The organism is Microbacterium salitolerans (assembly GCF_019720895.1).
Classification (GTDB): Bacteria; Actinomycetota; Actinomycetes; order Actinomycetales; family Microbacteriaceae; genus Microbacterium.
Genome location: NZ_JAHKSH010000003.1, coordinates 1 through 55383, shown reverse-complemented (window position 1 = coordinate 55383; position 55383 = coordinate 1). Strand labels below are relative to the sequence as shown.

54 protein-coding genes, 2 tRNA genes and 3 pseudogenes (1 of these 59 only partly in view) are annotated in these 55383 nt (G+C 66.1%); 30 read left to right on the top strand and 29 right to left on the bottom strand.

Annotated elements, in window-relative coordinates:
• Positions 1 to 306, bottom strand: partial view of a fumarylacetoacetate hydrolase family protein gene (locus KOL93_RS06820; RefSeq protein ID WP_221584600.1) — the beginning only. 531 nt of this gene lie to the left of the window's left edge; the window shows 306 of its 837 coding nt (coding positions 1-306); it begins with the start codon at positions 304 to 306; the stop codon falls past the left edge of the window.
• A gap of 111 nt (positions 307 to 417) precedes the next feature.
• On the opposite strand from KOL93_RS06820, the gene KOL93_RS06815 reads away from it, so the two are divergent.
• Positions 418 to 1713 (top strand): enolase C-terminal domain-like protein, encoded by a 1296-nt coding sequence (locus KOL93_RS06815; RefSeq protein ID WP_221584599.1) that lies wholly within the window; start codon positions 418 to 420, stop codon positions 1711 to 1713.
• Positions 1710 to 2648, top strand: coding sequence for an aldo/keto reductase (locus KOL93_RS06810; protein WP_308291568.1), 939 nt, complete (start codon positions 1710 to 1712; stop codon positions 2646 to 2648). Before KOL93_RS06815 ends, KOL93_RS06810 begins: the two co-directional genes overlap by 4 nt.
• Before the next feature lie 4 nt (positions 2649 to 2652).
• On the opposite strand, the gene KOL93_RS06805 is transcribed toward KOL93_RS06810, so the two are convergent.
• From KOL93_RS06805 to KOL93_RS06795, 3 genes are read right to left on the bottom strand one after another with little or no spacing between them, the layout of a single operon-like run.
• Positions 2653 to 3471 carry an amidohydrolase family protein gene (locus KOL93_RS06805; protein ID WP_221584598.1) on the bottom strand — a complete coding sequence of 273 codons (819 nt, stop codon included), beginning with the start codon at positions 3469 to 3471 and terminating at the stop codon, positions 2653 to 2655.
• The gene (locus tag KOL93_RS06800) at positions 3468 to 3806 is read right to left on the bottom strand and encodes an L-rhamnose mutarotase (protein ID WP_221584597.1); all 339 of its coding nucleotides are present in this window, start codon (positions 3804 to 3806) and stop codon (positions 3468 to 3470) included. Before KOL93_RS06800 ends, KOL93_RS06805 begins: the two co-directional genes overlap by 4 nt.
• A 1-nt stretch (position 3807) precedes the next feature.
• Positions 3808 to 4479: a FadR/GntR family transcriptional regulator gene (locus KOL93_RS06795; RefSeq protein WP_221584596.1), complete on the bottom strand. Its 672-nt coding sequence runs from the start codon at positions 4477 to 4479 to the stop codon at positions 3808 to 3810.
• 112 nt (positions 4480 to 4591) lie between these two features.
• Between KOL93_RS06795 and KOL93_RS06790 the strand changes: the two genes are divergently transcribed.
• Entirely contained in the window at positions 4592 to 5452 is an 861-nt protein-coding gene (locus KOL93_RS06790; protein ID WP_221584595.1) for a serine hydrolase domain-containing protein, read from the top strand.
• A gap of 426 nt (positions 5453 to 5878) precedes the next feature.
• Here KOL93_RS06790 and KOL93_RS16435 read toward each other — a convergent pair whose 3' ends face one another.
• Positions 5879 to 6331, bottom strand: coding sequence for an Rrf2 family transcriptional regulator (locus tag KOL93_RS16435; RefSeq protein ID WP_221584594.1), 453 nt, complete (start codon positions 6329 to 6331; stop codon positions 5879 to 5881).
• A gap of 270 nt (positions 6332 to 6601) precedes the next feature.
• A complete protein-coding gene (locus tag KOL93_RS06780; protein ID WP_221584593.1) occupies positions 6602 to 7291 on the bottom strand; it encodes a hypothetical protein in 690 nt (229 codons plus the stop codon).
• 30 nt (positions 7292 to 7321) lie between these two features.
• Between KOL93_RS06780 and KOL93_RS06775 the strand changes: the two genes are divergently transcribed.
• A complete protein-coding gene (locus KOL93_RS06775) occupies positions 7322 to 8662 on the top strand; it encodes an MFS transporter (protein WP_308291567.1) in 1341 nt (446 codons plus the stop codon).
• A gap of 229 nt (positions 8663 to 8891) precedes the next feature.
• Here the strand turns inward: KOL93_RS06775 and KOL93_RS06770 are convergent, their stop codons facing one another.
• From KOL93_RS06770 to KOL93_RS06760, 3 genes are read right to left on the bottom strand one after another with little or no spacing between them, the layout of a single operon-like run.
• Positions 8892 to 9686, bottom strand: coding sequence for an ABC transporter permease (locus tag KOL93_RS06770; RefSeq protein WP_221584591.1), 795 nt, complete (start codon positions 9684 to 9686; stop codon positions 8892 to 8894).
• Positions 9683 to 10399 carry an ABC transporter ATP-binding protein gene (locus KOL93_RS06765; RefSeq protein WP_221584590.1) on the bottom strand — a complete coding sequence of 239 codons (717 nt, stop codon included), beginning with the start codon at positions 10397 to 10399 and terminating at the stop codon, positions 9683 to 9685. The genes KOL93_RS06770 and KOL93_RS06765 overlap by 4 nt, the downstream gene beginning before the upstream one ends.
• Positions 10396 to 10755, bottom strand: a complete 360-nt coding sequence (locus KOL93_RS06760; protein WP_221584589.1) for a hypothetical protein — start codon at positions 10753 to 10755, stop codon at positions 10396 to 10398. The genes KOL93_RS06765 and KOL93_RS06760 overlap by 4 nt, the downstream gene beginning before the upstream one ends.
• 72 nt (positions 10756 to 10827) lie before the next feature.
• Here KOL93_RS06760 and KOL93_RS06755 point away from each other — a divergent pair, with 72 nt between their 5' ends.
• Both KOL93_RS06755 and KOL93_RS06750 read left to right on the top strand, forming a co-directional pair.
• Complete coding sequence (locus KOL93_RS06755) at positions 10828 to 11355, top strand: helix-turn-helix domain-containing protein (RefSeq protein ID WP_221584588.1); 528 nt, start codon at positions 10828 to 10830, stop codon at positions 11353 to 11355.
• 126 nt (positions 11356 to 11481) lie between these two features.
• Complete coding sequence (locus KOL93_RS06750; protein WP_221584587.1) at positions 11482 to 12144, top strand: SGNH/GDSL hydrolase family protein; 663 nt, start codon at positions 11482 to 11484, stop codon at positions 12142 to 12144.
• Positions 12145 to 12423: 279 nt separating this feature from the next.
• Here KOL93_RS06750 and KOL93_RS06745 read toward each other — a convergent pair whose 3' ends face one another.
• Positions 12424 to 12777, bottom strand: coding sequence for a nuclear transport factor 2 family protein (locus KOL93_RS06745; RefSeq protein WP_221584586.1), 354 nt, complete (start codon positions 12775 to 12777; stop codon positions 12424 to 12426).
• A 130-nt stretch (positions 12778 to 12907) separates the two neighbouring features.
• On the opposite strand from KOL93_RS06745, the gene KOL93_RS06740 reads away from it, so the two are divergent.
• Complete coding sequence (locus KOL93_RS06740; protein ID WP_221584585.1) at positions 12908 to 13681, top strand: helix-turn-helix domain-containing protein; 774 nt, start codon at positions 12908 to 12910, stop codon at positions 13679 to 13681.
• 81 nt (positions 13682 to 13762) lie between these two features.
• Here KOL93_RS06740 and KOL93_RS06735 read toward each other — a convergent pair whose 3' ends face one another.
• The gene (locus tag KOL93_RS06735) at positions 13763 to 14590 is read right to left on the bottom strand and encodes a DUF3626 domain-containing protein (RefSeq protein WP_221584584.1); all 828 of its coding nucleotides are present in this window, start codon (positions 14588 to 14590) and stop codon (positions 13763 to 13765) included.
• Positions 14591 to 14980: 390 nt separating this feature from the next.
• Between KOL93_RS06735 and KOL93_RS16165 the strand changes: the two are divergent.
• Positions 14981 to 15471 (top strand): annotated as a pseudogene (locus tag KOL93_RS16165) (recombinase family protein); the annotation flags it as partial.
• Here KOL93_RS16165 and KOL93_RS06725 read toward each other — a convergent pair.
• A complete protein-coding gene (locus KOL93_RS06725; protein WP_221584583.1) occupies positions 15378 to 16292 on the bottom strand; it encodes an AEC family transporter in 915 nt (304 codons plus the stop codon). The pseudogene KOL93_RS16165 and the gene KOL93_RS06725 overlap by 94 nt on opposite strands.
• 901 nt (positions 16293 to 17193) lie before the next feature.
• On the opposite strand from KOL93_RS06725, the gene KOL93_RS06720 reads away from it, so the two are divergent.
• Positions 17194 to 18636, top strand: coding sequence for a type I restriction enzyme subunit R domain-containing protein (locus KOL93_RS06720; protein WP_221584582.1), 1443 nt, complete (start codon positions 17194 to 17196; stop codon positions 18634 to 18636).
• A 203-nt stretch (positions 18637 to 18839) separates the two neighbouring features.
• Here the strand turns inward: KOL93_RS06720 and KOL93_RS06715 are convergent, their stop codons facing one another.
• The 3 genes from KOL93_RS06715 to KOL93_RS06710 form a co-directional block, all read right to left on the bottom strand.
• Positions 18840 to 21167, bottom strand: a complete 2328-nt coding sequence (locus KOL93_RS06715) for an ATP-dependent DNA helicase (protein ID WP_260406238.1) — start codon at positions 21165 to 21167, stop codon at positions 18840 to 18842.
• Positions 21168 to 21250: 83 nt separating this feature from the next.
• Positions 21251 to 22399 carry a MobF family relaxase gene (mobF, locus tag KOL93_RS16160; protein WP_260406236.1) on the bottom strand — a complete coding sequence of 383 codons (1149 nt, stop codon included), beginning with the start codon at positions 22397 to 22399 and terminating at the stop codon, positions 21251 to 21253.
• A gap of 217 nt (positions 22400 to 22616) precedes the next feature.
• Positions 22617 to 23177: a TetR/AcrR family transcriptional regulator gene (locus KOL93_RS06710; RefSeq protein WP_221584581.1), complete on the bottom strand. Its 561-nt coding sequence runs from the start codon at positions 23175 to 23177 to the stop codon at positions 22617 to 22619.
• 69 nt (positions 23178 to 23246) lie between these two features.
• On the opposite strand from KOL93_RS06710, the gene KOL93_RS06705 reads away from it, so the two are divergent.
• Positions 23247 to 24599 carry an MFS transporter gene (locus tag KOL93_RS06705; protein ID WP_221584580.1) on the top strand — a complete coding sequence of 451 codons (1353 nt, stop codon included), beginning with the start codon at positions 23247 to 23249 and terminating at the stop codon, positions 24597 to 24599.
• A 190-nt stretch (positions 24600 to 24789) separates the two neighbouring features.
• Here KOL93_RS06705 and KOL93_RS06700 read toward each other — a convergent pair.
• Positions 24790 to 25970, bottom strand: a protein-coding gene (locus KOL93_RS06700; RefSeq protein ID WP_221584579.1) for an IS3 family transposase whose coding sequence is annotated in 2 segments (ribosomal slippage) — positions 24790 to 25671 and positions 25674 to 25970 — 1179 coding nt in all. Because the reading frame shifts where the segments join, the coding sequence is not laid out codon by codon here.
• Positions 25971 to 26056: 86 nt separating this feature from the next.
• On the opposite strand from KOL93_RS06700, the pseudogene KOL93_RS16430 reads away from it, so the two are divergent.
• A pseudogene (locus KOL93_RS16430) lies at positions 26057 to 26131 on the top strand (hypothetical protein); the annotation flags it as partial.
• 559 nt (positions 26132 to 26690) lie between these two features.
• Here KOL93_RS16430 and KOL93_RS06690 read toward each other — a convergent pair.
• Together KOL93_RS06690 and KOL93_RS06685 are read right to left on the bottom strand one after the other, a co-directional pair.
• A tRNA-Ala gene (locus tag KOL93_RS06690) sits at positions 26691 to 26763 on the bottom strand.
• Positions 26764 to 26776: 13 nt separating this feature from the next.
• Positions 26777 to 26850 (bottom strand) — tRNA-Ile (locus KOL93_RS06685).
• Positions 26851 to 27142: 292 nt separating this feature from the next.
• Between KOL93_RS06685 and KOL93_RS06680 the strand changes: the two genes are divergently transcribed.
• Complete coding sequence (locus KOL93_RS06680; protein ID WP_221584577.1) at positions 27143 to 27967, top strand: endonuclease domain-containing protein; 825 nt, start codon at positions 27143 to 27145, stop codon at positions 27965 to 27967.
• A gap of 130 nt (positions 27968 to 28097) precedes the next feature.
• On the opposite strand, the gene KOL93_RS06675 is transcribed toward KOL93_RS06680, so the two are convergent.
• The 7 genes from KOL93_RS06675 to dnaA form a co-directional block, all read right to left on the bottom strand.
• Positions 28098 to 28502, bottom strand: a complete 405-nt coding sequence (locus KOL93_RS06675) for a DUF3566 domain-containing protein (protein WP_221584576.1) — start codon at positions 28500 to 28502, stop codon at positions 28098 to 28100.
• Positions 28499 to 31063, bottom strand: a complete 2565-nt coding sequence (gene gyrA, locus KOL93_RS06670; RefSeq protein ID WP_221584575.1) for a DNA gyrase subunit A — start codon at positions 31061 to 31063, stop codon at positions 28499 to 28501. Before gyrA ends, KOL93_RS06675 begins: the two co-directional genes overlap by 4 nt.
• Before the next feature lie 33 nt (positions 31064 to 31096).
• Positions 31097 to 33169, bottom strand: a complete 2073-nt coding sequence (gene gyrB, locus KOL93_RS06665) for a DNA topoisomerase (ATP-hydrolyzing) subunit B (RefSeq protein ID WP_221584574.1) — start codon at positions 33167 to 33169, stop codon at positions 31097 to 31099.
• Between the two features lie 119 nt (positions 33170 to 33288).
• Positions 33289 to 33786, bottom strand: a complete 498-nt coding sequence (locus tag KOL93_RS06660; protein WP_221584573.1) for a DciA family protein — start codon at positions 33784 to 33786, stop codon at positions 33289 to 33291.
• Positions 33783 to 34958, bottom strand: coding sequence for a DNA replication/repair protein RecF (recF, locus tag KOL93_RS06655; protein ID WP_221584572.1), 1176 nt, complete (start codon positions 34956 to 34958; stop codon positions 33783 to 33785). Before recF ends, KOL93_RS06660 begins: the two co-directional genes overlap by 4 nt.
• A 16-nt stretch (positions 34959 to 34974) precedes the next feature.
• The gene (gene dnaN, locus KOL93_RS06650; protein WP_221584571.1) at positions 34975 to 36120 is read right to left on the bottom strand and encodes a DNA polymerase III subunit beta; all 1146 of its coding nucleotides are present in this window, start codon (positions 36118 to 36120) and stop codon (positions 34975 to 34977) included.
• A gap of 592 nt (positions 36121 to 36712) precedes the next feature.
• Positions 36713 to 38122: a chromosomal replication initiator protein DnaA gene (gene dnaA / locus KOL93_RS06645; protein ID WP_221584570.1), complete on the bottom strand. Its 1410-nt coding sequence runs from the start codon at positions 38120 to 38122 to the stop codon at positions 36713 to 36715.
• A 276-nt stretch (positions 38123 to 38398) separates the two neighbouring features.
• Here dnaA and rpmH point away from each other — a divergent pair, with 276 nt between their 5' ends.
• Genes rpmH through rsmG form a run of 6 tightly spaced genes read left to right on the top strand, consistent with a single transcriptional unit; the run spans position 38399 to position 41467 of the window.
• Positions 38399 to 38536 (top strand): 50S ribosomal protein L34, encoded by a 138-nt coding sequence (gene rpmH, locus KOL93_RS06640; protein ID WP_221584569.1) that lies wholly within the window; start codon positions 38399 to 38401, stop codon positions 38534 to 38536.
• Between the two features lie 22 nt (positions 38537 to 38558).
• The gene (gene rnpA, locus KOL93_RS06635) at positions 38559 to 38897 is read left to right on the top strand and encodes a ribonuclease P protein component (protein ID WP_221584568.1); all 339 of its coding nucleotides are present in this window, start codon (positions 38559 to 38561) and stop codon (positions 38895 to 38897) included.
• On the top strand, positions 38894 to 39244 hold the full coding sequence (gene yidD / locus KOL93_RS06630; protein ID WP_221584567.1) for a membrane protein insertion efficiency factor YidD: 351 nt from the start codon (positions 38894 to 38896) through the stop codon (positions 39242 to 39244). The genes rnpA and yidD overlap by 4 nt, the downstream gene beginning before the upstream one ends.
• A gap of 5 nt (positions 39245 to 39249) precedes the next feature.
• Positions 39250 to 40347 carry a membrane protein insertase YidC gene (gene yidC, locus KOL93_RS06625; protein WP_221584566.1) on the top strand — a complete coding sequence of 366 codons (1098 nt, stop codon included), beginning with the start codon at positions 39250 to 39252 and terminating at the stop codon, positions 40345 to 40347.
• A complete protein-coding gene (locus KOL93_RS06620; protein WP_221584565.1) occupies positions 40344 to 40826 on the top strand; it encodes a Jag family protein in 483 nt (160 codons plus the stop codon). The genes yidC and KOL93_RS06620 overlap by 4 nt, the downstream gene beginning before the upstream one ends.
• A complete protein-coding gene (rsmG, locus tag KOL93_RS06615; RefSeq protein WP_221584564.1) occupies positions 40823 to 41467 on the top strand; it encodes a 16S rRNA (guanine(527)-N(7))-methyltransferase RsmG in 645 nt (214 codons plus the stop codon). Before KOL93_RS06620 ends, rsmG begins: the two co-directional genes overlap by 4 nt.
• 104 nt (positions 41468 to 41571) lie before the next feature.
• On the opposite strand, the gene KOL93_RS06610 is transcribed toward rsmG, so the two are convergent.
• Positions 41572 to 42150, bottom strand: coding sequence for a TetR/AcrR family transcriptional regulator (locus KOL93_RS06610; RefSeq protein WP_260406026.1), 579 nt, complete (start codon positions 42148 to 42150; stop codon positions 41572 to 41574).
• Between the two features lie 84 nt (positions 42151 to 42234).
• Between KOL93_RS06610 and KOL93_RS06605 the strand changes: the two genes are divergently transcribed.
• The 4 genes from KOL93_RS06605 (at position 42235) to KOL93_RS06590 (ending at position 45900) form a co-directional block, all read left to right on the top strand.
• The gene (locus KOL93_RS06605) at positions 42235 to 42906 is read left to right on the top strand and encodes a hypothetical protein (RefSeq protein WP_221584563.1); all 672 of its coding nucleotides are present in this window, start codon (positions 42235 to 42237) and stop codon (positions 42904 to 42906) included.
• A gap of 75 nt (positions 42907 to 42981) precedes the next feature.
• Positions 42982 to 43194, top strand: a complete 213-nt coding sequence (locus KOL93_RS06600) for a helix-hairpin-helix domain-containing protein (RefSeq protein ID WP_221584562.1) — start codon at positions 42982 to 42984, stop codon at positions 43192 to 43194.
• 20 nt (positions 43195 to 43214) lie between these two features.
• Positions 43215 to 43517 carry a putative quinol monooxygenase gene (locus KOL93_RS06595; protein WP_221584561.1) on the top strand — a complete coding sequence of 101 codons (303 nt, stop codon included), beginning with the start codon at positions 43215 to 43217 and terminating at the stop codon, positions 43515 to 43517.
• 238 nt (positions 43518 to 43755) lie between these two features.
• Positions 43756 to 45900 (top strand): beta-glucosidase, encoded by a 2145-nt coding sequence (locus KOL93_RS06590; protein WP_221584560.1) that lies wholly within the window; start codon positions 43756 to 43758, stop codon positions 45898 to 45900.
• Positions 45901 to 46071: 171 nt separating this feature from the next.
• Here the strand turns inward: KOL93_RS06590 and KOL93_RS06585 are convergent, their stop codons facing one another.
• Complete coding sequence (locus KOL93_RS06585; protein ID WP_308291566.1) at positions 46072 to 46692, bottom strand: GyrI-like domain-containing protein; 621 nt, start codon at positions 46690 to 46692, stop codon at positions 46072 to 46074.
• A gap of 400 nt (positions 46693 to 47092) precedes the next feature.
• Here KOL93_RS06585 and KOL93_RS16155 point away from each other — a divergent pair, with 400 nt between their 5' ends.
• From KOL93_RS16155 to KOL93_RS06575, 3 genes are all read left to right on the top strand, one after another.
• Complete coding sequence (locus KOL93_RS16155) at positions 47093 to 47224, top strand: hypothetical protein (RefSeq protein WP_260406025.1); 132 nt, start codon at positions 47093 to 47095, stop codon at positions 47222 to 47224.
• A 663-nt stretch (positions 47225 to 47887) separates the two neighbouring features.
• Complete coding sequence (locus KOL93_RS06580; RefSeq protein WP_221584558.1) at positions 47888 to 48502, top strand: M23 family metallopeptidase; 615 nt, start codon at positions 47888 to 47890, stop codon at positions 48500 to 48502.
• Between the two features lie 410 nt (positions 48503 to 48912).
• Positions 48913 to 49938 carry a squalene cyclase gene (locus KOL93_RS06575; RefSeq protein WP_260406024.1) on the top strand — a complete coding sequence of 342 codons (1026 nt, stop codon included), beginning with the start codon at positions 48913 to 48915 and terminating at the stop codon, positions 49936 to 49938.
• A 558-nt stretch (positions 49939 to 50496) separates the two neighbouring features.
• On the opposite strand, the gene KOL93_RS06570 is transcribed toward KOL93_RS06575, so the two are convergent.
• Positions 50497 to 51084, bottom strand: coding sequence for a GNAT family N-acetyltransferase (locus KOL93_RS06570; RefSeq protein ID WP_308291565.1), 588 nt, complete (start codon positions 51082 to 51084; stop codon positions 50497 to 50499).
• 253 nt (positions 51085 to 51337) lie between these two features.
• On the opposite strand from KOL93_RS06570, the gene KOL93_RS06565 reads away from it, so the two are divergent.
• The 5 genes from KOL93_RS06565 to KOL93_RS06545 all read left to right on the top strand — a co-directional run bounded on the left by KOL93_RS06565 (position 51338) and on the right by KOL93_RS06545 (position 55094).
• Complete coding sequence (locus KOL93_RS06565) at positions 51338 to 52207, top strand: ParA family protein (protein ID WP_260406223.1); 870 nt, start codon at positions 51338 to 51340, stop codon at positions 52205 to 52207.
• The gene (locus KOL93_RS06560) at positions 52207 to 53412 is read left to right on the top strand and encodes a ParB/RepB/Spo0J family partition protein (RefSeq protein WP_260406023.1); all 1206 of its coding nucleotides are present in this window, start codon (positions 52207 to 52209) and stop codon (positions 53410 to 53412) included. Before KOL93_RS06565 ends, KOL93_RS06560 begins: the two co-directional genes overlap by 1 nt.
• Positions 53413 to 53539: 127 nt before the next feature.
• The gene (locus KOL93_RS06555) at positions 53540 to 54427 is read left to right on the top strand and encodes an SDR family oxidoreductase (RefSeq protein WP_221584556.1); all 888 of its coding nucleotides are present in this window, start codon (positions 53540 to 53542) and stop codon (positions 54425 to 54427) included.
• Between the two features lie 14 nt (positions 54428 to 54441).
• On the top strand, positions 54442 to 54699 hold the full coding sequence (locus KOL93_RS06550) for a DUF7218 family protein (protein WP_221584555.1): 258 nt from the start codon (positions 54442 to 54444) through the stop codon (positions 54697 to 54699).
• A gap of 107 nt (positions 54700 to 54806) precedes the next feature.
• Complete coding sequence (locus KOL93_RS06545; protein WP_221585088.1) at positions 54807 to 55094, top strand: tryptophan synthase subunit alpha; 288 nt, start codon at positions 54807 to 54809, stop codon at positions 55092 to 55094.
• A gap of 157 nt (positions 55095 to 55251) precedes the next feature.
• Here KOL93_RS06545 and KOL93_RS06540 read toward each other — a convergent pair.
• Positions 55252 to 55383, bottom strand: a pseudogene (locus KOL93_RS06540) (IS481 family transposase); the annotation flags it as partial.

Here is a 55383-nt window from a genome sequence, read left to right as displayed (position 1 = left end):
CGCCGTCTTGAGGAACACGACGAGGTCGTCGGGCGGTGCGGATCCCGACTCCGCCGCGTGGGCGGCGTAGTTCATGCCGATGCAGATGATCGACGACGGGCGCGCGATCGGCGCCCCGATGCGCGCGTCGCCGCGCTCGAGGCGCGGAAGCTCGCCCGCCTCCGACGCCGCGCGCGCGGCCGCCAGTCCGTTCTCGAGGAAGGATCCGTCGATGTCGTCCGTGAGGCCCGAGAGGTCGAGATAGTGGTCGGATCCGACGACGACGGGGCGCTCCGCTCCCGGCTCGCCGATGCGTGCGAGGTGCATGATTCTCCTTTGAACATCCGAGCTCTGCGCACTCCTGCAGACGGAGCGCACGGGGAGCCTAGCAGTTGACGCCACAGAGATCGGATGTTTATGGTTCTCGGAGGAGGACCAATGACGATCATCAGTTCCGTGGAGACGGCGGACATCCGCTTCCCCACGTCCGCACAGCTCGACGGGTCGGACGCCATGAACCCCGACCCCGACTACTCCGCGGCATACGTGGTGATCCGCACCGACTCCGCCGACGGCCTCGAAGGCCACGCGTTCGCCTTCACGATCGGGCGCGGCAACGACGTCCAGGTGGCGGCGATCGACCTCCTGCGCGACCACCTCGTGGGGCGCGAGGTCGAGCCGCTGCTCGCGGACATGGGCTCCGCCTGGCGGCTCCTTGCACACGACTCGCAGCTGCGCTGGCTCGGCCCCGAGAAGGGCGTCATGCACATGGCGATCGGCGCCGCCCTGAACGCCCTGTGGGATCTCAAGGCGAAGCGCGCGGGCCTGCCCCTCTGGCGCCTGCTCGCGCGCATGTCGCCCGAGGAGATCGCGGACCTCGTCGACTATCGCTACCTGTCCGACGCGCTCACGCGGGACGAGGCCATCGCGATCCTGCGCGCCGCCGAGCCGGGGCGCAGAGACCGCGAGCGGGCTCTGATCGCCGACGGATATCCCGCCTACACGACGACGCCGGGGTGGCTCGGCTACTCCGACGACAAGCTCGCACGGCTGTGCCGCGAGGCCGTCGCCGACGGGTTCGGGCAGATCAAGCTCAAAGTGGGCGCCTCTCTCGCGGACGATGTCCGACGTCTCGGGATCGCGCGTCGCGCCGTCGGCGACGGCTTCCCCCTCGCCGTCGACGCCAACCAGCGCTGGGATGTCGGCGACGCGATCGACTGGATCCGGGAGCTCTCGCGCTTCGACCTCGCTTGGGTCGAGGAGCCGACCAGCCCCGACGACATCCTGGGGCACGCCGCGATCGCGCGGGGCATCGCGCCGGTGCCCGTCGCGACCGGCGAGCACGTCCACAACCGCGTCATGTTCAAGCAGCTGCTGCAGGCCGACGGGATGCAGATCATGCAGATCGACGCGGCGCGCGTCGGCGGCGTCAACGAGAACGTCGCACATCTCCTCCTGGCCGCGAAGTTCGGCGTGCGCGTCTGCCCGCACGCGGGCGGCGTCGGGCTGTGCGAAGCTGTGCAGCACCTGTCCATGTTCGACTTCGTCGCGGTGTCCGGATCGCTCGAGGGGCGCATGATCGAGTACGTCGACCACCTGCACGAGCACTTCGTCACCCCCACGCGCGTCGAGGGCGGCCGCTATCTCGCCCCCGAGGCGCCGGGCGCGGGCACCGAGATGCTCGCGGAATCCCGCACCGCCCACCTCTGGCACGCCGCGGAGACCGTCGCGTGATCGAGCGCCTCGGGTTCGGCGCGGCGTCGATCGGCAACCTCTATCGCGAGATCTCCGACGAAGCCGCCCGGGGCGCACTCGAGGCGGCGTGGGAGGGCGGGATCCGCACCTTCGACACGGCGCCCCACTACGGCCTGGGTCTCAGCGAACGACGCCTCGGAGAGTTCCTCCGCGATCAGCCGCGCGACGAGTTCCGCCTCTCGACGAAGGTCGGCCGCCTCCTCGAGCCGAACCCTCGCTTCGACGGCGGCACCGACGAGGCCGACGGGTTCGCCGTGCCGAACGATCACGTGCGGCGCTGGGATCCGAGCCTCGCCGGCGTCGAGCGCTCGCTCGCCGGCTCACTCGAGCGCTTGGGCCTCGACCGCGTCGACACGCTGTTCCTGCACGACCCCGACGCCTACGACCTCGACGACGGCCTGGCCCGGGGACTGCCCGCCCTCGCCGACCTGCGATCTCGCGGGCTCGTCGAGGAGATCGGCGTCGGCGTCAACAGCGTGGAAGCCGCGGCCCGCGCCGTGCGGGAGGGCGACCTCGACGTCGTGATGATCGCGGGTCGCTACACACTGCTCGAGCAGCCCGCGCTCGACGATCTCCTGCCTCTGTGCCTCGAGCGCGGGGTGCGCGTGCACGCCGTCGCGGTGTTCAACTCCGGGCTGCTGGCCGCGTCCGATCCGGCGCGATCGCACTACGACTACGGTGACGTCCCCGCGGAGCTCGTCGCGCGCACCGAGCGCCTGCGCGCCGTGTGCGATCGCCATGGCGTCCCGCTGCCTGCCGCGGCGATGCAGTACCCGCTGCGCCATCCGGCGGTCGAGCGGGTGATCGTCGGCACCTCACGCGCCGCCGCGGTGCGCGAGAACATCGCGCACATGACGATGCGGATCCCCGAGGAGCTCTGGACGGACCTGCGCGCCGAGGGCCTCGCGCCGTGAGGACTCAGCCGAGGGCGTAGATCTCCCGGGCGTTCGCTCTCGCGACCCGCGACCACGCGGATCCGCTCTGTGCGCGCACGATGTCGACCCACGCATGCGTCGTCAGGTCGATGTCCGCGCCCGTGCTCACGGGCCAATCGCTCGCGTAGAGGCACCGGTCGGGCCCGAAGACGGCCAGGGTCTCCGCGAGGAAGTCGGGCGCGTGGGCGTCGAACGCCGCGGCTGTCTCGGCCTCGGAGCGGAGGCCCGACAGCTTGACCGACACGTGCGGCAGCTCCGCGAGCCGCCGCAGCGCCTCCCGCCACGCACGACCGCCCCCGGAGACGATCCCCCGCTCGACGGGCGGCTTGCCGCAGTGGTCGAGGACGATCCGCGCGTCGGGAACGGCGCGCGCGAGCGCCGTCAGCGCGTCGAGCTGAGTCCACCGGACGCACGCGTCGAAGGCGAGGCCCGCGTCCGCGAGCTCGGCGAGACCGCGCCGCATCGCGCGGGTGTCGATCGCCTCGCCGGGCAGCCCCTGCAGCAGGTGCCGTGCGCCGCGGACGAGGGGCCTGCGGACGAGATCGACGATCGTGTCGCGGACGTCTTCGGCGTCGAGGGCGACGTCGGCGACGATGCCGACGAGCCCCGGCCAGTCGAGCTGCTCGACCCAGGCGACCTCCTCCTGCGGCGTCGCGCGCACGTCGGCCTCGACGAAGATCCACTCGTCGGCGCCGTCGAGCTGATCCGGCAGACGCGGCCCGTCGAGAGCGGTCCCCGCGATCCAGTCGACGGGGATCGCGCGCGGGTCCCACACGTGCGCGTGCGCGTCGAGGACGGTCATCGGGCGTCGTCCGCGCGCTGGGCGCGCAGATCCCAGACCTGTGCGAGCGGAGCGGTCCCCTCGTCCCCGTCCGCGTCGCGGAAGACCTCGACGAACCGCCCGATGTCGGCCTGCCACGCGCGGTCGGCGGGGTCGGCGACCAGGGCGTGCCGCGCGGCGTCCCAGTCGTCGCACTCGACGAGATGGAACAGGCGCGTGCCGGACCGCCAGATGGTCCAGTCGTGGATCCCGAGGCGCACGAACGTCGCGACGAGGTCGTCGGGGATGCGCGCATGCCGCTCGACGTACTCATCGACCGCACCGTCGCGGAGCTCGGAGTGCAGGGCGACCCTCATGTCAGCGCGCCTCGCGCAGCCAGTGCTCGACGCCCGAGACATGCGCGATCATGAGCGCCTCGGCGAGCTCGCCGTCGCCCATCTGCAGGGCCCGCAGGATCGCGCGATGCTCGTCGATCGTGCGCGCGACGGATCCGCCCTCGGTGATCCCGCGCCACACGCGAGCGCGGACCGTGTGGCTGGAGAGCGACTCGATGAGATGCGTGAGGTAGGAGTTCCCTGACGCGGCCGCGATGCGCGCATGGAAGTCGACGTCGTGCGCGACGAGATGCTCGATGTCGGTGTCGTTCGCGATGTCGTCCAGCAGGCCCGCGATCTCCGCGAGCTGCTCGCCGGTGATGCGCGCGCTCGCGAGGGCGACGGCCTTCGGCTCCAGGATCCGGCGGACGGCGAGGATCTCGAGGATCGAGTCGTCCTGGTGCAGATCGACGACGAAGCTCATCGCCTCGAGCAGGAGATCAGACTGCAGGCTCGTCACGTACGTGCCGTCCCCTCGGCGCACGTCGAGCACGCGGATCACCTCGAGCGCCTTGACGGCCTCCCGCAGCGAGCTGCGCGACAGCCCCAGTCGCTCGCTGAGCTCCTTCTCCGGGGGGAGGCGACTGCCGGGCGACAGGTCGCCCGACACGATCATGTCCTTGATCTTGAGAATCGCCTCGTCGGTGACGGCCATGCGTGTCAGTCTAGCGATTGGTCGGATGTCTCTCTGTCGAATCCGCGGCTGTCACCACACCTCGGGCCGGCCCACCTGGCCGGCGCACGGCTTCTTCCGGCAGATTGGTCCCATGACGCGCGCGCAGAGCATCCTCGACACGGTCACACGCGGGATCGATGAGGTCGGCTTCGTCGCCCACGGGGTGCACGTGCGCGCCGGCGACCAGACCGCGTCGCATCGCTGGACCCTCGAGACCCGCGAGGAGATCCACTCGCTCGCGAAGGGGATCGCGGTGCTCGCCGTCGGGATCGCGCGCGATGAGGGCGTGCTGGATCCGGACGAGCCGGTCGTGCGGATCCTCACGGATCTGCGAGCCGGAGACGGCGTGGAGTCGATCACGACGCGACATCTGCTCACGATGACGGGCGGAGTGGATTTCCCGTGGACGCCGACGATGTTCGAGGACCACCGGGACGTCGCGCACGCCTTCCTGGGCGGCACCAGCCGCGGCCGGGTGTTCCAGTATGCGAATGCGAGCACGTACGTGGCGATGCGCGCGCTGGCCGCCCGAGTGGGAGATGTCATGGATTGGCTGCACCCGCGACTGTTCGCACCGCTCGGGATCGAGGACGTCGTCTGGAAGCGCTGCCCACTCGGATATGTGCGCGGCGGGGACGGCATCTCCCTCACCACGTCGGAGCTCGCCCGGCTCGGGGTGCTCATCCGCGACCGCGGCACCTCTGACGGGGAGCGCCTCGTGGCCGCCGAGTGGATCGACAGGATGCACGCCGACTGGGTCGCGACGGGCGACGGCCCCGGATACGAGGGCTACTCGATGGGCGGCTGGCGCGGGCCAGGCGACGCCTGGCGCCTGCACGGCGCGCATGGACAGCTGCTCCTCTTCATCGACGACGCCGTGATCACGATCACGGGCGATGACCACTTCCGCGCGGATCAGGTCGCCACCCTGGCGGTCGACGCGGCGCGGTGAGCGGGCGGCGCCGTCGCAGAAGTTCACGGCAACCGCGAAACGGCCGGATCCACATGATGCGGATCCGGCCGTTCGAACGAGTGGACGCGGGTGGACTCAAACCGAACACCTGGCAGCGGTTCGAGCGGCTGAGTTCCGCGTGGAACCACGCGAAACTTCGTATCGTTCACGAGCCGCACGCTGCCACCGACGACCAGCAGGGAGTCGTCGCGAACCCTAGGAGACGAGCTAGAACACCCCTGACCGAGAGGCAAGTGGAAGCTATCCGAACTGTACGCGCGAACGGCGAGAGCGTGGTCTCGATCTGTCAGCGGTTCGACGTGCATCGGATGACCGTCTGGACGCACACGAGAAACGCGCTCTGACATTCACCGTGAAATGGAAGCGCCGTAGTCTCGAAGCTCTTCGGTGTTGAGATGACGGAGGTCACGTAGACTGTTCCGGCAACGGATGGGCGGCAAGGATCAACCCGAGAACGTCGCTCACTGTGCGTCGACTCAGCTCAAGGTCGACAACGGCTTCTACGTCCTTGTACACGGAAGCAAGCACTGGACGTATGCCGTAGCCCACTGGGCACGTCTGCTTCGGCTCGTGCGGATGCATGGCGAACAGCGGATCTGCCGCCAACGCTTGTCGCACATCTGAGAGTCGTATGTCGTCGGTCGGTCTCGTGATCGTCCAGCCCGAGCCAGGACCGCGTCCGCTTTCCACTATGCCAGCGCCCCTCAGAGGTGCGAGTAGCCGTCGAACCAGCACTGGGTTGCTCGCCAAGCTCTCGGCGATTCGTTCCGAAGTCAGAGGTCGCTCGCCCCGACGGGCAGCGAGTTCGATCCAACAGAGTGCGTGGACAGCGATTGAGAAGTGACTATTCGCGGCCATCACCGCGTCCTGCCGACAGTTGGCGGGCCTGCATCCACGTCATTGTCCAGTTCGTTCCCAGGTCGGCTCGTCGTTGACGGAGAGGGACTGCCCCGATGTGACTCTCCGGGCAAAAATCTAGTGCCACCGGTATCGCGCGACGATTCTTGTGTCTTCGAAGGCGTCTGAGCCTACCCTCCCGCCAAGAAACCGGAACCCGACCGTGCGCTTCGCGAGGCCTTCGATGAGTTGCGGCGAGAACATGCTGCTCCGTCACTAGTCGGCGGATCATTAATGGGAAATGGTTGCGAGGCGGAGAAGTTCGATGTCAGTCTCGACGTCACCGCATGCATCTGAGATCAGATCGATCCATTCGGCGTCGGCTGACAGCGCTGCTACTGCGTCGTCACGCTGGTGCGCGGTGGGGAAGGGCGCGTGCCAAACCAAAGTTGGCTCGGGTCGAACGGGAAGTCGCGGGAAGTCGTTGACACTGCATTCGGTCAAGAGGATGGACGCCCGGCTGCCCAGACGAGCTCTTAACGAGGTGGCGACTCGGGTCGCGATCTCTCCGCCGTCACGCTGGGGAAGGTGCCGGATAATCCCGGTTGCCGCTGCAGGGTATTCGTTGTCGCGCCCGCCAATTTCCACAGATGGAGATTGAGCGGCCCACCGCAGAAGCAGCACATCATCGCTATCTATCATGGTCTCGTTAGCGACGTCGCGATGCTCCTTCCAGACGGGCCCGTCGTAGAAATCCGCGAGTGCAGTTCGACGAGCAGGCATACCGACAAAACCGCGCCACCAGACGAACATCTCAGGAGCGTCAACGTCGCGATAGAGCCGACCAACTTGTATCCCCGCTGCCGACTGCCCAGCAATCAGGTGCCGCTCGAAGAGGTCATGCAACACATCGACGTGAGCCGGGGACCTGAGCTGGTATCTACGCAACTCCACCACCCGCGCATTCGACAGCGTCAGCATCAGACCTTCCTTCAGCGTGGGCTCGATTGAATGGAGAACTATCATAGTTACATATTCCGGACGTCATTTCCAGAAGTGCGGGCGAAGCCCGCATCAGCGTCGTCGCGCCTCGGAGTTAGCACTCGACCATGTAGAGTGCTAACTCCGAGAGCGGAGGCGGTGGGTGGAATGACCTTGGGGCGGCAATATTGGCGCTTTTGGATGGCGACCGTGGCAGTCAATCTCGGCGACGGGATCCGGGTGGCGGCGTTCCCGTTGGTGGCGGCATCGCTCACTGACGATGCCTTACTGGTCGCCGCAGTGGCGGCTGCGGCTGCACTTCCCTGGCTGGTCACAGGATTGGTCGCCGGAGCGTGGGCAGACCGCTACAACGCGCGCCGTCTTCTCGTGGGTGCCGATGCCCTCAGGGTCGCTGTTTTGAGCGCTTTGGTCATCACGTTCGCCTTCGACATGGCCAGTATCGGGGTACTCGCTGTCAGCGCCTTCCTTCTCGGAGTCGGGGAGACGGTGAGGGACACCACCGCGCAGAGCGTCGTCCCGCGACTGGTACCGACCCCTCTGCTGGAGCGCGCGAACGGTCGGTTGGTGGCGGGTGAGCTCGTCGCGAACGAGTTCGTCGGCCCTCTGGTCGGCGGTCTGCTGTTCGCCGCAGGTGCAGTGCTGCCTTTTCTCGCCAACAGTGCCGCGTCGGTGTTCGCGATCCTGCTCATCCTCGGTCTGCCGACGCTGAGCCTGCGGGCTACACCACAGCCTTCCCTAGAGAGCGCCAGCGCAGGAGTTGTGAAGGGTCTGCGATGGTTGTTCACACACCGCACCCTCCGCTCGCTCGTGATGGTCGGGGCAATGGTCGCGCTCGCAGACAGCGCCTGGTTCGCGATCTTCGTCATCTACGCCGAGAACCGTCTCGGGCTTGGCCCCACCGCCTTCGGTGCCTTGCTCGCGGTCGGCGCCGCAGGCGGACTGCTCGGCTCACTGCTTGCGGAACACCTCATCCGATGGCTCCGACACCGCACAGTGATCGTCGGCGCTATTGCTGCCGCCGCAGTCACTCCGGCTCTTCTTCTCATCGCATCGTCGATCTGGGTCGCCGTGGCCGTCGTGCTGGTCACCAGCGCGGGATTCGGAATCTTCAACGTTGCGAACGTCTCATTGCGCCATCGGTTGACGCCGGAGAATCTTCTCGGCCGTGTCATCGCTGCGTCACGGACGGTCGTCCTCGGCGCCGGTGCCATCGGCGCCCTGGCCGGCGGGGCTTCCGGTTCCATCTTCGGGCTGGAAGCACCATTTGCCCTGGCAACTGGGTTCGGACTCTTCGCCCTCATCATCTGGATCTGCGCTTCTCGCCGACCTCATCTTCCCGACTTCGCCTGAGCGGGCAAGCGCATGACCGCCACCCAAGGCGCTTTCGCGTTGCCCATTCCGACCCGGCCGTCCTCACATGTGTGATTCGCCGACGCGCAGAAGACGAGCCGGTCGCATAGCGGACTCTCGCGTCACGCGGGACGACGGGAAGCACGGGCTGATTCAACGCGAACCCGATCCTGACAGCTGAGCGATGTGCAGGTCTTAATACCCGCGGCCGACCGAGCCGCTGGTATGTTCACCTCAGGTCCCGCCGGAGAGGGACGAGGACAGCGAGAGTCACCGCCGCGGCTGCGTACGCCACGAGGATATAGGCGCCAAGCACGGGTGAGGCCATCGTCGCCGGTGTCAGCGCGGTTTGGCTCGCGATCGCGTCGGTGAGGAAATCGAAGCTCGTCAGTGACGCCGTTGCACCTCCGGGCAGGAGCGGGTAGACAGCATTGACGCCGGGAATCAGCATCAGGATGTACTCGACGAACATGAAGTAGCCGAGCACGATTCCGACCGCGACCAGCGGCGAACGTGCCAACGCGCCGATTCCTACGCCGAGCAACATGTAGACGGCAGCGGCGAGAGCGAGTTGGATGAGAGCTGGCGTCAGATCCACAGGGTCTATACCCAGCGGTAGACGGCGCATCCAGGCGGCGCTGATCAGGGCGAGCAGGGCCGCTAGCGAGACGATTATTCCGTAGACGATGCCCAGCACCGTGTAAACGGCGAGTTTGGCCGTGAGCACTCGTCCCCGCCGAGGTACGGCGAGGAACGTCGTCCCGATCGTGCGGTGCCGGAACTCGCTCGTGATCGCGATCGTCCCGATCAGCGCGGGAACGAAGAGGAGCACGGTGCCGATCCCGAGCACGAACCCCACACCCTCAGGCGTGTCGATATCGGGCATGGGAGGTTGGGCATTCTGCGGTCCGGTGAGCGCGAGGAGAAGGGTCATACCGCCTCCGCACGCGAGCGCGATGAGTGCCGACCACAGCGGCAGGCCGGTGGCGCGCAGGCGCGCGACTTCCCCGTGGATAGCATTCACGAGACGATTCCTTTCTGCGTGAGGCGCAGGAAAGCATCCTCGAGCGGCGTGTCTTGCGTCACGAGTTGCTCAAGGGCACCTACCCAAAGTGTGCGGCCGTGATCGATGAGGATGATGTCGTCGATCGTGTGCTCGATCTCATGGAGCACATGACTGGAGAGCAATACCGCCCCACCGGCATCTGCGAAACTGCGCAGGAACCTCCGGAGCCAGGCGATTCCGCTCGGGTCGAGGCCGTTCGATGGCTCATCCAGTACAAGGATGTCGGGGTCTCCGAGCATTGCAGTAGCCAGCGCGAGGCGCTGGCGCATACCGGTGGAGAATGTGCCGATCCGGCGATCGGCGTACGACTCTGCCTCCACGAGCGACAACACGGCGTCGACTCGAGACCGGTCGATCCCCCCGAGTGCGGCGTAGGTGCGAAGGTGAGCGCGCGCCGTCATCCGCGGATGCGCCGAGGCGATGTCCAGCACAGCGCCGACCGTTCTGGTAGGCGCGACCAGATTTGCGTAAGACACGCCGGCGATTTGCGCCTCGCCGGCGTCTGGGCGGATCAAGCCGAACAGTGCACGCATCAGCGTGGATTTGCCCGCCCCGTTGGGGCCGAGGAGGCCGACAACCCGACCGAAGTCGACGCGCAAAGAGACATCCTCCAACGCGACGACCTCCCCGAACCGCTTGGAGAGACCCTTGGCCTCGATCGCCGCACTCATGGACGCACGCCCGAGCGGAGTTCCGCCGCAATCGACTCTGCATCGTCGGTACTCAGAAGGACCTCGTCGAACCCCGTTGCGGCCCGGTCTACGGTGATCCGCAGCAGCGGGTGCCCACGCTTCATCGACACCAGGCGACGCACTCCTGAGGGGTGACGGAACGTCCCCAGCTTGCGGTAGCGGGAGACGACGAGACCGGATCTCACACCGAGCATCTCTGAGGTCCACCCCTGTTCGGTTGACACATCCCGGATCACCGACCGGGGAATCAGCAGTTGTGGGCGTCCCGTCATCGCCGCCTCCCAGCCAGGGAACTGCACGAGCACTCCCGTTCGGTCGCATGTGACGTTCGTCATCGTGCTCTCCTCGATCGTTAGAATGAAATCGAACTGATAACATTATCAGCATGAGAATGATGAGGAGTCAAGGTGACCGACAAACCGGCTCTGGCGGACGTCGTGTTGCACCCTGTCCGGCTGCGAATCATCCAGCAGCTCGGCGGGCGCAACCGAACGACCGCGCAGTTGCGCGAGGCTCTCCCCGATATCCCGCAGGCCACGCTCTATCGCCACGTCGGCGCGTTGCTCGACGCCGAAGTCATCGCGGTGGTCGATGAGCGCCGATCCCGAGGCGCCATCGAGCGAACCTTGGCACTGGGGGACCGAATGGCCGCCATCGACCATGCCGAGCTGTCCGCGATGAGCAGCGCTCAGCTCCGATCCGCGTTCCTCACCTTCCTCGGAGACGTCACAGGTGACTTCGACCGCTTCCTCGGTGCAGACTCGCCCCAAACTCGCGAACTCGTCGGATTCGCCCGAACGCTCCTCTACGTGAGCACGAAGGATCTCGCCACGATCCAGGCTGGCCTTGGCGAGTTACTCGCCCCCTATATGACGGAACGAGAGGACGGGCGACGACGAGTGAGCCTCGCCACGATCCTCCTTCCCGAGCCGTGAAGACATGAACCAGAAGTGGCAAGAAAATGACGGCGAGCGTTCGCCCGTTCCGCCTGCGTACCGCCGATCGAGCACCACAACGAGAACGACTGCAAGGCAACAGAAAAGTAAAGGATCCACATGCCAATGACAAAGCACATCCTTGTCTACTCAGACTCACTGACCTGGGGCATAGTCCCGACGACTCGGCAGCGACTCGCCTTCGAAGGGCGCTGGCCTGGAGTTCTGCACGCCGCACTCAACACCGCCGAGGACCACGGCCGTATTAGGCTGACGGAAGACTGTCTCAACGGGCGTCGTACAGCCTTCGACGACCCGTTCAAGCCTGGACGGAACGCGCTCAGCGGGATCCAGCAGGTCATCGAAGCACAATCGCCACTCGACCTCGTGATTCTCCTACTCGGCACCAACGACTTCCAGTCCATGCACCAGAACAAGCCCTGGCACTCCGCGACTGGCATTGCAGCACTCATCAACGCAATCCGAACAGCGCCAGTCGAGCCCGGAATACCGGTCCCGCCGATTCTCGTCATTGCGCCACCACAGCTGGATAACCCTCGAGGGCCGATCGGCCCAAAGTTCGAGGGCGGGGACGTGGCATCCCGAGGCCTCGCACAAGCGATTCGCCAGGTCAGCGAAGACGCCGGCTGCGCCTTCTTCGACTCGAATACTGTAACCACCAGCAGCACACAAGACGGTGTGCATCTCGATGCGGATCAGCATCACGCATTGGGGCTCGCACTCGCCCCCGTCGTCGCGAGACTACTGACAGACGAGATCGTTGACTGACTCTCCTCGCCCAGCGCTGGGGCGCCGGGCGTAATGACCTGGACCGTTGTTGAGCGATCGATGCGGACTTGCCGAGGTGGCACGGGTCCCGGTTGTAACGCTCGAGCCCATCCAGAAGTCGGCGGATCGGTCGTCGTGGGAGGTCCAAGCCATTACGGAGGGCCACTGATGCAGCGCCCCTGGAACGGCCTTGTGCGAGCTGGCGCAGAGTGGCTAGCACTTCCGAAGTCGGCCGCGCTCACGGAACCTGTCAGGGTTCCGTGAGCGCGGCCATGAGGGTTACGCCGGCACCTTGTCGAGGAATCCGATGACCTGTTGGATGCGGTCCTGCTCGTCGCTGACGACGATGTCGAAGCCGATCACGATCGGCTCGGCGCCAGTGGGGCCAAGCCCCCACTGAAAGCGGGTGAAGTTGTGATGTGCGTCGGGTTGGCCTATGAGCGTGAACTCGAACCCCGGGAACTGCTCTCGCACGGCACCAATCGTGGCCGAGATCTGGTCTCGTCCCGCGACATCGACCATAGGGTCCGTGTACGTGGCGGCTTCCGTCCAATGCTCGGAGAGGAGGCGATCACGTGCGTTCGTCTCCGAGGCGTTCCAAGTCTGCAAATAACGGTCGGCGATGGTGGTCATGTCGAGGCCTTTCGGTATCGGCCGCAGCGGAAGTGCCGCGGTGGAACCATGGTGGGCGCGGACAGATAGTCGTGTCGATTACCTCAGAGGTAATCGGGCCAGTCAGTGCCGCTAGCTAGGGTCGAGAGTCATGACCGTGATCCACGCCGGCGACTTCGGGGCCCTGTTGCGTGGCTGGCGTGAGCGGAGACGCCTCAGCCAGCTCGAGCTCTCCGCCCGCGCAGACGTCTCCACCCGGCACCTCAGCTTCGTCGAGACCGGCAGGTCGAAGCCCACCCGAGAGATGGTCGATCGGCTCTCGACGCACCTCGACATACCGCTCCGCGAGCGCAACCAGCTCCTTCTCACTGCAGGGTTTGCGCCGGCGCATCCAGAGCGAGCGATGAACGCGCCGGAACTTCGCTCGGTGAGCTCCGCGTTCCGGAGAATCCTCGACGCCCATGCGCCCTACCCCGCACTGGTGCTCGACCGCTGGTGGGACATCGTCGATCGCAATAGCGCGACCGATGTACTGCTCGAGGGATGCGCACCGCACCTGCTCGAGCCCCCGGTCAACGCCGTGCGCCTGTCGCTGCACCCGGAGGGGCTCGCGCCGCGGATCCGCAACCTTGACCAATGGCGAACCCATCTCATCGGTCAGGTGCGCGCTCGTGCCGATCGCACCGGCGACGACCGCCTTCTTCGCCTGGCCGAGGAGGCGGCAGCCTACCCTGGCGATGACGTGGGGCGACCGGCGGCCACGGATGTCGTCATTGCGCTCGAGCTTGAGATCGCGGGCCAGCCCTTGCGCTTCTTCAGCATGTCCGCAGCCGTCGAGTCCGCACTCGACATCACCGTCGACGAACTGCGTATCGAGTCCTTCTATCCCGCCGATGACACCACGGCACGTATCCTGCGCTTGTGAGCGCGAGCCATCATCTCGTTGGCCCACCGATTCGCGGTGAACTCGGGTCACTGACCCGGACCTCCTAGCCGATGACGATTTTTACGGCGTAGGGTCCTTCATCATTGTCTTTTTCAGCTGCTCTAACCGGTGTGACGTGGCAAGAGCTTGGCTTATGTCGATGGGGTCCGCCCGTCGACCATATCTTGCTAGGAGGTGCCAGACCCTCTTGAGCGATTGCAGGTCATGTCGCCCGGAGCGTGCCGCGGAACCCAGAATGTCGGGCTCAAGCGTCCCAGCCAAGGTCGCGGCCAGATCCGAGTATTCCGCGCCGCGGTAGGCGGAGTCGAGGTCCCCGGTCTCGACGCTGAAACCGGGATGGAACTCGACCTCAGAGAGGAGGGATGCGGCGGCGTGGACGAACGTGTCTTGATAGCAAGGATCGAGAACGATCGCTTCCACGTCAGTCGCGAAATCGACGCCCCCATGGACATGCGCTTCGACATACCTATCCAACGGATCCTTTTCCTCGGACAGCATTCTCTCCACCAAGGTAGGCACTTCCTCGATGCGCGCGATTCTCTCGGGCTCGAATACCGAATCCGGATAGCAGTAGGTCGCCATTTCCGATAGTCCCGGGCGGAGACGAACAAACGCCGAACCGAAACGCGTGGCAGAGCCGTACGCGTCACCGAGGTCCAGTGCGCCGTAGACGGGGCGGGCGTCAGCGGGCGCAGAGTCGTAGCGGCCGTTGAATAGACGACTTTCCCAAATCCAACGGTCCCCACCCCGATGGGCAGTGAGGCCACCGTTCGACGTGCCCGTTCGGAACTGCGAGAGATATCGACCGCTCGATACCATCGCCTCAATCACAGCCGCGCCGCGGTACGGCCAATCAGGATGAAAATGCAGGAGAATACTCGCGCGCATGCGACCGACAATACCAACGTGCGCCCTGCAGCGCCCGTGTTAGCAAGTCGCAACAACCACCCCGCCGGAAGTGATGGCGGTCTCAACCGGTCGATGCACCGTTCCGGAAGGATTGATCCGGAGGCGCGGGTGATGTCACGAGCGAGTTGGAGGATGGGCTGTGGGACCGGTGGGCGCGGGGTCGAGTCGGCTGATCGCGCGGAGGCTCCGGAGCGCTCCTCATGCGGTCTGCATAGTCTTGGGAGGCACGGTGGCGTACGACCGCGAACGCGGCAGCCTTCTCCTGATCGGAGCACCGCCTCGTCGTCGGCTCCCCCGCACTTTGCTCCATCGGCATGCGCCCATCCTCGTTCCCAAGCTCAGGCGACTCCACCGAACCCAGGACGATTCACCAACCGAGCGCGGCCGGGCCTGCGAGAAGCATTGGCCGCCGTGCGCAAAGGGGACACCCTCATCGTCACCAAACTTGACCGGCTCGCCCGGTTCCATTCCGACGCCCGCCACATCGCTGACGAACTCACACGTAAGGGCGCCTCGCTCAGTCTTTTGGCGGCAGCCTCTATGACCCGACCGGCCCTGTCGGTCACCTATTCTTCAACGTGATCGGGATGGTGGCGGAGTTCGAAGCGGACCTGATCGGCATGCGCACCCTTCAGGGGATCGCGAAGGGCCGGCTACACGGGAAGCAACCGACGCTCTCCGTCTCGCAGCGTCGACACCTTCTCGAGCTCGCCATCGTTTCCAGCAATGCGCGTCAACAGGTAGCGGGTGTCCGCAGTAGGTTGCGTCATTGCAAGACCGACGAAAGTACCAGGATTGGGATTGAGCCAAGCGTAGTGATGAAGATCGTGTCGCGCGCGAGTACGACTGATGCGTCATAACGCTGGGCATAGTTGAGAACGTTCTGAGCAACCGGGAGCGCCGCCATCACGACCACTGCACGGAGCACATCGGGTGGAAGAGAGAGCACTGAACCAATCGCCCACGCCACGAAAGGCATCACGACGAGCTTGATCGCGGACGCGAGAATAACGTCTCGTCGGTTCGTTTCCGGCGCGAGCACGCGTCGCCCACACAAGGAGATTCCGAATCCGATCAACACGGAGGGCACTGCCGCGGCACCAACGAGCTCAAACGGTTCCATCACGGCAGGCGGGATCTCGAGCCCGCTCAGAGCAATGAGAACGCCGACTGCCGATGCGATTACGATCGGATTAGTTACCGGCTGCAACAGGATCCGTCCGAGCCGCGCTTCCCCACTTGCCACGATGTCGAGAATGGTCAACGCGATCGGGGCGAGGACTAGGACCTGGAGCAGAACAATGGGAGCGGAGTATGCTGCGTCCCCCAAGATGTAAACAGCCAGCGCGAGCCCGAGATACCCACCGTTCACGTAGCTGGACGACAGTGCGCCGATTACCGTCTCGCTGATGCTGCGTCGCAGAAGCGTCCGCGCGATGACTGCGAAGAGCGCCGCGCAGATGATTGCAGCTGCAGCCGACGTCAGTAACGCCGCTGAGAACAGCACGCGTACATCTGCCGCCGACAGCACCGTGATGAGCAAGCAGGGTGTGAAGACCGTGAAGGTCAATTTCGACAAGACGACGGCGCCATGCGAACCAATGAGACTAGTGCGGCCGATCACGTACCCCGTAGCGATAACAGCCAGAATGATCGCAAACCCCGCCAGCGTATCTCCCACACTGGATGATATCGGTCACGGCAGTTCGACACGTCGGGACTGCCACAAACCCTAGGAGACGAACTAGAGCACCGCTGACGGAGAGCCAAGTAGGCGTTATCTGAATCGCCCCGCAATGGCGAGAACGTGGTCGCGGGCTGTCGGCGCTTCGACGTGCATCGGATGACGATGCGGACGCAGATGAGGGACTTCGGATGACGATGCGGACGCAAATGAGGGACTTCGGATGACGATGCGGACGCAGATGAGGGACTGACGTCGTGATCCAAGCGAACACTGGACTCTCACCGATGGACTGGCAGTCGTTGCGGGGCGGGTCTGTGGTCAGCGCGGGAACGCAACAGGGGCAGCCGATCACAAGGCTGCGACAGCAGGACCGCGACGTCTCCGATCGAGTAGCCGACTTCCTCAAAGTGGGACACTCGATGTGGGACGATATCGGAACATGAGCAGCAGGTCCGAAGTACCCACCGGCACAACAGGTCCCGCTTTCACTGTGCACTCGCTGAACAACTACACGAGTGTGTACATCTCATCGAGTGCGGCAGCGCTCGACCTCGGCAGCAAACACGTCGGCGACCTGATCCGTGAGCTGCATCGCGAGACGACCCGCTAACTCGCCAAAGGCGGCGTGGAGTATGACTCCCCGAGGGACGCATACGGAGGTCGCCTTCGGCTTCGACTCACCGCCGCCCGGAGCGACCACTGTGGTGTCGAGTTCTCGACCTTTTGGTTGCCGGCGCTCTGGCGTCACGTGCCTCAGCGGACTGCGATCAGCCTGGACGACATCTTCAGCGCGCCGCCGGGTTGGGTGTGGAGAGAACTGGACGAGCACCTGGTCCGCACGAAGGGCTTTCCTCGCCTGACCACTAAGCAGTAGTACTTCCTCTGTCTCACGAACATGTCGCGAACACAGAGCGGCTACGAGGTCAAGCAGGTCTTGAAGAACGTCCTCGGCAAGGACGGCAAGCCGCGCCACGAGGCGATCTCCGCCGAGGTCAACATCTCGGTCTCGGACGCCAAGGACGAAGACCCTGCTATGCGTCCTTACCGACTGAGTGAGGTGCAGGAGGAGAACCAGAAGCGTCGTTTCCTTGCACCGGAGAGCCCGCTGTCGTTCCTGGTGGTCACCGCGAAGTTGATGACGGGATTCGATGCCCCGAACGAAGGCGTCCTGTACCTCGATAAGCCGTTGAAGGCTCACACGCTCTTCCAGACGATCACCCGACCCAACCGAACCTGGGTCTCCCCGGTCAGCGGCTACGTGAAGCCGCGCGGCGCCGTGGTGGATCACATCGGCCTGGCGAATGAGGTACAAACCGCCGTCATAGACCCGACGTCGAAGGGTCAGTCGCCCGCGGGCCGCCTATTCATCGACGATTACGATGATCTCGTCGCCGAGTTCCGCGAGACGTTCGCGCGCATAGAGGATCTCCTTGCCGACGCCGATGGTCTCAACATCAACAGCAACTCGTACGACTCGGTGCGGACCATCTCTACCTTCCTTGAGGCCGACGATGCAGCGGCCGAGACGTTCAAGCACGACTACCTCATGCTGTCGCGGCTCTTCCCGTATATCTCCACCGACAAGCGAGTCGACCGCTACCGGGACTCGTTCGCTCTCTTCGGCTCCGTCTACATGACGCTCTTCAAGAAGGCGACGGAAACGGAGCGCAAGGAGCGACTCGCCGAACGTGGACCGATGGTGCTCGACATCATCAACGCCAACGTCCACTCCTTCGAGGTCGCTGCCTCCCAGGAGGAGTCGCTGACTCTGGACGCACAAGGTCTTCGTGTACTACGGAACCTGATGGACTTAGTGAAAAAACCCGATGAGGTTGATGAGGTAGACGAGAAGCGGCCGACTGCGAAGGAGATCCTCGACCGTGTCAAGGCAGCCCTCGACGAAGGAGTCGACGAGCATTCAGTGAAGTACGTGGCGCTCGCAGAGTGGTTGCGGGACCTGCGTGAACGCATCATCCAGGGCGCCTCCGACGCGCTGGAGTTCCTGACCGAAGCCTTGAAGATCGCCCAGACTGTGGTCGACGCTCAGAAGAAGCCGGATGAAGTTGTTGTCGTCGACGATGACCACGTCGGTGTCTTGTCGCGCATTATCGCTGATCACCCGCCGAAGGGGCTGTCCGTCACCGAGCGAAGACTGGCCGAGGAGATCGACCAGGTGGTCAGGCACACACTCGCAGCTCGGTATGACAATGCCGAGGCACGAGGAAGGGCTCTTCGTCGGGCAGCCGCAGCGGTGTTTCGAAAGTACCGGTTGAAGCCAGTCGGCGAGCCATACGACTCCACCGTCGCATACGCCGAAGTGCACTACCTCGTCGATTGACCTATTCTCTGCGCAACATGTTCAGCCGGTGGTGCGTGGAATCGGTCCGTCCGCGCGCCCAAGCGCCTCGTTCAGAGAAGACGCTACAGCCCTGACGGTGAGGCGCTACAGGGAGGCTCTGGCTGGCCGCAGAGAGTAAGTTCATCGCCGGCATATGAAGTGCTCGGTTGCGCTTCTCGTCGATGGCTCCGCCCCGCCAACCTTCACAGGCGCCGTGCTCGATCGACCCGCGGCACGACCTCGGGTCGGCCCTCGGAGATCAGCTCCCCGATGGACTGTACTCGACGGAGCGCGGCGGATGCGGTGCGGTGCTCCGCTGCCTGCGCGGCCTTGGTGATCCTGTTCGGGTTGCCCAGAGGCGCCCGGCCGGTGATCTCGTAGCGGTGCCGGTACAGGGCGATGGTACTGGCGTGCGCGACCCACGTGGTTCGCGCGCGCCGCTCCCTGGGAATCGGACCGAGCTGCTTGGCCCAGCCCTCGCCAGCGTCAACCGCGCTACGCAGCGCGCGACGCGTGGCAGCCTCGATGAGTACCTGCCGCTGAGCGAGCGCGGTCTGCATGTCGTCTGCGATCGGCGCGGCAGGCACCGGGATGAGTCCAGCGACTCGTGCCCTGGTTCGCTTGCCGGGTCGGAGCTTCTGAGTGGCTTGGTCGACCATGTCGGCCAACTGCGCGGCGGGGTCGGCCTGGTCATCGCCCGGCATGATCCTCGGCGCGAGTGCAGTGAGTGCGACCGCTGCAAGATGGCCGGCTGCCTCGTGACGTGCGAGTGCGCTCTCCAAGTGCTCGTAGTAGGGGCTTGTGAACACGTCATCGGCCACGTTCTCGGGGAACGGCGCAACATTAAGTAGTGCCGCCCAGCGGTCGATCTGCGCTTCGCGGGCGAGCACGTCGTACTCGGCCAGCAGCGTGGACAGCGAGGCGTGACGGTCTACCTCGAACATCAGGGTTTCGGTGGCGGAGAGGTCGGCGTCGCTGCGCGCGAGCACCTTGGCGAGCCGGTCTGTCAGAGTCAGCGGCACGGGCTGGTGAAGATGCGCCTCGACCTCGTGCGGGTCGGGCACGATCACATAGGCGTGGTTGCGGTGCCTACCGCGCGTCATCGCCACGTAGAACAACTCCCGCGACGAGAGTTCCGGATCGACGAGCGCGTGCGCGGTGTCAACGCTGGCTCCTTGTGCGCGGTGAGCAGTGGAGGCGTAGCCGAGTTCGAGTCCTTCATGCACGTACTTCGCAGGCAGCACGAGTGCCGTGCCGTGCGGCTGGTCGCCGCGCCCCAACCGGCGCACGGCAAGGGAACCGTCGTCGTAGCGGCGGGTGACTTGCCAGCGGTCGCCGTTCTTGACCCACGCTTTGCCGGTGGACAGTCGGCGGTCGTTCAGGCGGGTGACGACGAGATCGCCAACGCCTGCGATGGTGCCATCGTGCAGACGCAGACCGTCAGCCTCGACGCGCCCGGCTTCGATCAGATCGGCGCGGGCACGTTCGTTGAGTTGGGCGACCATCTCGCCGGTGCCCGCGATCATCAGTGTGCGCAGGCCGTCGTCGCGGTCGCTGCGCCATGCCTCGTAGATCGCATCGAGCATCGTCTCGGGGTCACCGTCGAGAAGTCTCCCGCGTTCCTGGTACTCGTCGAGCGCATCCGTGTTTCCGTGTCGCAGGCCGAGGCTGGCGGTCTTCTCCCATTCGTTGGCGAAGCGGCGCACATGGGTGAGTTCGGGAACCTGATCGCGGTGGCGGACGAGCATCCCGAACGCACCCCCGGTTTCGACTGCGTTCAGCTGCGCCCCGTCGCCGATGAGCACGACCTTGGCTCCGGCCCCGGCGGCGTGCGCGGTGATGCGATCGAGCGCGAGAGTTCCGGCGAGGGCGGACTCGTCTACGAGCACGAGTTGCCCCGCTTGGAGGTTCCAGCGTCCGTGGTGGTGCTCGTAGAGGAACTTCGCGGTGTTCTCTGCCCGCACGCCGAGAGAGTCGCCGAGTACCTCGGCGGCAGCCGCCGAGGGTGCGAGACCAATCACCGAGTTACGCGCGTACGCCGCGGTCCAGGCCCGATGCAGGGCACGCAGTGCCGTGGTTTTCCCAGACCCAGCAGGGCCGACAAGTAGATCGAGGGTCAGCCCGGAGCGGGCGATGCGGGTGATGGCAACGGCCTGGTCGGGGTCAAGCCGGACGCCCTCGATCTTGCGTGAGGTGTGACGTCCGACGAGCCGCGCCGTCAGCGCTGGCCCGCCGGTGCGCTGGCTGTGGTCGAGTATGCGCTGTTCGGCGTCAAGAATGTCTTGGCTGGAGTAGGCGATCTGATCGACCGGTTGGAACGTGTTGGCCTCGCCGTCAACGTAATGGGCGGGTACGGCGCGGTCGTAGTCCGGGGTGAGCCGGAGCGATTCGGCTTCGGCGTGCGCGACGATCTGATCGAGCACCCGGATACGGTCATCGGTGGTGGCGAAACGGACGCCCATGATCTGCCGCATCGTCTCCGCGTGCAAGTTCCATCGCCCCCAGGTTGCGCGCCGGTTCGCTACCTCCATCAGCACCACTGCGGCGAGATCCTCGATCTGCTCCAGTCTGAGATCGTCTGCGCGGAGCCGGGCTTCGGTCGCAGCCTGGTCGATCAGATACTGCGCCCAAGTGGGTGCGTCCCCCCGAGCACGACCTCGGCACGCGCCCGCCAGTCGGCGGTGAGGTCGGCCAGCGAGTGCAGTTCTTTCTCGGGCCGGGTCTCCAAGGTCGCCTGCTGTCGGAGCTTCGCAATCGTCGCCGCCGAGGGTTGCCGCCCGTGCTCGGCGATGTACTGCTCGATCAGCTGGTTCTTGACCTGCTCAATGCCCTCCCCGCCGTCGCTGCCTCCGGTGGTGCGTCGGGAGAACTCCGCGATCAACGCCGCCGGAACACCCTCGATCTCCCACCCGGTATTGCGGTCTTTGCCCCGGTCGACAGGCACCCACGTCACCCCGAGCAGACGTGCGGTGTGGTCGGTGACAAAGGCGTTGTACGACTCCGAGAGAGCGACAGCGGCCATGTGTAGTCGGCGCGAGTCGAGCGTGCGCCAGCGTCCGTCCTCGCCCTGCACCTTGTTCGACATGACCACATGGGTATGTAGTTGCGGGTCGGCGGCGCGGGAGTCGTAGTGGTCGAATGCCGTGGCGATCACCCCCACGATCGGCATCTGCGCTACACCGCCCGCGCCGACGCGGGTTGCGGCAACGCGATCTTCCAGCAACGCGATCGTGTCTCGCATCGCGGCGTGATGTGCCCGCGCAATCAGCGTTTGCGTGCCCGCGTCGGCCACGCCCCAGATCGCGCTGACCGACTTCGGCGGTGAGAACGTCAAGTCGAACCCTGCAACGGCGGTGCGCGGCATCTTCGCAACCTCTTCCTCACGGATGCGCTGCGCAGCCGCTGCCCGTGCCTCGCCTCTCAAGTCGGGGTCGAGTCGTGCAACGCGGACCGCAATCCGCTCGCGTGGGGGTTGCAGCGAGGGGAACCTCTTGCCGAGCTTCTCGCCGGTGACGGGGTGGATGCCGTCACCGAGCAGTCGGGCCAGGTGTTCCTCGGTCACGGTGTCACCCTCGGCTAATGCTGGCGTGCGTCCGTCGTCGAGGCTCATCAGGCCGGTGCCGACCCACGTTCCGGGCGGGTTCCCGGTCTCGGTGTAGTACCGGGTCAGCGGGCTGCTCATCTCGCGGTCGCCGTCACCGACGACGACCGATTTCAGCAGGTATTCGTAGCCCTTGCCGGACGACATGACCCGGATGGTCATCACCACGACGGCCCCTCCCCGAGACCGTCGCAGGAGGGGCGGTCTTGGGGGTCAGGTGCGCGCGCAGCGCGCGGCCCGCACTCTTAGTGCCAGACGTGTGGGGGAAATGGCGGGCTCCTGGCGTGGCTCATCGGGCACGCCAGCAGGGTCAGAATGGAAAGCAGAGCGCTGGGCTCGGTGACGTGGGACTCTCGTTGAGTCGTGCGCGACGGAAATACTAAGCGTGAATGCGGTCGAGGTATCCGGCGATGAGTGAGTGCGCTTGGGCGTCGGTGAGGGTGCCGGTCATGACGAGGCTCCCCAGACCGTGCGCGAACGCCAGCAACTCGTAGGCCAGGTCGATATCGGCATCGCGGGTAGTGGCGTGAATGTACGGGGCGATCACGGCGGCGAGTTGGCTCAGGTGCTCTTGGTAGATGACGCGGATGCCGTGCGTTTCGGTGATGGCGAGTTGCTCCAGCGAGACACCGAAGCGGTGGAATGCCCGGCGTTCCTCGTCGAGCGGCAGTGCGGCCACGAGGAACGCTTCGAGCGCGTGACGGGGAGAGTCGCCCGAGGAAGCGAGCGAGTCTTGCCAGTGCTGCACGCTGCGCTCGGACAGGCGGTGCAGTGCCGTGGTGAGCAGGTCCTGCTTGGTCTTGCCGTAGTACTGCACCAGCCGCAGAGATACCCCGGCTTCGGCGGCGACGGCCCGCATCGAGACCGTTTGCACGCCGTCACGCGAGACGATCCGCTCCACCGCACTGACGATCTGGTCGATTCTGTCTGGTTCGTTCATTCCTCCGTCTCTCACTTGCCGCTGATACAATCGTATCATGATACGAACGTATCAAGTGGGGAGGTGCCCGTGCGGAAGATCGTTCTCTGGGTGGCCTGCGTGACGCAGGTGCTCGTCGTCCTCGACGCTTCGGTGATGAACGTCGCCCTGCCTTCGACCCGCACCGAACTGGGCTTGAACGAGACAGGCACGGCGTGGGTGGCGTTGGCGTACACCGTCGGGTTCGCCGGGTTCCTGCTGGCCGGGGCGAGACTGGCGGATGCGTTCGGTGCTGCCCGAGTACTCGCGTGGAGCGTAGCGCTGTTCACGGTTGTGAGCGTCGTGGGCGGCCTCGCTCCTGACGGCACGGTGCTGATCGCTGCTCGCGCCGTGCAGGGAGTATGCGCAGCGGCGGCATCCCCGGCGACGTTCACGCTGCTGACCGTAACCTTTCCAGAGGGGCCGCAGCGGGTACGCGCGGTGGCGATCTGGACGGGCGCGAGCCTGGCCGGTGGCGGCCTTGGGAACGTCCTCAGCGGCGTGTTGACCGAGTACGTCACCTGGCGGGCCGTGCTGCTCATCAATCTTCCCATCGGCGTCATCACCGCAGTGGGCGCTTACGCGCTCAGGAGGCGGCTCAGCGGCGAGCCTCGCGGGAGCGTCGATTTCCTGGGTGCGGTGTTCGTCACCGGGGTCTTCACCGCCGCAGCACTGGCGGTTTCCAGCCTGGAACCCGGAGCACCCATCAACATGGCCGTGACTGCCGCAATCATCGGACTCGTCCTCCTGCTGGCGCTGATCTTTCAGCAGCGCAGAGCGCGGAGCCCGCTCGTGCCCTTGCGGTTGTGGCGGAACCGGGCAGTCATGGCGGGCAACGGTGCGACACTGCTGGCCGGGGCGTGCTTCCAGGTAGCCATCTGGTACTTCCTCACGTTCATCCTGCAACGTGAGCACAGCTACTCGGCGGCGACAACGGGGCTGGCATTCCTGCCGTTGACGGTGACGATGCTCGCGGTGAGCACCTGGGCGGCTCCCGCGCTGCTACGCCGCTACTCGGTGCGAGCAGTCGCGGCGGCGGGCACGCTGATCGCCGCCTTCGGCTTCGGCGCGCAGGCTGCCGCCATGGCCAGCACCAGCCTGCCCCTGCTGCTGGCTCCAACGTTGCTCATCGGGATCGGCGGCGGTCTGCTCAACACGCCCCTCGCTACTGCCGTGACCAGCGGCGTGGAACCAGCGGATGCCGGGGCCGCCTCCGGAGTGATGAACACCGGCAAGCAATTCGGTGGAGCCATCGGACTGGCCGCCCTCGCAACACTCCCCACCACCGGGGGTGGCTACCAAACAGTGTTCTTCGCCATGATGATCCTCATTGCCGCAGCCGGAGCCGTCAGCCTCGCCATCCCCAAACCGGCACCCGCCGAGGCCCGTCCAGCAGAACGATAACAGCGATGAGTCGCGACGCCGGTCAAGTCAACGACTTCATCACGGACTGCAACCTGCCCTTGCCACCACCGCTGCACAGCAACTGCACCCCTCGCGTCGCATGGTTAGCACCGAGTCGCTGATCAGTAGAGACATGCGGGATTTTCACCCACTCGTCGGGTCTGCTGAACGGGTAGGTGACAGGGGTTAGTCAGGCCGCGAGGGCCATGGGCGGTCTCATCGTGGCCTCGAACTCGACCGGGGTCAACTTCCCCAGACGGGCCTGCCGCCTGCGCCGGTGGTAGGTGCGTTCGATCCACGTCACGATCGCGATGCGCAGCTGCTCGCGCCTCGCCCAGGATCGCCGGTTGAGGACGTTCTTCTGCAGGAGACTGAAGAACGATTCCATCGCGGCGTTGTCGCCGGCCGCGCCGACTCTGCCCATCGATCCGACCAGGCTGTGACGGGCCAGCGCGCAGACGGTCTTCCGAGCGCGAAATTGGCTTCCTCTATCGCTGTGAACGACACAGCCGGCGACGTCACCGCGCAACGCGACTGCGTTGTCGATGGCGTTCACGACCAGGCGGGACTTCATCCTCGAATCGATCGAGTAGCCGACGATCTTGCCGGAGAAGGCGTCCCTGATCGCGCAGAGGTAGAGCTTGCCCTCGCCGGTCTTGTGCTCGGTGATGTCCGTCAGCCACAGCCGGTTCGGCGCATCGGCGACGAACTCTCGTTGCACGAGATCGTCGTGCACGGGCGGACCAGGCCTCTTGCCCGCCCCGCGGGCCTTCTCCTTCCCGAACGCCGACCACCAGCCGTTTTGCGAGGTGATCTTCCACGCCGTCCGGTCCGACATCGCCTCCCCGGCGTTACGAGCTTCGTCGGCGAGGAACCGGTGCCCGAACTCCGGGTCGTCCCGGTGGGCGTCGAACAGCGCGTTCGCGCGATACGCCTCGGTCAGTTCAGCCTCGGTGATTGGGCTCTTCAGCCAGCGGTAGTACGGCTGGCGAGCGAGCTTCAGTACCCGGCACGTCACCGCGACGGGGATCCCGTCGACGGCGAGCTCTGTCACGAGCGGGTAGAGCCTTTTCCCGGCAGATGCGCCTGGGACAGATACGCGGTCGCTCGGCGGAGGACTTCGCTCTCTTGCTCGAGGAGACGGGTGCGCTTGTTGGCCTCGCGCAGCTGCTCGGTCTGCGCCGTGGTCGGCATCGCGGTGGTCGGATCCGTGTCGCCGCGGTCGATGCGAGCGCGTTGGAGCCACCTCTGCAGCGTCATGGGGTGAACGCCGAAGTCCTTCGCGATCTGCTCGATCGTGACGCCGGACTCACGGTTCTCCGCGACGCGCACGACGTCGTCGCGGAACTCCTGAGGGTAGGGAGCGGGCATGGTGTCATCCTTCCAGGCACGCCCTCCGGGCACGCCATCTCAGATGTCACCTATCCGTTCAGCAGACCCGGACATGCGGGTCACGGATGCAACTGGACTACCCAGCCAACAAGCAAGGCGTCCGATACGGCTACTACGTCTGCTCCGGCCGGGCCTCCAAACGCAAGAGCTGTACTCGCCGCGCCGTACCCATCGGCGTCGCCGAGCAACTCGTCGCCGATTGCTACCAAGACATCGCGATCACCGAGGCCGAGTACACCGCCCTCGCCGCGCAAGTCCAGGCCGCGTTCGATGAACGCCTCGCCTCCCGCTCCCAGGAACTGGCCGAGCTGACCGAGAACCGCCAGCGACTCCAGAACGAGAGCGACAAGCTCCTGGCCGCGCACTTCGCCGACGCCATCGACCTCGACACCCTCAAACGCCACCAAGACCGCATCCGCACCGGCCTCGCCGACATCGACCGCCTCCTCGCCAGCGAACACGACCACCACACCGGAGCCCGTAAACAATTCAGCACGGCCCTCGGCCTGCTGGTCGACTGCGCCACGCTCTACGCCCGCACGAACGACCAAGGCAAACGGCTCGCGAACCAAGCATTCACCAACGGCATCGAGATCAGCGAAGACGAAAGGGCGACGATCCGACTCGCTGAGCCCTTCGCCGCCCTCACACCAGAACCGACATCAACTGATGTCAGGAGTTCTAGTACGTCTTCAATTGTGGAGCCTAGGAGATTCGAACTCCTGACATCCTGCTTGCAAAGCAGGCGCTCTACCAACTGAGCTAAGGCCCCGAATGGGGTGGAGTGGGGCTACCAGGACTTGAACCTGGGACCTCTTCATTATCAGTGAAGCGCTCTAACCGCCTGAGCTATAGCCCCGTGACACCAGCAGGACGACCTGCCAACCTGCAAGAGCATACATCACCGGATCCGCGTCTTCCAATTCAGCCCTGCCGCCCGGGCGTGCCGCGGTCGCAGCGTCGGAGATCTCCACAGGATCGGATCCTCACGGCCAGGACGTCCGATCGAAGGGATTTCTCCGATCGGGCGACGCGCGCAGCTCCAGGCTCGGCCGAGGCAGCGTGTCCACAGATGCGGGATCCTCCGAGTTATTCCACTTTCGGGGTCTGCGGCGCATGTGTCTCTCCGGAGGTCTGTGAGAGTTCCGGACATGAAGCTCCTGCGTGAACTCGATGCGCGACACGGCGTCGCCGCGACCGACGACCTTCGTGACGCGGGCGTCACCCGACACGAGCTGCGGCGCGCACTCTGCACAGAATCCGTGATCAGGCTGAGGCGCGGATGGATCGCCCTGCCGAGCGCGGATCCGATGCTGCAGCGCGCGGCAACGCTGGGAGTCACGATCACCTGCGTCACGCGGGCGGAGAGGATCGGACTGTGGACCTTCGGTGCGCCGGATCCGCACGTGGCCGCGCCGCCGAAGGGGCGCGTCCTCGGGACGACCGGCGCCCACGTGCACTGGGGCCAGCCGGTCTCACCCCGACCGCGACATGCCCTCGAGGACAGCCTCGCGAACGCACTGGGATACATCGCGTCGTGTCAGCCCTACGAGCGCGCGCTGGTCGTGTGGGAGTCGGCGGCGCGAAAGGATCTCATCGCCCGCGACATCCTCAGGCGGCTCCCGTTCGGCCCCCAGGCCCGGAGAATCATCGCCGAGATGAGCTGGTTCTCCGACTCGGGCCTCGAGTCGGTGGTGATCCCGCGCCTGCGCTGGCTGAACCTCCCCCTGCGGCAGCAGGTGTGGATCGCACGCCACCGCGTCGATCTGCTCATCGGCGACAGACTCGTGCTGCAGATCGACGGCGGGCATCACGTCGACGCGCAGCGGCTGTCGGACAACGAGCACGACGCGGTCCTGCGCCTCATGGGCTATCACGTGATCCGCGTCGGATACCGCCAGATCGTCGACGACTGGCCGAGGGTGCAGGAGCTCATCCTCTCGGCGGTCGCTCAGGGCCTCCACCTCGCCGCCTGAGGGCACACAGCGTCGGAGATCTCCACAGGATCGGATCCTCAACGCAAGGACGTCCGATCGAAGGGATTTCTCCGACGCGGGCGCACGCAGAGGCGCCCCGGGCCGTAGCCCGGGGCGCCTCTGCGAAGCGTCAGTTCGAGGTGAAGCCGACGAGCACGCCGCCGGTGATCTTCACGCTCATGTTGTAGATGCCGGCCGCGACGGCGCCGAGCACCGTGACGACGATGAGGTTGAGGATCGCGACGACGGATCCGAAGGCGAACACCTGCGGGAATCCGACCGCGGCCTCGATGGAGAAGCGACCATCACTGAAGCTGCCGATGAACTCGTCCACCTGGGCGATGAGGCCTGTCGACTGGATCACGAGGAACATCAGGATGAATGCGACCAGCGTCACGATCGCCACGGCGATCGCGACTAGGAAGGACAGCTTCACTGCCGACCAGAAGTCGATGTACACCAGGCGCAGGCGCACCTGCTTCGACTTCGTCTTCTGGGCGGACTTCTTAGCCAGCTTGTCGGCTACCGTGCTCATTCGTCACCTTCTGGGGTCTCGGGAGCAGTGTCGTCTGCCGGTTCCGCACCCTCGTCCTCCGCGCCCAGCCCGCGCTCGCTGTTGCGGGCGATGGTCAGGATGTGGTCTCCCTTGTCGGGACGAGCGAACACGACTCCCATGGTGTCGCGGCCCTTGGAGGGCACCTCGGCAACGGCCGAGCGTACCACCTTGCCCTTGGCGAGCACGACGAGGACCTCGTCCTCTTCCTCCACGATGAGACCGCCCGCGAGCTCGCCCCGGTCATCGTGCAGTTTCGCGACCTTGATCCCCAGGCCGCCGCGGCCCTGCACGCGGTACTCGGCGATCTTCGTGCGCTTCGCCCAGCCGGCGTTCGTGACGGTGAACACGTAGGTTCCCGGGCTCGCGACGGATGCGCTCAGGAGCTCGTCGTCGTCGCGGAAGGACATGCCCTTCACACCGGACGTCGAGCGTCCGAGCGGACGGAGCGTGTCATCGGACGCAGGGAACTGCAGGGACATGCCCTTGCGGCTGATGAGCATGAGGTACTCGTCGCTGTTGACGAGCATCGCATCGACGAGCTCGTCGCCGTCGCGCAGGTTGATCGCGATGATGCCGCCCTGACGGTTCGAGTCGTACTCGGTCAGGCGCGTCTTCTTGACGAGGCCGTTGCGCGTCGCGAGCACGAGGTGCTCCGCGGCGTCGTAGCTCTTGAGCTCGATGACCTCGGCGATCTTCTCGTCGGGCTGCAGCGCGAGGAGATTCGCGACGTGCAGGCCCTTGGCGTCGCGACCGGCTTCCGGCAGCTCGTACGCCTTGACGCGGTACACGCGGCCCGTGTTCGTGAAGAACAGGATCCAGTGGTGCGTGGTCGTGACGCCGAAGTGCTCGACGACGTCGTCAGCGCGGAGCTGCGCGCCGCGCACTCCCTTGCCGCCGCGGTGCTGGCTGCGATAGAGGTCGCTGCGCGTGCGCTTGACGTAGCCCTCGCGCGTGACGGTGATGACGACCTCCTCCTCCGCGATGAGGTCCTCCATGGACACGTCGCCGTCGAACCCCGGCAGGATCGCGGTGCGGCGGTCGTCGCCGAACTTGTCGGAGATCGCCGTGAGCTCGGACTTGATGATCGCGCGCTGGCGCGCGTCGCTCGCGATGATGTCCTTGAAGTCGGCGATCTTCGCCTCGAGCTCTTCGGCCTCGTCGACGATCTTCTGACGTTCGAGGGCCGCGAGCCGGCGCAGCTGCATGGCGAGGATCGCGTCGGCCTGCAGGTCGTCGATGTCGAGCAGGCTCTTCAGCCCCGCGCGTGCATCGTCGACTGTGGGCGAACGGCGGATCAGCGCGATGACCTCGTCGAGCGCGTCAAGGGCCTTGAGGTAGCCGCGCAGGATGTGCATGCGCTCCTCCGCCTTGCGGAGGCGGAACTGCGTGCGACGCACGATCACTTCGAGCTGGTGGGCGATCCACAGCGTGATGAACTTGTCGAGCGGCAGCGTGCGGGGCACGCCGTCGACGATCGCCAGCATGTTCGCGCCGAAGTTCGTCTGCAGATCGGTGTGCTTGTAGAGGTTGTTGAGCACGACCTTCGCGACGGCGTCGCGCTTCAGCACGACGACGAGGCGCTGGCCCGTGCGACCCGAGGTCTCATCGCGGATGTCGGCGATGCCCGTGACGCGGCCCTCGCGCGCCAGCTCGCCGATCTTGACGGCGAGGTTGTCGGGATTGACCTGGTACGGCAGCTCGGTCACGACGAGGCAGGTGCGTCCCTGGATCTCCTCGACGTTGACCACCGCGCGCATCGTGATGGATCCGCGACCCGTGCGGTAGGCCTCATGGATCCCCTTGTTGCCGAGAATCTGCGCGCCGGTCGGGAAGTCGGGCCCGGGGATCCGCTGCATGAGGCCGCCGAGCAGCTCTTCACGCGGCAGGTCAGGATTCTCGAGCACCCACAGCGCGCCGTTCGAGATCTCGCGCAGGTTGTGCGGCGGGATGTTCGTCGCCATGCCGACGGCGATGCCGACGGATCCGTTGACGAGGAGGTTCGGGAAGCGAGCCGGGAGGACCGTGGGCTCCTGCGTGCGCCCGTCGTAGTTGTCCTCGAAGTCGACCGTGTCTTCCTCGATGTCGCGCACCATCTCGAGCGCGAGCGCCGCCATCTTCGTCTCGGTGTAACGCGGGGCGGCGGCGCCCTGGTTGCCCGGCGTGCCGAAGTTGCCCTGGCCCTGCGCGAGCGGGTAGCGCAGCGCCCACGGCTGCACGAGGCGCACGAGGGTGTCGTAGATCGCGCTGTCGCCGTGCGGGTGATACTGACCCATCACCTCGCCGACGACGCGCGTGCACTTCGAGAACGACTTGTCGGGGCGGTAGCCGCCGTCGTACATGCCGTAGATCACGCGACGGTGCACGGGCTTCAGGCCATCGCGCACGTCGGGCAGCGCACGGCCGATGATGACGCTCATCGCATAGTCGAGATAGCTGCGCTGCATCTCGGACTGGAGGTCGACCTGGTCGATCCGGCCGTGGTTGTGGCCGGCGTTGGGGTCGGGACGACCCTCTTCCGGGGGCAGTTCCATGTCAGTCATATGTCTTCAGTCTCTTCTTCGCAGTCCGCTCGATCAGATGTCGAGGAAGCGGACGTCCTTGGCGTTGCGCTGGATGAAGCCGCGGCGCGACTCGACGTCGTCGCCCATGAGCACCGAGAAGATCTCGTCGGCGGCGGCGGCGTCTTCGATCGTGACCTGGCGCAGGGTGCGGGTCTCGGGGTCCATGGTCGTCTCCCAGAGCTCCGACGCGTTCATCTCGCCGAGTCCCTTGTAGCGCTGGATGCCGCCCTCGTTGCTCTTGGGCAGACGCCATCCGCGTGCGACGCCCGCCTCGTAGAAGGCGTCGCGCTCACGATCGCTGTAGACGTACTCGTGCGGGGCGTTCGTCCACTTCAGGCGGTACAGCGGCGGCATCGCGAGATAGACGAAGCCGGCCTCGATGAGCCCGCGCATGTAGCGGAAGAGCAGCGTCAGCAGCAGCGTCGTGATGTGCTGGCCGTCGACGTCGGCATCGGTCATCAGCACGATCTTGTGATAGCGCGACTTCTCGATGTCGAACTCGGGACCGATGCCCGTGCCGAACGCCTGGATCATGGCCTGGACTTCCTTGTTGCCCAGGGCCTTGTCGATGCGCGCGCGCTCGACGTTGAGGATCTTGCCGCGCAGGGCCAGGATCGCCTGCGTCGTGGGGTTGCGGCCGTTCACGGCGGATCCGCCCGCCGAGTCTCCCTCGACGAGGTAGACCTCGCTGATCGAGGGATCCTTGCTGGTGCAGTCCTTGAGCTTGTCGGGCATCGCCGCCGACTCGAACACGCTCTTCCGACGCGCGGTCTCGCGGGCCTTGCGGGCCGCCATGCGCGCAGTCGCGGCATCGATGGCCTTGCGGATGATGTTCTTCGCCTGCTGCGGGTTGCGCTCGAACCAGTCGCCGAGCTCGTCGGCGACGATGCGCTGCACGAAGCTCTTCGCCTCGGTGTTGCCGAGCTTCGTCTTCGTCTGGCCCTCGAACTGCGGTTCGCTCAGCTTGACGGAGATGACGGCCGTGAGGCCCTCGCGGACGTCGTCTCCAGCGAGGTTGTCGTCCTTCTCCTTGAGGATGTTGTTCGTGCGCGCGTAGCGGTTGATCAACGTCGTCAGCGCCGCACGGAAGCCCTCTTCGTGCGTGCCGCCCTCGTGCGTGTTGATCGTGTTCGCGTAGGTGAACACGTTCTCGCTGTACGACGTCGTCCACTGCATCGCGACCTCGAGAGCGATCTTGCGATCGGTGTCCTCGGTCTCGAAGCTGATGATCTCCTCATGCACGCGCTCGGCCTTGCGCGCGTTGTTGAGGTAGTCGACGTAGTCCATGAGACCGCGCTCGTAGAGGAAGACGTCGTGGCGCTGCTGCGAGATGGGAGCGCCCTCTTCGGTCTCGACCTCCTCGGTCGAGGTGGGGCGCTCGTCGAAGATCTCGATGCGCAGGCCCTTGTTGAGGAAGGCCATCTGCTGGAAGCGGGTGCGGAGCACCTCGTACTCGAACTCGACCGTCTCGGTGAAGATGTCGGGATCCGGCCAGAACGTGATCGACGTGCCGGTCTCGTCGGTCGCCTCACCCTGCTCGACGGGCCCGAGCGGCACGCCGCCCTGCGAGTACGACTGGCGCCAGACGCTGCCCTCGGTGCGCACGACGGCTTCGAGTCGGGTCGACAGCGCGTTGACCACCGAGGATCCCACGCCGTGCAGGCCACCCGAGACCGCGTACCCGCCGCCGCCGAACTTCCCGCCCGCGTGGAGGACCGTGAGCACGACCTCGAGCGTCGACTTCTTCTCGACCTTGTGCATGCCCACCGGGATCCCGCGCCCGTTGTCGACGACGCGGACGCCGCCGTCCTCGAGCATCGTCACCGTGATGGTGTCGCAGTAGCCCGCGAGCGCCTCGTCGACCGAGTTGTCGACGATCTCGTAGACGAGGTGGTGCAGGCCGCGCGGACCCGTGGATCCGATGTACATGCCGGGGCGCTTGCGCACCGCCTCGAGACCCTCGAGCACCTGGATCTGGTCGGCGCCGTAAGCGTTCTCGACCTTTCCGGGCCGGACGGGCTTCTGCTCTCCGTCAGTCTCGGCCGTCGTGGATTCAGGCTCGTTCTCAGGGGTCTCGCTCGTCATGAAGGTGTCGCTCCTCTAGGTCGGACAGCGCCTCCCAGCTTACCCTTTCGGGCACGTCGAAAAGGCCGTGACAGGCCCTCTCGCGCGAGAAAAGCCCCTCCGACGGGATGCGACCCGTCCTAACCGTAGGTATCGCGCGGTCCGCGGCCCTGAACGCGTCTGAAGCCATGTTTCCAGGACGGTACGTCCGGCCCGAAGAAGCGGATCTCCTTCACGCCGGCCTCGGGATAGAGCTCGAGGATCCGCGTCAGGAAGTTCGCGCGCATCATGTGCATCTGCTTCCCGCGAGCCGTCGAGTCGCATCGCACGACGACGAGGCCCTGCGCGAAGGTCTCGATATGCGAGTGCGCCGCGTTGTCGGCGCCCGCGATCTCCTCCCAGTTGAGCGCGAGGTCCTCGCGCTCGAGCTGGGGCGTCCATCCGCTCGACATCGTGAGCGCGGTGATCGCGTCGCCGAGCGGCTTCGGATCCCGGCCCTTCGCGAACGGCTCGCTCCCGTCGGGGTCGCCGCGCCGGCGCCGGCTCTTCCGACGCCCGGCCTTGCTGAGCGGCAGCCCGCGGAGCCGCAGATAGGTCGCGATCGTCTCGGGGATCCCGTCCGGGCGCTCGTCCGTCACGAGCCCTCCTCGAACGGGTGATCGGCGAGCGATCCGAGGATCTCGCCGCCCTCGATGCGCACCGCGTTCTCACGCAGCGGGTCGGGGATGTCGCCCGCGACAGCCGCCGTCACGATGACCTGCTCGTATCCGGCGACGACGTCAGCGAGGCGGGACCGACGCGCGGCATCGAGCTCGGCGAACACGTCGTCGAGGATGAGGATCGGATCCCCGCCCGGCGATTCGGCACGCAGCAGCTCGGCCGACGCGAGACGCAGCGACAGCGCGATCGACCAGCTCTCGCCGTGCGAGGCGTATCCCTTCACCGGCAGGCCGCGCAGCCGCAGGACGAGGTCGTCGCGATGCGGCCCGACGAGAGTGAGGCCGCGCTCGACCTCCTGGGGGCGCTTCGCCTGGAGCGCCGCGCGGAACTGCTCGGCCGTCTGATTCGTCGTCGGCGTCTCGGCGGATCCGTCGCCCTCCTCCGGATCCGCACCCGCGATCGACTGCGCCCAGGCGAGCTCCGGAGCATGGTCGGCGCCCGCGATCGCCGCGTACGCGCGAGCCACAGGGTCCGAGAGATCAACGGCGAGCCGGCTGCGAGCATCGATGATCTGCGAGCCGAGCGAGACGAGCTTGTCGTCCCACACCTCGAGCGTCGTGAGCTGATCGGCCTTCATACCGCGCGCCCTGGCCGACTTCAGCAGCGTCGTGCGCTGCTTCAGCGTGCGGTCGTAGTCGGCGAGCACACCGGCCAGGCGAGGCGTGCGCTGGATGAGGAGCTGATCTGCGAATCGGCGACGTGACGACGGATCGCCCCGCACGATCGTGAGGTCCTCCGGCGCGAACAGCACCACCTGGGCGTAGCGCGGCAGCTCGCTCGCACGCACGGGGTTGCCCGAGATGCGCGCCTTGTTCGAGCCCTGCTTGTTGACCTGGAGCTCGAGCATGACGCTGCGTGATCCGTGCGCGAGGCGAGCGCGGACGAACGCCGCGTCCCGGCCCTCGCGGACGAGAGGCGCATCGGCGGACACACGGTGGGATCCGAGTGTCGCCAGGTACGCGAGCGCCTCCGCGAGATTGGTCTTGCCCTGACCGTTCCGGCCGACGAGCAGGTTCGTCCCCGGGCGCAGCTCGAGCTCGGCCTGCGCATAGTTGCGGAAGTCGACGAGGCTCAGGTGTTCGACGATCACGCGTCGAAACTCCCGGTCAACGCAGCAGCAGGTTGGGCTGCAGCAAGTACTTGAAGTTGTCGCTCGCGGCGTCGTCGACCGAGGTCTGCGCGGTCACCAGAATCGGGCTGAGCTTGTTCGCGTTGTCGCTCGAGGTGAACGTGATGCGCGTGAACTCGCTCTTCACCGCGCCGAGAGCATCGAGAAGGTACTGCGGGTTGAGCCCGATCGTGACCTCGTCGCCTCCCGTGAGCGTCGCGTCGACGGACTCTGATGCACGAGCCTGGTCGCCGCCGGCGGCGTCCATCGTGACCTCGTTCTGCCCGAACGTGAAGCGCAGCGGCGCCGAGCGGTCGAGCACGAGCGCCACGCGGCGCACAGCCTCCTGCAGATCGCTCGTCGAGACGACCGAGTAGTGACCGGTCTGCTCGGGGAACAGACGTCGCACCGGGGGGAAGTTGCCCTTGATGAGCAGCGAGGTCACGGTCTTGTTGCCCGCGGTGAAGGCGATGATCTCGCGATCGCCGGCGCCGGAGAACGCGACCGAGATGTTGCCGCCGTGCGAGAACGTCTTGCCGACCTCGTTCAGCGTGCGCGCCGGGACAAGCGCCGAGGCGTCGTGCTGGCTGCCGTCCCAGTCGATGTCGCGGAGCGCGACGCGGTAGCGGTCCGTGGCCACGAGGCTGAGCTGGTTGTCGTTGACAGCGAGCTGCACACCGGTGAGGACCGGGGTGACGTCGTCGCGCGACGCGGCGAAGGCGACCTGCGAGATCGCCGTCGCGAAGTCCTCGCCGGGGACGAGGCCGGACTCTCCCGTGACCTCGGGGATCGCGGGGTACTCCTCGACGGGCATCGACGCGAGCGCGAAGCGTGCGGGGCCGCACACCACGGCGATGTTGCCGTCGTCTTCTGTGAAGACCTCGATCGGCGCATTGGGAAGACGGCTGGCGATGTCGCCCAGCAGACGACCGTGCACGAGAATCGTGCCGGGCTCGTCGATGGTCGCCTCGATGGTCGTGCGAGCCGACGCCTCGTAATCGAATGCCGACAGTGCGAGCGATCCGTCGTCGCCGGCCTCGATCAGCACGCCGGCGAGGATCGGCTGCGGATTGCGCTGCGGCAGCAGCTTGACGACGAACGAGACCGCCTCGCTGAAGACGTCGCGGTTCACGTGGAACTTCACGTAACTCCCCCTCAAGTGGCGAAAGAAGCGAGTGCGACACCGTTGACGACCACAAGGGAAGCGCCGATGTCGCGGAGAACCAATGCTAGTGGTTCGAGTCGACCGACCGCAGTCGCCGTTCGACCGATGGTCATCGGAGCCCCTTCTATGAGAGAGATCTCTTAACAGCGTTAACGGCTGTGGAGAATGTGGATAACTCTGTGGAAGCCAATGAGCAGTAGCGAACTACATCGTTGTCATCTGTGGAGGGGATGCGGAAGACGGGTGGAAGTGTCTCGAGGGGTGGCTCGATGTTTCACAGCGGTTTTCACAACCATGGTGCGTGTCATGCACAGACTGACAGGCGTGTCTCCACAGTTATCCACAGGTTGTCCACACTGGGGAGAACCCTTAAGGGGTCGGCCCGGCGGGTGTCAAGCCTCAGTTGGGGAATACGTCACCTGCCGTTCACATGCGGTCGTCGGCACATGCCCGGAATCACGCAGAAGACCCCCGGTCCGATGACCGAGGGCCTGTGGAGAACTTGTGGATAAGTCGTCCGATGCGACGCGCCGACACGGATCCGTCTGTGGAGGATCCGTCGATCGACCGGTCAGCGGCGCCCGAGCTGCGCCGTGATCTCCTGCACCTGGTTGTACAGCTGCCGTTTCTCTTTCATGAGCTCGGTGATCTTCTTGGTCGCGTACATGACCGTCGTGTGGTCGCGTCCGCCGAAGAGCTGCCCGATCTTGGGAAGCGAGAGATTCGTGCGCTCGCGGCACAGGTACATCGCGATCTGACGCGCCTGGGCCACGGCCTGCGCGCGTCCGGGCCCGTACAGGTCGTCGACCGTGAGCTTGAAGTACTTCGCCGTCGCCTGGATGATGTCGGTCGGCGAGACGACCGTGTCCTCTGGCTTGTCGACGATGTCACGCAGCACGCCCTCGGCGAGCTCGCGGGTGACGTCCGAGCGGTTCAGGCTCGCGAACGCGGAGACGCGGATGAGGGCGCCCTCGAGTTCGCGGATGTTCGTCGAGACCATCGACGCGATGTACTCGATGACGTCCTCGGGGATGTAGATCCGCTCGCTCGACGCCTTCTTGCGGAGGATCGCGATGCGGGTCTCGAGGTCGGGCGCCTGCACGTCGGTGATGAGTCCCCACTCGAAGCGCGAGCGCATGCGGTCTTCGAAGCCGGTCAGGAGGCGCGGCGCGACATCGCTCGTGATGACGACCTGCTTGTCGTGATCGTGGAGCGTGTTGAACGTGTGGAAGAACGTCTCCTGCGTCTCGGCTTTGCCCTGCAGGAACTGGATGTCGTCGATCAGCAGGATGTCGAGGTCGCGGTAGCGCGCGTTGAAGGCGGCACCGCGGTTGTTCGCGATCGAGTTGATGAAGTCGTTGGTGAACTCCTCGCTCGAGACGTAGCGGACGCGCACCCCGGGGAACAGGTTCTGCGCGTAGTCGCCGATCGCGTGGAGCAGGTGGGTCTTGCCGAGACCCGAGTCGCCGTAGATGAACAGCGGGTTGTAGGCCTTCGCCGGCGCCTCCGCGACCGCGACGGCCGCCGCGTGCGCAAAGCGGTTCGACTGGCCGATGACGAAGTTGTCGAAGGTGTACTTCGGGTTGAGGCGCGTCTCGCTGCGGGACTGCACCTGCGGCGTCTCGATGGGCCGCGGGCCCGTGCGCTCCGACGGCTGGTGGTCGCGCATGGCCGCTTCCTCGCCGATCGGGTTCGGCTCCGGCACATACGGCTGGTCCGCGAGCTCGGGGTTCACCACGACGCGGAACGACGTGACGTCATCGCCGATGCGCTTGAGAGCGTCGACGATGGGGTCCCTCATGCGCTTGTTGATCTGCCCCGCAGTGAGGTCGTTGGGAACGTCGAGATAGAGCGCACCGCCCATCACGCCCTGTGCGACCGCGAGGTTGAGGAACCCCTCCAGCTGCGGCGTGATGCGGTCGTCGTTCTCGAGCTCCGCGATGACGAGGCGCCAGATCGGCACATCCGGGACGTCTGTCATCCGTCCACTCCCCCTGTTTGTTCACACCCTGTGGATAACTTCGAATACGCTAGCTACGTCGGCCGCTCGTCGCAAACGTGACTGTCGTGCGAACCGCGTGTCTCTGCGCCGCGTCCGCACGGCCTGTGGGGATACTGACAGGTTGAGATACGGGTTTGCGCCCGTCGCGCGCGTCGGCGTAGTCTATTGCGGTTGACTTGTGCCCGTTTTGGGCATCCCGTACCCGTCTCCGGTCGAACCAGTTCCGGCGACATTTCCTCCCGGAGTGAGAAGGCTATGAGCAAGCGCACTTTCCAGCCGAATAACCGTCGTCGCGCCAAGAAGCACGGCTTCCGCGCCCGCATGCGCACCCGTGCCGGCCGCGGCATCCTGAACGCACGTCGCGGCAAGGGCCGCACCGAGCTCTCGGCGTAACGCCCTCTCGTACACGACCGGGGTGCTCGCGCGCACGCAGCGGATCACCCGCGGGATCGACTATCGACGAGTCGTCCGGCGGGGACTGCGGTGCGCGAGCACATCCGGTGTGACGCATGTCGTGCACACGCACGAGGAGCGTCCGCCGCGGTTCGGATTCATCGTGAGCAAGGCGGTCGGAAACGCCGTGACTCGCAACACGGTCCGCCGTCGCCTGAAGGCGATCTGCCTGGAGGCGACCCCGCAGGTGCGCCCCGGCGCGGACATCGTGATCCGCGCGCTTCCCGCATCGGCGGCGACGTCGTTCCCGGATCTGCGCCGCGACGTCATGCGGTGCCTCGAGCGCAAGGCCGCGGCGTGAGCGTCCTCCCCGCGTCGGCCACCGGGTCGGCGCGGTTTCGCGTATCCGACGCCTGGCGTCTGATCCCCGTCGTCCCGCGGGATCTGGGGATCCTCCTGCTGCTCGTCTACCGGGCGACGATCTCGAAGACATACGGCGACGTGTGCAAGTACTACCCGTCGTGCTCGGCCTACGCCGTCACGGCGGTTCAGCAGCACGGTCTCGTGAGAGGATCGGGGATGGCCGCGGCGCGCATCGCGCGGTGTCACCCCTGGGCGACCGGCGGCGAAGACGACGTGCGCCCCCACGCGCGATTCCGTTACGACTTGACTCCCCGCGGCCTCGTGGTGCCGCGTCGAAAGGACTGACCTCCGTGGACTTCTTCGGAACGATCCTCTTCCCCATCCGATGGGTGATCGAGGCGATCCTCGTCGGCTGGCACTGGGTCGTGACGACCCTCGGCATGCCCGGAGACTCCGGTCTCTCCTGGGTCCTGTCGATCCTCGGCGTCGTCGTCATCGTGCGGATCGCGATCTTCCCGCTGTTCGTGAAGCAGATCAAGAGCCAGCGGAAGATGATGGAGCTGGCGCCTGAGATCAAGAAGATCCAGACGAAGTACAAGGGCAAGAAGGATCAGCTCTCTCGCGAGGCCATGAGCCGCGAGACGATGGCGCTGTACAAGAAGCACGGCACGACGCCCGTCTCGGGCTGCTTGCCGATGCTCGTCCAGATGCCGATCTTCTTCTCCCTGTACTGGACGCTCACCGACATCAAGACGTGGGCCGCGAACGATGATCCGGGTCTGAACCAGTGGCTGTTCACGGCCGAGCGGGTGCACCAGTTCAACGACGCGTCGCTGTTCGACATCGCGCCGCTCAGCATGACGCTGATGGACCACTTCAACAACCCGATCTCGACGTCGACGGCGGCGATCGTGATGCTGATCATCATGGTCGCGCTGATGATCTCGACGCAGTTCATCACCCAGCTGCAGATCGTGTCGAAGAACCTCTCCGCGGAGGCCAAGACCGGTCAGGCCTACCAGATGCAGAAGATCATGCTCTGGGTGATCCCCTTCGCGATGATCTTCTCGGGCGTCTTCTTCCCGCTCGGCGTGGTCTCTTACTGGTTCCTCAACAACCTGTGGACGATGGCGCAGCAGTTCTACGTCATCCGCGAGATGCCGACCCCCGGATCGGAGGCCGCCAAGGCCCGCGAGGAGCGCCTCGCGAAGAAGGGCAAGGCGCTCAACTCGCAGGGCAAGATCGTGACCATGGCCGAGTACGAGCGCGAGCAGGAGGAGCTCGTGCGCAAGGCCGAGGAAGCCAAGAAGCAGGGCACGGTCCAGCGCAAGCAGCCCAAGAGCGCCAAGCGCGCCAAGAAGGGCCAGCAGCAGCAGCAGCGCAAGCCGAATCCGCAGGGCCAGACATCGAACGACGGCGACAAGCCGAACGACGGGGAGCAGCGATGACCACGCAGGCCGAGGCACCCACGCAGGAGCAGCTCGAGCGCGAAGGCGACGTCGCGGCCGACTACATCGAGGGCCTGCTCGACCTCGCCGACATCGACGGCGACCTCGAGCTCGACGTCCGACAGGGGCGCGCCTACGTCTCAGTCGAGAGCGATGACGAGTCGCTGAAGCCGCTCGCGCAGCCCGACGCCGTGCAGGCGCTGCAGGAGCTCACGCGTCTCGCCGTGCAGCGTGAGACGGGCGAGTTCTCGCGCCTGATCCTCGATGTGGGCGGATCCCGCGATGCGCGTCGCGAGCAGCTCGCCGTGCTCGTCGATCAGGCCATCGCGCGCCTAGAGGACGGCGCATCGCAGGCGTCGCTGCCCGCGATGTCCTCGTACGAGCGCAAGATCATCCACGACATCGTGGCCGAGCGCGGGTACGTCTCCGAGTCCTACGGCGAGCGAGATGACCGCCACACGGTGGTGCGCAAGGCGTGACCCCTCTCGACGAGCTCGAGCCGGAACCGGCGGAGGCGGCCGCGCTGTTCGGCGATCGCATCGATCTCGCGCGCCGCTTCACACGGGCGCTTGCGGAACACGGCGAGGAGCGCGGCCTCATCGGCCCGCTCGAGGTCCCGCGACTGTGGAACCGCCACATCCTGAACTCCGCCGTCGCGGCTCCGTTGTTTCCCGCCGGCGGGCGCGTCGGAGACATCGGATCCGGCGCGGGGCTTCCTGGCCTGGTGCTGGCGATCGCGCGTCCGGATGTCGAATGGGTGCTCATCGAGCCGATGGAGCGCCGCGTCGCCTGGCTGACCGAGCAGGCCGAGGCGCTGGGGCTCGAGAACGTCGTGATCGAGCGCGCGCGTGCCGAGGAGGCGGGCCGCTATGAGGAGTACCTCGACGCCGTCACCGCCCGGGCCGTCTCGGCGCTGCGCACGCTGATTCCCTGGACCGCGCCGCTCGTGCGCGACGGCGGAGAGCTGATCCTGCTCAAGGGTCAGAGCGCTTCTCAGGAGATCGAGAAGGCCGCGAAGGTGATTCGCAAGCACAAGCTGAGCGACGTGCGCGTCGAGATCATCGGCGAGGGCGAGATCGCCGAGCCGACCCGGGTCGTGCGCGCGATCGTCCGCGGCTGAGCGTCCGTCGCCGCGACTCCCCCTCATCTCCGTGCGGGGAGGGCGAGGGGTGGTCGATGAAGGGGTGCTGCGCGGGCCGGCGACAGGCGCGCGAGCGTCGGGGTTCAGGAGGTCTCGAATGCCGCGATGGCGGCGTCGAGCGCCTGTTCGGCATCCGCGAGCGGCAGTCCAGAGCTCAGCATGTGCAGAGAGAGGCCCTCTGCGGCCGCCAGGAGCGCCGTGGCGGATGCGTGCGCGTTTGCGGTGCGGGTCAGGCCGAGCAGCGTCGCCAGGTAGTCGGTCAGCCGCGTGTTCGCGCTTCGGAGGTCCGCGGCGGCGTCGCCGTGGGTCGTCGCATAGGTCTGGAAGCCGAGCGCGACGCGGGCATCCTCCACCTGCTCCTCGTCGGCCGGCAGCAGTCCGCGGAGAAGCGTCCGGATGATGTCTGCGGGGGCTGGATCCTCTCCCAGCGACGCGATGCTCCCCGAGATGCGCTCCTCGTAGCGCTCGGCGGCTGCGGACATCGCGAACATCATCATCGCGTCCTTTGAGGGGAAGTAGTGCTGCACCATTCCGGCCGTGACCCCCGCCTCTGCGGCGACATGCCGGAGGCTCACGGCGTCGACGCCGTCGCGTGCGACGACGTGGAGCAGGGCGGTGGCGATCTGCTGGCGGCGCTCCGCGTGATCCACTCGTCTCGGCATCCCGCGATCGTTTCACATTGCATTTGCATTGACAACGTGGCCCGTCTCATTTACATTTCAGGTGCAATGTAAAAAGGAGCCGTCATGAGCACGTCGACCATCGCGACATCGCCTGCGCCCCGTCGCATCGGCGAGGTCGCACATGGGCGCGCCCGCGCTCGCCAGATCCTGGAGCGCGGCACGGCGATGGAGGCCGCCGGCTGGCGAAGCATCGGACGTTGGGTCACGCGACGACCTGTGGTGCCGCCAGGCGCGGCAGGGTTCAGCTACGACAAGCCGATCCGCACGATCCTCATCGTCTTCCTCGCGCTCTCGGCGGTCGAGATTCCGATCATCGACCTGATCACGCATCGCTGGCCGCTCGTCCGCTTCCCGCTGCTGGCCCTGGGCATCTGGGGCGTGCTTACGATGCTCGGCATGCTTCTCGGATATCTCACCCGGCCGCATGCCGTCGGACCCGGAGGGATCGTCGCGCGGCACGGATCCCTGATCGCGATCGATCTGCCGTGGGAGGTCGTCGCATCTGTCTCGCGACGGCGTCGCGCGCTCCCGGAGGCGCCTGCGGCGTCGCTCACCGGCCCGGAGGACGACGCCGCGCTGAATCTCGTCGTGCAGGACGGAACCGACGTCGACATCGTGCTCGAGGAGCCCACGGCCTTCGAGCTTCCCCAGGGGTCCGTGGTGGTCACGAGTGTGCGCATCGCCGTCGACGACGTGCCGGCGTTCCTCGACGCGGTGCGGCACCACATTCCGTGAGTTCGCGCGAGGCGGTGGCGACCTCGGCGGCGCGCGGGCTTGTCCCCCGTCGTCCGAAACGGGAGGATGGCCCACATGGCGACGCCGGATATCCGCCCCGTGGGCGACCTTCCCGATGCGATCGGCAAGACGGCGGCGCGAGAGCTCTCCGGAGCCGGAATCTCCTTGCTCTCGACCGTCTCGGAGCACACGCCGGCGGAGCTGCTCGCGATTCACGGGGTCGGCCCCAAGGCCGTGCGGATCCTGGGCGAGGCACTGCAGGAGCGTGGGCTCTCGTACCGCGCGTGAGAGCGGAATAGTCTGCGAGCATGACCTTCGCGAATGTGGGAACCCTCGGCGTCGTCCCGGGACGACGGGATGAGCTCGTCGCCGCTCTGACGGCCCACTCCCCCGAGCTGCGAGAAGCGGAATGTCTGCTCTACGAGGTGGGGGTCGACCCCGGTGAGCCCGACACGGTGTTCGTCGCGGAGCTGTGGGAGTCACGCGAGGCGCACTCCGCGTCGTTGCAGCTGCCGTCGGTGCGCGCCGCGATCGAGGCCGCACGGCCGCTGTTGAGCGGTGAGTTCGACGGGTATCGCTTCGACGTCGTCGGATCCCCGCTCCGCGCCTGAGCGAGCCCGTCGAGGGTGCTGTGACCGGCCGGATCGACCGGAGATTCTTGGCGCGGTGACGATTCCGGTTGCCGCGGGACGAGAGACCCTCTAGGTTTGAAACGCTTCAAGCGATTGTGTTCAACGATTGAAGCGCTTCAATCATTCTCAACGACGAGAGGACCATATGAGAACCTCACGACGCAGGTCGCGTCTGCTGGGCGCGGCCGCGGCTGTGCTCATCCTGTCTCCCCTGGCTGTGGCACTCCCCGCTGCGGCCGACCCAGCGCAACCCGATGGCGTCGACTGCGATGCCGTCGCGTGGATGGACGAATCGGCCTCTGCTGAAGATCGCGCCAAAGCCCTCGTCGACGCGAGCACACAGCACCAGATCTATCGCTGGCTCGCCGAACAACCCGCGAACGCCCCGCAGCAGACGGATTTCGATGGCGTTGCCTACCCTGCGCAGGTGCCGTGCACGCCCGAGGTCGTCTATACCGACGGACCCGACGGCGTGCGCTTCACAGAGGGAGTGACGGCTTTCCCCGCACCGATCTCCCTTGCGTCGACGTGGAACACCGACCTCGCATACGAGAAGGGGCAGATGCAGGCCCAGGAGTCGTTCGACTCCGGGAAGAATGGTGTGCTCGGTCCGGGACTCGCGAGTGGCCGCACTCCCCTCTCCGGTCGTACGCCGGAGTACTTCGGAGAGGATCCGGTGCTGACCGGCCAGTTCACAGCCGCCAGCGTCGACGGTCTGCATGAGGGCGATCCGCGGAAGCCCGTCCTCAGCGACCTCAAGCACTACATCGCCAACGAGCAGGAGCTCGATCGGGAGACGAGTTCGTCGAACATCGAGGAGCGCGCGTTCCACGAGATCTACGCGCTTCCGTTTGAGATCGCATTGGCTGACTCCGAGCCGTCTAGCGTGATGTGCTCGTACAACCAGATCGGAGGCGTGTACGGCTGCGAGAACGCATTGCTGAACGAGCATCTCAAGGGCGAGCTCGACTACGACGGATACGTCGTCTCCGACTTCGGCGCGGTTCACTCCACCGCAGAGGCGCTGATGAACGGGCTCGATCAGGAACTCAATCGTCCCATCCACTTCACGCCGGAGAAGCTCGATGCCGCCCTGGCGGCGGGCGAGGTCACGCAGGATCGGATCACGTCGGCGGCAACGCGGGTCATCGCCGCCTACATCCGGTCCGGGGTGTTCGACACACCGCTTTCGGAAACGCCGAGCGTGGCGACGTCTGCGGAGAACAAGGCGGTCGCACGGGAGATCGCCGAGCAGGGAAGCGTCCTGCTGAAGAACGACGGCATGCTCCCTCTCGATCTCGCGGAGGGCCAGTCGATTGCGGTCTTCGGGCCGGCCGCGGCGGTGCAGTCGACGGAGGGCGTGAGCGCCTCGTCGGTCTGCTCGATGGCGTGGGCCTTCGGAGGTGGCAATACGCTCACCTGCGAAGACCTCGTCGCGCCGCTCGAGGCCCTTGAGGCGGCTGCTGAGGATGTCGGAGCGAGTGTCGTCTACAACCCGGGTACCGACCTCGAGGCGGCTGCAGATGTCGCGCAGAGTGCTGATGTCGCCATCGTGTTCGGGCACCAGCGGATGGGCGAGTTCTCGGATCTCGACGATCTGTCGCTTCAGGACGGCGGCGATGCTCTCATCAGTGCGGTGGCCGCGGTCAATGACTCGACGGTTGTCGTGCTCAACACCGGCAGCGCCGTGGAGATGCCCTGGCTCGATTCGGTTCGTGGCGTCTTCGCCGGCTGGCTCGGCGGGGAGCAGTTCGGACCAGCGATCACGGCTCTCCTCACGGGAGAAGCCAACCCCAGCGGCAAGCTGCCGATGACCTTTCCCCGCTCGCTGGAGGACGTGCCCACGCAGACGGAGGAGCAGTACCCCGGCGTGGTGGATGAGGCGGGGATCCGCCAAGTCGACTATTCGGAGGGACTTGAGGTCGGGTACCGATGGTACGAGTCTCAGGGGATCGAGCCGCTTTTCGGTTTCGGCTATGGCCTGAGCTACAGCGAGTTCGAGTACAGCAAGGTGCGTGTCACACCGCGTCGTTCGAATGGGGAGCGCGAGATGTCCGTGCGATTCCGCCTCACAAACACGAGCGACGTGGCGGGGACGGAGGTCGCACAGGTGTATGTCACGTTGCCCGACTCGTCGGGTGAGCCGTCAAAGCGCCTGATCGCCTTCAAGCGTCTCGAGCTGGGAGCGGGTGAGCACCAGAACGTCTCTGTGCGTCTCTCTGCGAAGGACCTCGCGACACTGCGCGCCCTGCAGTACTGGGATGAGGACGTCGAGGGTTGGGTGACCCCTTCGGGCGAGTTCACGGTCGAGGTCGGCGGTTCCATTGACGCCGATCACAGCGCTGAGTTCGTCGTTCGATAGCTCTGCCAGAGCAGCGCCCCGCTCCCCCGCCCTGTATCGCGGGAGCGGGGCGCTGTCGTGTGAAGAGTCATAGTGAGGAGAGCCACGTGCAGGGGGCGATGTTTCACGTGAAACATCGCCCCTGCGGCCAGCCCCACCCCCGTGGTGTGCTCGGGTGATGATGCGGCCGGCTCACGCGCGGATGACTGGCTGCCGGAGAATCGTGCGGAGTCGGTGAGGCGCTGTGCGGCGGGGGTCGCTGAGGTAGACCTCGTGATGGGTGCCGGTCAGAAGGAGATCATTGTCAGGGATGAACTGATGGTGGAGTGCGTCAAGAACGGGACCCTCGTCATCGAAGGATCCCACATGCAGCGTCTGTACGCAGAGTCCCTCATCCAACGTGCGCAGGGTGACATCCTGTGTCCGGCCGGCCGGATCCTTCCTCTGAGCGGACGCCCGGGCGGTCTCGATGGCGTCAGCAGTGATCCAATCAGGCACGAGGATCATCATTGTCCAGTTCCACCGCGTCTTGTTGCGAGCGACCGTGAAGGCGGCCATGTCATCGGCCCACCAGAGTCCCTCGAGAGGTGGCACCACGTAGTCGAGACCGAGCTCGCGCTTGCTGGCGAACTTGGTGGCGTACGCAATGGGATAGAGAGCCGAGAGTGCCGCGGCATACTCGGATGACGTGTTCGGATCGCCTTGACCGTCGATGGCGAGGTAGCGCAGGCAAGGCACGGTGACGACGTCGAACCTGCCGCGTCGCGCGTGATACGTGGCGAGGTCCTTCTTGACGTCGATCTTGTCGTTCACGGGCGCCCCCTTCACGGGTCTCGAGCTCGAGCGTAGTCCGGAGGAGAGCATTTCTGGACTGAGGCATCAGTCTGCGCCGTCGTCGTCGTGTGTTCCATGGCGAGGGTGCGATCGCTCGCGTCGGCACCGGGGGGCGGGACGGGTTGTCGGCTGAGACCCGTGCTCCTCTGGCCGCACGTTTCACGTGAAACATTATGTCGGAGGACAGGAGCTTACAGGGGCGGAGTCTCTTGAATGGTGCCATCATCCGGCCTGAGTAACCTCCCTCAGGTTCGTCGTCTCGACGCTGAACCTCCAGTTCCCTGGCGCCGCTGCCTCGCGACAGGCTCGTTTCGCACGACCCTCGTATGGACCGCGATGGCGAACAAGCGAGAGTTTTCGCCTCGACTGGGCGGCGACGATGTCGATCTGTCGGTGCGAGGTGCACGACAACGCTCGCGTCATCGTGGCGTCGATCACGGTGGGCGCGGATGCTCCCCCGCTCGGCGTCGAGCCCTTCATCGCCCGCTGCTGTCATGAGGTGCTGTCATGAGGATGCCCGAGATCTCCGCGCGTCATGAGAGATCTCCCCTGCAGGAACCTCGATTGCCGCGCTCTCGTCTCGGCTGCTGGCTGTGTTGTGTGGGCCCCCTGTGTTGGCCGCGCGGGCGGAGACGCTGTACGTGAGTTCTGCGCCAGTGCTTTGGGTGGGCGCCATGGTTGCCCTGGGCGGGCTCTGGCGGTCGGTGCGCGCGTCGTTGGAGCGGCTGACGCGCGCGCTCCTTTCCCCGGGTATGCTGCGTCACTTCTCAGGCTGAGGTGTCGGCTGAGTGCCAAGCCCGGATGTTTCACGTGAAACATAACCCGCGCGTGAGTGTCTGGGTCCCACCACCCTTGCGTGTCGGACGCCTGCCTATTGCAGATCGACGAAGACGTGCATACCGCGCCGCGGGCGTGATCCAGCTCGTCCGACGATGGCGCTCCCACGAGAGCTCGAGATGTTCAGGCAGGGGCGATCGTCCGTGGTCGACGCGTGGGCAGAGCACGGAGGCCCCATCCGGTAGGGCTTGGGGGATGGATGCTGTGGCGAAGACGACACACCCTGATCGAGCTCCTGCCCGCGCGGTCTTCCCGGTGCGACCGGTGGATCGCTATCGTCAGCCGTTCGTGCCGTGTAGCGTCTCCTGCACAGCTCCCCTCTCTCGCGGAGGTTCGTATGGCGGTCGACCTCCACTATCCGTTCCGGGGGCGCTGGACTGTGCAGAACAGTCCAGCGAATCGCGTTCCCAGTCATGGAACGACCGGTTTCGGTTCGTCGCACGCAATCGACTTCGTTCCGCTTGCTCGTCAGGGACGAGGGACCGCGCCGTTCACCTGGGCTTCTCTCATTCGTGCGGAGGATCCATCGCTGTTTCCTGGGTTCGGTCGGGAGATCCTCGCTCCCCATGACGGTGTCGTCGTGGTGACGCATGACGGCGCCGTCGATCATCCTGCTCATCGGGGGTTTCCTTCGATCCGATACGCGCTGACTCAGGGTGATCGTGCACGCGAGGGGTGGCGCTCACTCGCGGGAAACCATGTGATGATCGATGTGGGTCCTGCGATCATTGTTCTCTGCCATCTTCAACAGGGATCCGTGGGTGTGTCCCGCGGTGTGCGGATCCGCGCCGGTGACACGCTGGCACGCTGCGGAAACTCGGGGAACAGTACGGAGCCCCACCTTCACGTGCAGGCGGTTGATCGCGCGGATGTGGAGGATAGCCCCATCGCCGTTCCGATGACCTTTCGTGGCAGCCTCGATCGCAATGGCGCGGTGATCGATGCCGGGTGACCGTGCACCCGGAGGTGCACGGCCTCATCGCGGCTCATTACCCTCGGTGCCGCCTTCTCGTGGTCGGATCGGTGAGTGGTGTGACGCCCTGAGCTTCTGCAGTGGCCGGTGGCGGGCCGCCGGCGGATGTTTCACGTGAAACACGTCCTGTGGAGAGCGCTGTGCCTTCAGTGCTGGCCCGGCGTGGTTGAAGCGCACCGCGCGCCATAGTGCTCCGGCCGTCATCCTGGCGCGCGGCCTCTGAGGCTGCTCTGCCGCGAGAGAGGGCCATGTTTCACGTGGAACATAGCCGCTCAGCATTGAGTACGCCGGAGTCGCGAGGGCATGGGTGCAATCCACTGTGCGGTGCCGGAGATTACTCCGGCTGAGGTGACGTCGGGCGCGTGGGTTGATCCGCAGGGTGCGCGCGAATGCACTTCCACGCGCTCACCGGGGCGCGTATTCTCAGCCCTATGACGCATCCTCCCGTCGTCGGCCAAGACGTCATCGAATGGCTGCTGGACACGGATCCGGCGCTGCGATGGCAGGTTGAACGCGACCTTCTCGGGGCTCCCGATGATACGTGGAAGAGCACGCGAGCGGGCGTCATCGCGGAGGGATTCGGCGCACGCCTGCTTGCCGAACAGGACGACGACGGGATGTGGGGCGGAGCTGCGTACTACCCCCGCGCTGGGCACCGTGCCGCACGCGCTCCGGGTGATGATGCGCAGGCCTGGACGGCGACGACGTGGTCGCTGACGTCGCTCCGGGAGTGGGGTGTCCCTGCCGTGACACTCGGAGACACGGCACAGCGTCTCGAGCGGAACGCGCGGTGGGAGCATGAAGGTCTCCCCTACTGGGGTGGCGAGACCTGCGTGTGCATCAACGCGCTGACGGTATCGAACGGGCTGTGGCTCGGCCGCGACATGACGGATCTCGCCCACTGGTTCGTGGAGCATTCGATGGACGAGGGTGGCTGGAACTGCGATTGGACCGAGGGTTCAGTGCGCGCATCCGTCGATGCGACGTTGAATGGGCTGCTCGGAATCCTGGACTACGAACGTCACACGGGTGGCTCCGATGCGCTGCGATCTGCCCGTGCAGCCGGAGAGGAGTATCTTCTGCGCCGGCGCCTGCTCTGGCGCGTATCGGATGGGGGAAAGATCCTTGATCGTGCGGACCAGTTCACCTACCCCGGCCGGTGGTTCTACAGCATCTTGCGTGCGCTGGACTACTTCCGGCGCGTGCATGAGCATCAGGGTGGGGAGGTTGATCCTCGGCTCGACGATGCTGTCGAGATCCTGCGTGGGAAGCAGCGATCAGATGGGACATGGGCCGTGGACTGGGTGCATCCCGGCAAGGTGTGGTTTGCCGTCGACGGCGAGGCGGGGACTCCTTCCCCGTGGCTGACCTTCGAGGCGCTGCGGGTGCTGAAGTGGTGGGATTCCGTGCGCTGACCCTGCAGGCGGAGGTGGCCTCGGCCCGACCCAGGAAAGCACGCCTCCTTCTGTCGGCAAGGCTCAGTGAAGTCCCCCGCCCTTCGTCCCAAGACAGTCAGTCGCGCAGGACGCCGATGTTTCACGTGAAACATCGACCTCCGGCAATGGGGCCACGTGAAGCAGGCGCCGTGAGAACCGACCCGGGTGAGAGAGTCGCGACGGAAAGGTCTGAGTGCGGGCGTGCGCTACGCAGCGCCATCTCACGCGGGATCGTAAGCTCGCTTTCGAGGCGAGTTCACCGGCTGGCAGGTCTCCCTCGCAGGATCTCTTCGTACCCGCGCGGGCGTGAGTGGGTGAGAGAAGTCGGGAGGCGTACGAGGCGGCTTCACGTAGGCGGAGGCGCAGGTGCACGAATGGGGTGTCGGGGCTCCCGCGGTCGGACACGGCCGGGGGCGCACACCCTGGCGGGACGCGACCAGCTGAGCATGGGGCTGGTGGGAGTCCGCGGCGCTTCGGGGTGCCCGACGCCCCCCGGTCACTGCGGCGGCGCTGTGTGGTGGTGCTTGTCGGGAAGGATCAGCCGCCGGAAGCGCCCGAACGGCTTTCGGCGTGCTGCTCCCGCCACTCACGGGCGAGCATCCCGTAGCCGACGCCGTCGATCCAGCCGCGAGTCTTATGGAAGGAGTCCTCCTTCGTGAAAAACTCGCGGCGCATGCCGAGCTTCTCCATGATCCGAACCGAGGGTGCGTTGTCGGCGAACGCGTACGCGACGGCACGGCGCACGCCGAGGGTGTCGAACGCGTGTCCGAGGAGCCCGCGAGCGGCTTCTGTTGCGTAGCCGCGGCCGGCGTGGGCCGGATCGATCGTCCACCCGAGTTCGACCTCTGCACCCCGCACTGCTTCAGGATCCGTGCCGCCCTGTCCCCACCCGTCCTGTTGTGCGTACTTCATGTCGCCGACGATGTCGCCGTCGTGCTCGATGATCATCAGAGTGCCGACGAGCGACGTCGCTCGCTCGGACCACTCGTCGAGCGACGTGATCCAGGATCCGGTCCAGGTGACGACCTCGTCGAGCTGGCGGTACCGCCAGGTGGGCTCGATGTCGGCGAGGGAGAATGGGCGCAGCAGCAGGCGCTCGGTGCGGATGGCAGGACGGGTCTTCACATGTCCAGGATCCCATGTACGGGGCCGACGGCCGGACGCTGTCCCTCGCCCGGAGCTCGACAAGTCGACGCGGTCTCGCGGCCTCTCGCAGTCGATGTTTCACATGAAACATTCGCAGGTGACACTCCCCCTCGGCATGAGCGTGTCGAGGGCCGCGGCGGCTAGAGTGATCAGGTCGGCCCAGGGCAACGGAAGGACGAGCGTGAGCCACCAATCCAGCGGTATCTCCGCAGCGTTCGATGACAGCCCGATCATGCGGCAGCTGCAGGATCTGAGCTCACGCCGCAGGCGACTGGATGACATCGACGTCGAGTTCACGGGACAGACGCGTGTGCTCACGGTGTCGAACCAGAAGGGCGGCGTCGGCAAGACGACGACCACGGTGAACATCGCCGCGGCGATCGCCGACCTCGGCGGGCGCGTCATGGTCATCGACCTCGACCCGCAGGGAAACGCATCGACGGCGCTCGGCGTGCCGCACAGTGCGGAGACGCCGAGCATCTACGACGTGCTCATCAATGACCTGTCGATCGCCGACGCCGTGCAGCAGAGCCCCGAGAACGAGCGCCTGTTCTGCGTACCCAGCACGATCCACCTGGCCGGCGCCGAGATCGAGCTCGTCTCGCAGGTCGCCCGCGAGAAGCGGCTCGACACGTCTCTGCAGGAGTACCTGGGCGGCCTCGACGAGCCGCTCGACTTCGTCTTCATCGACTGCCCGCCCTCGCTGGGCCTGCTGACGATCAATGCGTTCAGCTCGGCCGACGAGGTGTTCCTGCCGATCCAGGCCGAGTACTACGCTCTGGAGGGCCTGAGTCAGCTTCTCGGGAACGTGAAGATGATTCAGAAGCATCTCAACACTCGTCTACGAGTGTCGACGATTCTGCTGACGATGTACGACGGGCGCACGCGGCTGTCGCAGCAGGTCGCGGACGAGGTGCGCCAGCACTTCCCCGACGAGGTGCTGCAGACCGTCATCCCGCGCTCCGTACGTGTCTCCGAGGCTCCGAGCTTCGGGCAGACGGTCATCTCGTACGACGGTTCCTCCGCGGGCGCGATCGCGTACAAGGAGGCAGCGGTGGAAATCGTGAAGCGCGGGGCTCCCCGCAGGAAAGGGCGGAACTGATGGCGAAGCGCACGGGACTGGGCCGAGGAATCGGCGCACTTATCCCCACCGGCACTGAGGTGAGGGAACGCCCGGCCGACGTGTTCTTCGCCGGATCCGCCGCTCCGATCGCGGAGGACGACGCTCCGAGCGCACCCGCGAAGAAGGCGCCGGCGCGCAAGGCTCCGGCGAAGAAGACCACGCCCGCTCGCTCGACGACCCCGACTGCGAAGAAGGCGAGCGGATCCACGGCCTCCTCCCCCGAGAAGAAGGCCGAGGAGACGGCGCCGAAGGCCCCCGCGCGCACCCCTGCGACCCGAAAGGCGGCCCCAGCGAAGGCGGCCCCGGCACAGGCCGCAGAGACCCCCTCAGAGCCCGCGCAGGCGACCGAGGAGCTCGCCGAGGTGCCCGGCATCCGCTTGGTGAGCCTGGATCCGCACAAGATCCTCCCGAACCCGCGCCAGCCGCGCACGTTGTTCGACGCTGACGATCTCGCCGAGCTCGTCCACTCTGTCAAGGAGTTCGGCGTCCTGCAGCCCGTCGTCGTGCGCGACAAGAAGGATGGCACGTTCGAGCTCATCATGGGTGAGCGTCGTACGCGGGCCTCCCGCGAGGCCGGTCTCGCCGAGATCCCGGCCATCGTCCGCGAGACGGCCGACGAGGACCTCCTGCGCGACGCGCTTCTCGAGAACATCCACCGGGCCGAGCTCAACGTGCTCGAAGAGGCATCGGCGTACCAGCAGCTGATCAACGACTTCGGGATCACGCAGGAGCAGCTCGCCGACCGCATCGGCCGCTCGCGACCGCAGATCTCGAACACGATCCGCCTCCTGCGTCTGCCCGAGCCCGTGCAGCAGCGTGTGGCCGCGGGTGTGCTCAGCGCCGGTCACGCGCGGACGATTCTGTCGCTCGACGGCGATGCCGAGGGCATGCAGCGACTCGCCGACAAGATCGTCAACGAAGAGCTCACGGTGCGTGGTGCCGAGGCCGCCGCGAAGCAGATCGCGGCGGCGGGCGAGGGGGCGTCCAAGCCGGCCGCCAAGCCGAAGGCGGGCGCACGTCGTGCCTACCTCGACGAAGTCTCCGACAAGCTCGGCGACCGCCTCGACACCAAGGTGAAGATCGATCTGACGGCCCGAAAAGGCCAGATCAAGATCAGTTTCGCGACGATCCAGGATCTCAACCGGATCCTCAGCGAGCTCGGCGAAGAGGGCTACGAGCAGTAACACGCTCCGCTGACGCACACGTGGGCCGGACTGTCCCCCGAATGGGGACTGTCCGGCCCGCTTTCGTGCGTGCTATTTTGCTCGCGCACGATGGCATCAGTTCGCATGACCTCAGAGAGGTGTCGATATGAGTCCGGAAGCACAGGATCCCCGCACGGTCCAGGATGAGGGCCCGTTCCCGACGCAGCAGCAGGCGGCGCAGCCGGGGCACACAGACGAGATGGATCCGCAGCCCGACCACGGCGAGACGTCGTGGACGGGACGCGGCAGACTGACGGGGCGTCGAGCGCTCATCACCGGTGGCGACTCCGGGATCGGCCGCGCGATCGCCATCGCCTTCGCGCGAGAAGGCGCGGACATCGCGATCGCGCACCTGCCCGAGGAAGCGGACGACGCGCGAGACACCGCCCGTCTCGTCGAGAAGGACGGGCGGCGCTGTGTGCTGCTGCCGGGTGATCTCACGTCGGAGCAGGCCTGCATCGACGCCGCCCGCACGGCCCGTGAGGAGCTCGGCGGCGTCGACGTCCTGATTCCGAATGCCGCCTACCAGCGCCAGCGCGAGGGCATCGATTCGCTCTCCGTCGAGGAGATCGAGCGCACGTTCCGCACGAACCTCGTCTCGACACTCGTACTCGCGCGTGAGCTGGTGCCGCACATGCCCGAGGGATCCTCGATCATCGTGACGTCGTCGATCCAGGCGTCCGACCCGTCGCCCGCGCTCATCGAGTACGCCATGACGAAGGCGGCGCTCGTCGCCTTCGCGCAGGCTCTGGCCGAGGAGCTGGGGCCGAAGGGGATCCGCGTCAATGCCGTCGCGCCCGGGCCGATCTGGACGCCGCTCATCCCGGCTACGGGGTTCCCGGACGAGAAGGTGCGCGAGTTCGGTCAGGACACGCCGCTGGGGCGCGCGGGGCAGCCCGGCGAGCTCGCGGGCGCCTACGTGTATCTCGCGAGCGACGAGGCCACCTACGTGTCGGGTGCGGTGCTGCCGGTCACCGGCGGCCGGCCCTTCTGAGAGAGGAGACGACGATGCCGAATCCACGCATCAAGGACGAAGAGCTGTACGACGAGCTCCGGGAGGACGGAGCGTCGAAGGAGAAGGCCGCGAGGATCGCGAATGCGGCCGCCCGCGACGGTCGGAAGAGCGTCGGCGAGCGCGGCGGATCCGCCGAGAACTACGAAGACCGCACCGTTCCGGAGCTGCGTGAGCGGGCGAAGGAACTGGGCATCTCCGGCCGCTCGTCGATGCGCAAGGACGAGCTGATCGAAGCCCTCCGGTCGCACTGAGCTCGTTCGGGCCGCATCCATCCGGCCGCGCGTAGCCTGGATGGGTGAGTTCTGAGGATCCTCTTCTTCCGCGCCGGGCGAGCGTCGAGGTGCTGCGCGCCGAGGCGATGGACGAGCACACCTCACTCGTCCACGAGCGCCTGCGCGGCGGCGAGGATCCGTGGGATTTCATGGAGGATCTGCCGACGGTGGACGAGCTGGTCGTCTTCACGCTGCGCGCCGAGCACATCGAGGCAGACGGGGGCCTGCGCCCGACGCACGCGCGCAACCAGCGCCTCCTGCGCCAGATCGCCGCGCAGTACCCCGAGCTCTCCCCCGCCGTGCGCAGCATGCTCGGATCCGAGAACACGCACCGTCGCTGGGACGCGGTCGTCCGCGTGCTCGGAGAGAGCTAGGGCGTGTCTCACAATTGATCGCCGACTGCGCAGGTCGTGAGCACGCGCCTCGCGGCGTTGTCATCGGTCGACGATGCTCCGCATCGACTCCCTCTTCCGCCTTGCGATGCACGCACTCACGACCTTGCTCGTTGCGGCTCCAATTATGAGACACGCCCTAGGTGTGATGTCCGGGCAGGTTGTTGAGTCTGCTGAAGGGCGGGCCACCGATCGCGGAGTGGTGCCGGTGATGATTGTAGAAGTGCAACCAGCCCGGCAGCGCGTCGCGCCGCTCACCTTCTGACGAGTA

Coding starts and splice junctions, on each gene's coding strand:
- KOL93_RS06815 (WP_221584599.1), top strand. CDS start 418: ATGACGATCATCAGTTCCGTGGAGACGGCGGACATCCGCTTCCCCACG.
- KOL93_RS06805 (WP_221584598.1), bottom strand. CDS start 3,471: ATGACCGTCCTCGACGCGCACGCGCACGTGTGGGACCCGCGCGCGATC.
- KOL93_RS06800 (WP_221584597.1), bottom strand. CDS start 3,806: ATGAGGGTCGCCCTGCACTCCGAGCTCCGCGACGGTGCGGTCGATGAG.
- KOL93_RS06795 (WP_221584596.1), bottom strand. CDS start 4,479: ATGGCCGTCACCGACGAGGCGATTCTCAAGATCAAGGACATGATCGTG.
- KOL93_RS06790 (WP_221584595.1), top strand. CDS start 4,592: ATGACGCGCGCGCAGAGCATCCTCGACACGGTCACACGCGGGATCGAT.
- KOL93_RS16435 (WP_221584594.1), bottom strand. CDS start 6,331: ATGGCCGCGAATAGTCACTTCTCAATCGCTGTCCACGCACTCTGTTGG.
- KOL93_RS06780 (WP_221584593.1), bottom strand. CDS start 7,291: ATGCTGACGCTGTCGAATGCGCGGGTGGTGGAGTTGCGTAGATACCAG.
- KOL93_RS06775 (WP_308291567.1), top strand. CDS start 7,322: ATGGAGAACTATCATAGTTACATATTCCGGACGTCATTTCCAGAAGTG.
- KOL93_RS06765 (WP_221584590.1), bottom strand. CDS start 10,399: ATGAGTGCGGCGATCGAGGCCAAGGGTCTCTCCAAGCGGTTCGGGGAG.
- KOL93_RS06760 (WP_221584589.1), bottom strand. CDS start 10,755: ATGACGAACGTCACATGCGACCGAACGGGAGTGCTCGTGCAGTTCCCT.
- KOL93_RS06750 (WP_221584587.1), top strand. CDS start 11,482: ATGACAAAGCACATCCTTGTCTACTCAGACTCACTGACCTGGGGCATA.
- KOL93_RS06745 (WP_221584586.1), bottom strand. CDS start 12,777: ATGACCACCATCGCCGACCGTTATTTGCAGACTTGGAACGCCTCGGAG.
- KOL93_RS06740 (WP_221584585.1), top strand. CDS start 12,908: ATGACCGTGATCCACGCCGGCGACTTCGGGGCCCTGTTGCGTGGCTGG.
- KOL93_RS06735 (WP_221584584.1), bottom strand. CDS start 14,590: ATGCGCGCGAGTATTCTCCTGCATTTTCATCCTGATTGGCCGTACCGC.
- KOL93_RS06720 (WP_221584582.1), top strand. CDS start 17,194: ATGTCGCGAACACAGAGCGGCTACGAGGTCAAGCAGGTCTTGAAGAAC.
- KOL93_RS06715 (WP_260406238.1), bottom strand. CDS start 21,167: ATGGAGGTAGCGAACCGGCGCGCAACCTGGGGGCGATGGAACTTGCAC.
- mobF (WP_260406236.1), bottom strand. CDS start 22,399: ATGACCATCCGGGTCATGTCGTCCGGCAAGGGCTACGAATACCTGCTG.
- KOL93_RS06710 (WP_221584581.1), bottom strand. CDS start 23,177: ATGAACGAACCAGACAGAATCGACCAGATCGTCAGTGCGGTGGAGCGG.
- KOL93_RS06680 (WP_221584577.1), top strand. CDS start 27,143: ATGAAGCTCCTGCGTGAACTCGATGCGCGACACGGCGTCGCCGCGACC.
- KOL93_RS06675 (WP_221584576.1), bottom strand. CDS start 28,502: ATGAGCACGGTAGCCGACAAGCTGGCTAAGAAGTCCGCCCAGAAGACG.
- gyrA (WP_221584575.1), bottom strand. CDS start 31,063: ATGACTGACATGGAACTGCCCCCGGAAGAGGGTCGTCCCGACCCCAAC.
- gyrB (WP_221584574.1), bottom strand. CDS start 33,169: ATGACGAGCGAGACCCCTGAGAACGAGCCTGAATCCACGACGGCCGAG.
- dnaA (WP_221584570.1), bottom strand. CDS start 38,122: ATGACAGACGTCCCGGATGTGCCGATCTGGCGCCTCGTCATCGCGGAG.
- rpmH (WP_221584569.1), top strand. CDS start 38,399: ATGAGCAAGCGCACTTTCCAGCCGAATAACCGTCGTCGCGCCAAGAAG.
- KOL93_RS06620 (WP_221584565.1), top strand. CDS start 40,344: ATGACCACGCAGGCCGAGGCACCCACGCAGGAGCAGCTCGAGCGCGAA.
- KOL93_RS06610 (WP_260406026.1), bottom strand. CDS start 42,150: ATGCCGAGACGAGTGGATCACGCGGAGCGCCGCCAGCAGATCGCCACC.
- KOL93_RS06605 (WP_221584563.1), top strand. CDS start 42,235: ATGAGCACGTCGACCATCGCGACATCGCCTGCGCCCCGTCGCATCGGC.
- KOL93_RS06600 (WP_221584562.1), top strand. CDS start 42,982: ATGGCGACGCCGGATATCCGCCCCGTGGGCGACCTTCCCGATGCGATC.
- KOL93_RS06595 (WP_221584561.1), top strand. CDS start 43,215: ATGACCTTCGCGAATGTGGGAACCCTCGGCGTCGTCCCGGGACGACGG.
- KOL93_RS16155 (WP_260406025.1), top strand. CDS start 47,093: ATGTCGATCTGTCGGTGCGAGGTGCACGACAACGCTCGCGTCATCGTG.
- KOL93_RS06580 (WP_221584558.1), top strand. CDS start 47,888: ATGGCGGTCGACCTCCACTATCCGTTCCGGGGGCGCTGGACTGTGCAG.
- KOL93_RS06575 (WP_260406024.1), top strand. CDS start 48,913: ATGCACTTCCACGCGCTCACCGGGGCGCGTATTCTCAGCCCTATGACG.
- KOL93_RS06565 (WP_260406223.1), top strand. CDS start 51,338: ATGCGGCAGCTGCAGGATCTGAGCTCACGCCGCAGGCGACTGGATGAC.
- KOL93_RS06560 (WP_260406023.1), top strand. CDS start 52,207: ATGGCGAAGCGCACGGGACTGGGCCGAGGAATCGGCGCACTTATCCCC.
- KOL93_RS06555 (WP_221584556.1), top strand. CDS start 53,540: ATGAGTCCGGAAGCACAGGATCCCCGCACGGTCCAGGATGAGGGCCCG.
- KOL93_RS06550 (WP_221584555.1), top strand. CDS start 54,442: ATGCCGAATCCACGCATCAAGGACGAAGAGCTGTACGACGAGCTCCGG.
- KOL93_RS06545 (WP_221585088.1), top strand. CDS start 54,807: ATGGACGAGCACACCTCACTCGTCCACGAGCGCCTGCGCGGCGGCGAG.